The organism is Paenibacillus sp. J22P15 (assembly GCF_056269345.1).
The window spans coordinates 1-57,671 of record NZ_JBWDNT010000016.1 but is presented as its reverse complement, the minus strand read 5'-3'; the positions used below and the strand labels follow the sequence as shown (position 1 = coordinate 57,671).

54 protein-coding genes and 1 pseudogene (1 of these 55 running past the window's edge) are annotated in these 57,671 nt (G+C 44.7%); 48 read left to right on the top strand and 7 right to left on the bottom strand.

The features are described from left to right. Window positions 1–417, bottom strand: partial view of a helix-turn-helix transcriptional regulator gene (locus AC0YN6_RS23665; RefSeq protein ID WP_475749845.1) — the 5' portion only. The gene continues 240 nt to the left of window position 1, outside the view; only the first 417 of its 657 coding nucleotides appear in the window; its start codon is at window positions 415–417; its stop codon lies off the left edge, out of view. Window positions 418–637: 220 nt separating this feature from the next. Here AC0YN6_RS23665 and AC0YN6_RS23660 point away from each other — a divergent pair, with 220 nt between their 5' ends. The 5 genes from AC0YN6_RS23660 to AC0YN6_RS23640 all read left to right on the top strand — a co-directional run bounded on the left by AC0YN6_RS23660 (window position 638) and on the right by AC0YN6_RS23640 (window position 8,531). Further along, a complete protein-coding gene (locus AC0YN6_RS23660; RefSeq protein WP_475749844.1) occupies window positions 638–1,714 on the top strand; it encodes a CobW family GTP-binding protein in 1,077 nt (358 codons plus the stop codon). 128 nt (window positions 1,715–1,842) lie between these two features. Then, window positions 1,843–2,373: a hypothetical protein gene (locus AC0YN6_RS23655; RefSeq protein WP_475749843.1), complete on the top strand. Its 531-nt coding sequence runs from the start codon at window positions 1,843–1,845 to the stop codon at window positions 2,371–2,373. A gap of 220 nt (window positions 2,374–2,593) precedes the next feature. Next, window positions 2,594–5,083, top strand: coding sequence for a bifunctional diguanylate cyclase/phosphodiesterase (locus AC0YN6_RS23650; RefSeq protein WP_475749842.1), 2,490 nt, complete (start codon window positions 2,594–2,596; stop codon window positions 5,081–5,083). Between the two features lie 118 nt (window positions 5,084–5,201). Continuing rightward, window positions 5,202–6,236: a LacI family DNA-binding transcriptional regulator gene (locus AC0YN6_RS23645; protein ID WP_475749841.1), complete on the top strand. Its 1,035-nt coding sequence runs from the start codon at window positions 5,202–5,204 to the stop codon at window positions 6,234–6,236. A 102-nt stretch (window positions 6,237–6,338) separates the two neighbouring features. Continuing rightward, window positions 6,339–8,531, top strand: coding sequence for an alpha-galactosidase (locus AC0YN6_RS23640; RefSeq protein WP_475749840.1), 2,193 nt, complete (start codon window positions 6,339–6,341; stop codon window positions 8,529–8,531). Between the two features lie 87 nt (window positions 8,532–8,618). Here the strand turns inward: AC0YN6_RS23640 and AC0YN6_RS23635 are convergent, their stop codons facing one another. Then, the gene (locus tag AC0YN6_RS23635) at window positions 8,619–8,912 is read right to left on the bottom strand and encodes a hypothetical protein (protein WP_475749839.1); all 294 of its coding nucleotides are present in this window, start codon (window positions 8,910–8,912) and stop codon (window positions 8,619–8,621) included. 959 nt (window positions 8,913–9,871) lie between these two features. On the opposite strand from AC0YN6_RS23635, the gene AC0YN6_RS23630 reads away from it, so the two are divergent. The 8 genes from AC0YN6_RS23630 (at window position 9,872) to AC0YN6_RS23595 (ending at window position 22,253) form a co-directional block, all read left to right on the top strand. Next, the gene (locus tag AC0YN6_RS23630) at window positions 9,872–15,361 is read left to right on the top strand and encodes a LamG-like jellyroll fold domain-containing protein (protein WP_475749838.1); all 5,490 of its coding nucleotides are present in this window, start codon (window positions 9,872–9,874) and stop codon (window positions 15,359–15,361) included. A 322-nt stretch (window positions 15,362–15,683) separates the two neighbouring features. Then, window positions 15,684–16,523: an STM4015 family protein gene (locus AC0YN6_RS23625; protein WP_475749919.1), complete on the top strand. Its 840-nt coding sequence runs from the start codon at window positions 15,684–15,686 to the stop codon at window positions 16,521–16,523. A gap of 41 nt (window positions 16,524–16,564) precedes the next feature. Beyond that, window positions 16,565–17,749 (top strand): STM4014 family protein, encoded by a 1,185-nt coding sequence (locus AC0YN6_RS23620; RefSeq protein ID WP_475749837.1) that lies wholly within the window; start codon window positions 16,565–16,567, stop codon window positions 17,747–17,749. Between the two features lie 6 nt (window positions 17,750–17,755). After that, window positions 17,756–18,541: an STM4013/SEN3800 family hydrolase gene (locus AC0YN6_RS23615; protein ID WP_475749836.1), complete on the top strand. Its 786-nt coding sequence runs from the start codon at window positions 17,756–17,758 to the stop codon at window positions 18,539–18,541. A 15-nt stretch (window positions 18,542–18,556) separates the two neighbouring features. Beyond that, on the top strand, window positions 18,557–19,915 hold the full coding sequence (locus AC0YN6_RS23610; RefSeq protein ID WP_475749835.1) for an STM4012 family radical SAM protein: 1,359 nt from the start codon (window positions 18,557–18,559) through the stop codon (window positions 19,913–19,915). Further along, a complete protein-coding gene (locus AC0YN6_RS23605; RefSeq protein ID WP_475749834.1) occupies window positions 19,912–20,775 on the top strand; it encodes an STM4011 family radical SAM protein in 864 nt (287 codons plus the stop codon). Before AC0YN6_RS23610 ends, AC0YN6_RS23605 begins: the two co-directional genes overlap by 4 nt. A 118-nt stretch (window positions 20,776–20,893) precedes the next feature. Continuing rightward, window positions 20,894–21,415 carry a type 1 glutamine amidotransferase domain-containing protein gene (locus AC0YN6_RS23600; protein WP_475749918.1) on the top strand — a complete coding sequence of 174 codons (522 nt, stop codon included), beginning with the start codon at window positions 20,894–20,896 and terminating at the stop codon, window positions 21,413–21,415. Window positions 21,416–21,611: 196 nt separating this feature from the next. Further along, window positions 21,612–22,253: a hypothetical protein gene (locus AC0YN6_RS23595; RefSeq protein ID WP_475749833.1), complete on the top strand. Its 642-nt coding sequence runs from the start codon at window positions 21,612–21,614 to the stop codon at window positions 22,251–22,253. Window positions 22,254–22,293: 40 nt separating this feature from the next. On the opposite strand, the gene AC0YN6_RS23590 is transcribed toward AC0YN6_RS23595, so the two are convergent. After that, a complete protein-coding gene (locus AC0YN6_RS23590; RefSeq protein WP_475749832.1) occupies window positions 22,294–23,109 on the bottom strand; it encodes an alpha/beta fold hydrolase in 816 nt (271 codons plus the stop codon). Window positions 23,110–23,227: 118 nt separating this feature from the next. Between AC0YN6_RS23590 and AC0YN6_RS23585 the strand changes: the two genes are divergently transcribed. Both AC0YN6_RS23585 and AC0YN6_RS23580 read left to right on the top strand, forming a co-directional pair. Then, entirely contained in the window at window positions 23,228–23,914 is a 687-nt protein-coding gene (locus tag AC0YN6_RS23585) for a M50 family metallopeptidase (RefSeq protein WP_475749831.1), read from the top strand. 22 nt (window positions 23,915–23,936) lie between these two features. Then, window positions 23,937–24,755, top strand: a complete 819-nt coding sequence (locus tag AC0YN6_RS23580) for a PPK2 family polyphosphate kinase (RefSeq protein WP_475749830.1) — start codon at window positions 23,937–23,939, stop codon at window positions 24,753–24,755. A gap of 501 nt (window positions 24,756–25,256) precedes the next feature. On the opposite strand, the gene AC0YN6_RS23575 is transcribed toward AC0YN6_RS23580, so the two are convergent. Beyond that, window positions 25,257–26,279: a peptidoglycan DD-metalloendopeptidase family protein gene (locus tag AC0YN6_RS23575; protein WP_475749829.1), complete on the bottom strand. Its 1,023-nt coding sequence runs from the start codon at window positions 26,277–26,279 to the stop codon at window positions 25,257–25,259. A 222-nt stretch (window positions 26,280–26,501) separates the two neighbouring features. On the opposite strand from AC0YN6_RS23575, the pseudogene AC0YN6_RS23570 reads away from it, so the two are divergent. Beyond that, a pseudogene (locus AC0YN6_RS23570) lies at window positions 26,502–27,247 on the top strand (response regulator transcription factor). Continuing rightward, on the top strand, window positions 27,244–29,007 hold the full coding sequence (locus AC0YN6_RS23565; RefSeq protein ID WP_475749828.1) for a sensor histidine kinase: 1,764 nt from the start codon (window positions 27,244–27,246) through the stop codon (window positions 29,005–29,007). Before AC0YN6_RS23570 ends, AC0YN6_RS23565 begins: the two are co-directional and overlap by 4 nt. Before the next feature lie 91 nt (window positions 29,008–29,098). Here AC0YN6_RS23565 and AC0YN6_RS23560 read toward each other — a convergent pair whose 3' ends face one another. Next, window positions 29,099–29,758 carry a PspA/IM30 family protein gene (locus AC0YN6_RS23560; RefSeq protein ID WP_475749827.1) on the bottom strand — a complete coding sequence of 220 codons (660 nt, stop codon included), beginning with the start codon at window positions 29,756–29,758 and terminating at the stop codon, window positions 29,099–29,101. Between the two features lie 60 nt (window positions 29,759–29,818). Next, window positions 29,819–30,034: a PspC domain-containing protein gene (locus AC0YN6_RS23555; RefSeq protein ID WP_475749826.1), complete on the bottom strand. Its 216-nt coding sequence runs from the start codon at window positions 30,032–30,034 to the stop codon at window positions 29,819–29,821. 245 nt (window positions 30,035–30,279) lie between these two features. Here AC0YN6_RS23555 and AC0YN6_RS23550 point away from each other — a divergent pair, with 245 nt between their 5' ends. The 30 genes from AC0YN6_RS23550 (at window position 30,280) to AC0YN6_RS23405 (ending at window position 55,756) form a co-directional block, all read left to right on the top strand. Continuing rightward, window positions 30,280–31,488: a LolA family protein gene (locus AC0YN6_RS23550; protein ID WP_475749825.1), complete on the top strand. Its 1,209-nt coding sequence runs from the start codon at window positions 30,280–30,282 to the stop codon at window positions 31,486–31,488. A 148-nt stretch (window positions 31,489–31,636) separates the two neighbouring features. Beyond that, on the top strand, window positions 31,637–32,818 hold the full coding sequence (gene alr, locus AC0YN6_RS23545) for an alanine racemase (protein ID WP_475749824.1): 1,182 nt from the start codon (window positions 31,637–31,639) through the stop codon (window positions 32,816–32,818). Between the two features lie 227 nt (window positions 32,819–33,045). Next, a complete protein-coding gene (locus AC0YN6_RS23540; protein WP_028609437.1) occupies window positions 33,046–33,327 on the top strand; it encodes a CopG family ribbon-helix-helix protein in 282 nt (93 codons plus the stop codon). Between the two features lie 3 nt (window positions 33,328–33,330). Then, window positions 33,331–33,681: a type II toxin-antitoxin system PemK/MazF family toxin gene (locus tag AC0YN6_RS23535; RefSeq protein WP_028609438.1), complete on the top strand. Its 351-nt coding sequence runs from the start codon at window positions 33,331–33,333 to the stop codon at window positions 33,679–33,681. A gap of 248 nt (window positions 33,682–33,929) precedes the next feature. Next, entirely contained in the window at window positions 33,930–34,655 is a 726-nt protein-coding gene (locus AC0YN6_RS23530; RefSeq protein WP_475749823.1) for a CpaB family protein, read from the top strand. Continuing rightward, window positions 34,652–35,500 carry a hypothetical protein gene (locus AC0YN6_RS23525; protein ID WP_475749822.1) on the top strand — a complete coding sequence of 283 codons (849 nt, stop codon included), beginning with the start codon at window positions 34,652–34,654 and terminating at the stop codon, window positions 35,498–35,500. Before AC0YN6_RS23530 ends, AC0YN6_RS23525 begins: the two co-directional genes overlap by 4 nt. Then, the gene (locus tag AC0YN6_RS23520; protein WP_475749821.1) at window positions 35,497–36,870 is read left to right on the top strand and encodes an ATPase, T2SS/T4P/T4SS family; all 1,374 of its coding nucleotides are present in this window, start codon (window positions 35,497–35,499) and stop codon (window positions 36,868–36,870) included. The genes AC0YN6_RS23525 and AC0YN6_RS23520 overlap by 4 nt, the downstream gene beginning before the upstream one ends. After that, window positions 36,863–37,798, top strand: a complete 936-nt coding sequence (locus AC0YN6_RS23515; RefSeq protein ID WP_475749820.1) for a type II secretion system F family protein — start codon at window positions 36,863–36,865, stop codon at window positions 37,796–37,798. The genes AC0YN6_RS23520 and AC0YN6_RS23515 overlap by 8 nt, the downstream gene beginning before the upstream one ends. Before the next feature lie 13 nt (window positions 37,799–37,811). After that, window positions 37,812–38,702, top strand: coding sequence for a hypothetical protein (locus AC0YN6_RS23510; protein ID WP_475749819.1), 891 nt, complete (start codon window positions 37,812–37,814; stop codon window positions 38,700–38,702). 34 nt (window positions 38,703–38,736) lie between these two features. After that, complete coding sequence (locus AC0YN6_RS23505; RefSeq protein WP_475749818.1) at window positions 38,737–38,886, top strand: hypothetical protein; 150 nt, start codon at window positions 38,737–38,739, stop codon at window positions 38,884–38,886. A gap of 44 nt (window positions 38,887–38,930) precedes the next feature. Then, on the top strand, window positions 38,931–39,077 hold the full coding sequence (locus AC0YN6_RS23500) for a hypothetical protein (protein WP_475749817.1): 147 nt from the start codon (window positions 38,931–38,933) through the stop codon (window positions 39,075–39,077). Then, on the top strand, window positions 39,074–39,499 hold the full coding sequence (locus AC0YN6_RS23495; RefSeq protein ID WP_475749816.1) for a hypothetical protein: 426 nt from the start codon (window positions 39,074–39,076) through the stop codon (window positions 39,497–39,499). Before AC0YN6_RS23500 ends, AC0YN6_RS23495 begins: the two co-directional genes overlap by 4 nt. A 21-nt stretch (window positions 39,500–39,520) precedes the next feature. Then, on the top strand, window positions 39,521–40,006 hold the full coding sequence (locus AC0YN6_RS23490) for a hypothetical protein (RefSeq protein WP_475749815.1): 486 nt from the start codon (window positions 39,521–39,523) through the stop codon (window positions 40,004–40,006). Window positions 40,007–40,070: 64 nt separating this feature from the next. After that, the gene (locus tag AC0YN6_RS23485) at window positions 40,071–41,291 is read left to right on the top strand and encodes a M24 family metallopeptidase (RefSeq protein ID WP_475749916.1); all 1,221 of its coding nucleotides are present in this window, start codon (window positions 40,071–40,073) and stop codon (window positions 41,289–41,291) included. A 24-nt stretch (window positions 41,292–41,315) separates the two neighbouring features. After that, complete coding sequence (locus AC0YN6_RS23480) at window positions 41,316–41,795, top strand: PH domain-containing protein (RefSeq protein WP_475749814.1); 480 nt, start codon at window positions 41,316–41,318, stop codon at window positions 41,793–41,795. Beyond that, on the top strand, window positions 41,788–43,326 hold the full coding sequence (locus AC0YN6_RS23475; protein WP_475749813.1) for a PH domain-containing protein: 1,539 nt from the start codon (window positions 41,788–41,790) through the stop codon (window positions 43,324–43,326). The genes AC0YN6_RS23480 and AC0YN6_RS23475 overlap by 8 nt, the downstream gene beginning before the upstream one ends. Window positions 43,327–43,478: 152 nt before the next feature. Then, window positions 43,479–44,012 carry an RNA polymerase sigma factor SigY gene (gene sigY / locus AC0YN6_RS23470; RefSeq protein WP_475749812.1) on the top strand — a complete coding sequence of 178 codons (534 nt, stop codon included), beginning with the start codon at window positions 43,479–43,481 and terminating at the stop codon, window positions 44,010–44,012. Then, on the top strand, window positions 43,999–44,337 hold the full coding sequence (locus AC0YN6_RS23465) for a YxlC family protein (RefSeq protein WP_475749811.1): 339 nt from the start codon (window positions 43,999–44,001) through the stop codon (window positions 44,335–44,337). Before sigY ends, AC0YN6_RS23465 begins: the two co-directional genes overlap by 14 nt. Next, on the top strand, window positions 44,325–44,546 hold the full coding sequence (locus tag AC0YN6_RS23460; RefSeq protein WP_475749810.1) for a sigmaY antisigma factor component: 222 nt from the start codon (window positions 44,325–44,327) through the stop codon (window positions 44,544–44,546). The genes AC0YN6_RS23465 and AC0YN6_RS23460 overlap by 13 nt, the downstream gene beginning before the upstream one ends. Before the next feature lie 30 nt (window positions 44,547–44,576). Further along, a complete protein-coding gene (locus tag AC0YN6_RS23455) occupies window positions 44,577–44,786 on the top strand; it encodes a PLD nuclease N-terminal domain-containing protein (RefSeq protein ID WP_475749809.1) in 210 nt (69 codons plus the stop codon). Continuing rightward, window positions 44,783–45,733, top strand: a complete 951-nt coding sequence (locus AC0YN6_RS23450) for an ABC transporter ATP-binding protein (RefSeq protein WP_475749808.1) — start codon at window positions 44,783–44,785, stop codon at window positions 45,731–45,733. Before AC0YN6_RS23455 ends, AC0YN6_RS23450 begins: the two co-directional genes overlap by 4 nt. Further along, entirely contained in the window at window positions 45,730–46,575 is an 846-nt protein-coding gene (locus AC0YN6_RS23445; protein WP_475749807.1) for an ABC transporter permease, read from the top strand. Before AC0YN6_RS23450 ends, AC0YN6_RS23445 begins: the two co-directional genes overlap by 4 nt. 104 nt (window positions 46,576–46,679) lie before the next feature. Then, complete coding sequence (locus AC0YN6_RS23440) at window positions 46,680–47,063, top strand: ATPase (RefSeq protein WP_475749806.1); 384 nt, start codon at window positions 46,680–46,682, stop codon at window positions 47,061–47,063. Window positions 47,064–47,439: 376 nt separating this feature from the next. Next, the gene (gatC, locus tag AC0YN6_RS23435) at window positions 47,440–47,727 is read left to right on the top strand and encodes an Asp-tRNA(Asn)/Glu-tRNA(Gln) amidotransferase subunit GatC (RefSeq protein ID WP_475749805.1); all 288 of its coding nucleotides are present in this window, start codon (window positions 47,440–47,442) and stop codon (window positions 47,725–47,727) included. A 35-nt stretch (window positions 47,728–47,762) separates the two neighbouring features. Further along, window positions 47,763–49,220, top strand: a complete 1,458-nt coding sequence (gatA, locus tag AC0YN6_RS23430; RefSeq protein ID WP_475749804.1) for an Asp-tRNA(Asn)/Glu-tRNA(Gln) amidotransferase subunit GatA — start codon at window positions 47,763–47,765, stop codon at window positions 49,218–49,220. Window positions 49,221–49,256: 36 nt separating this feature from the next. Then, on the top strand, window positions 49,257–50,696 hold the full coding sequence (gatB, locus tag AC0YN6_RS23425; RefSeq protein ID WP_475749803.1) for an Asp-tRNA(Asn)/Glu-tRNA(Gln) amidotransferase subunit GatB: 1,440 nt from the start codon (window positions 49,257–49,259) through the stop codon (window positions 50,694–50,696). 146 nt (window positions 50,697–50,842) lie between these two features. After that, window positions 50,843–51,553 (top strand): MgtC/SapB family protein, encoded by a 711-nt coding sequence (locus AC0YN6_RS23420; protein WP_475749914.1) that lies wholly within the window; start codon window positions 50,843–50,845, stop codon window positions 51,551–51,553. Then, on the top strand, window positions 51,535–53,406 hold the full coding sequence (locus AC0YN6_RS23415) for a DUF4097 family beta strand repeat-containing protein (protein ID WP_475749802.1): 1,872 nt from the start codon (window positions 51,535–51,537) through the stop codon (window positions 53,404–53,406). Before AC0YN6_RS23420 ends, AC0YN6_RS23415 begins: the two co-directional genes overlap by 19 nt. Window positions 53,407–53,481: 75 nt before the next feature. Further along, window positions 53,482–53,916, top strand: a complete 435-nt coding sequence (gene perR / locus AC0YN6_RS23410) for a peroxide-responsive transcriptional repressor PerR (RefSeq protein ID WP_475749801.1) — start codon at window positions 53,482–53,484, stop codon at window positions 53,914–53,916. Window positions 53,917–54,031: 115 nt separating this feature from the next. Beyond that, on the top strand, window positions 54,032–55,756 hold the full coding sequence (locus AC0YN6_RS23405) for a glycosyl hydrolase family 18 protein (RefSeq protein ID WP_475749913.1): 1,725 nt from the start codon (window positions 54,032–54,034) through the stop codon (window positions 55,754–55,756). Window positions 55,757–55,845: 89 nt separating this feature from the next. Here the strand turns inward: AC0YN6_RS23405 and AC0YN6_RS23400 are convergent, their stop codons facing one another. Continuing rightward, window positions 55,846–56,205, bottom strand: coding sequence for a YgzB family protein (locus AC0YN6_RS23400; protein WP_475749800.1), 360 nt, complete (start codon window positions 56,203–56,205; stop codon window positions 55,846–55,848). Between the two features lie 153 nt (window positions 56,206–56,358). On the opposite strand from AC0YN6_RS23400, the gene AC0YN6_RS23395 reads away from it, so the two are divergent. Continuing rightward, window positions 56,359–57,243, top strand: coding sequence for a nucleotidyltransferase-like protein (locus AC0YN6_RS23395; protein ID WP_475749799.1), 885 nt, complete (start codon window positions 56,359–56,361; stop codon window positions 57,241–57,243). Window positions 57,244–57,671 lie beyond the last annotated feature (428 nt).

The window sequence follows — 57,671 nt, the reverse complement described above, 5'->3', positions numbered from 1 at the left end:
GCTGACGAACGATTCCCGAATAGGCGTAAGTCCGCTCGCTGTCAGCGATTGGAGTGTTTTCTCGGCTATCATAAGATCGGTAATGTCGAAATTAATGCAGAGTGCTCCGATGATGCTGCCAGCGTTGTTTTTTACATACATGGAGGTTGAACGGAGGATACGCCCGTCCTTCGTTTGGGTAACATAATTATGACGGTTATCTCCCTCAGACGTACCTCGCATAATTTCAAGTCCAAGATTTGTGCCGGGATCACCGACCTTTCTGCCAGTAACATGACCGTTCTCGATGGCAACAATTGTGCTGTCTACCGGTTTCGACCAATCGTGCACGACGACCTCACAATTGTCTCCGAACTGTGCGGTTATCCCTTTGGCCAACTCCGTCAAAAATAGCAATTCCTGCGATATTGATTCCACTTAAGCTCACCTTCTACTTCCCTTACATCCTTATTGCCCACATGGTACTACGACTGATTGAAAAAATCAAACAAAAAATCTGTTAACCTAAAAAAAAGTATGATAGGATGTTTTAAAACGATGTCGTTCTGCTCATTAAAAGATGAATGAACGTAACAATTACGATATAATAGGACCATTCACGATTCGTTTAAAATTTGGACATACGGGAGAACTTACTATGACTAATAGAGAACAACATATACCGGTTCATTTGCTATCAGGCTTTCTTGGGAGCGGGAAAACCACATTACTCAGAAGATTGTTAGAGTATTACACTGCGCAAGGCATGAAGCCTGCGGTCATTATGAATGAGCTGGGCGATATCAATCTGGATGGTCAACTTGTGGGGGATGAAGTGCCGATGGCAGAAATGCTAAGCGGCTGTATCTGCTGTACGATGCGGGGTGATTTGGGGATGGAAATAAGTGTGCTCATAAATGAGCATCAGCCTGATGTTATTTTCATCGAATCAACGGGTGCTGCAAATCCGATGGAAACGCTCGACGGGATTACGGAGGCGGCGATGTACAAGGCGATTGATCTTCGCAGCGTCATTACAGTAGTTGATGGTCCTGAACTGTTGATGAGGAGCCGGGACGGGAAGGGACGTACGTTCAAACTGATGTTGGAGCAAATAAAGTGCGCTACGATTTTGCTGTTGAATAAGGCGGACAAGCTGGAGCCGGATCAGCTAGTGGAGGCGCAGCAGCAGCTGCGAGAGTTAAATGCTCATGCTCAGATTATAGCTACCGTTCGCTGTGCGATTGACGATTGGAGCTGGCTTGAGTCGGAATCGTCTGGAAATTCCAGTCAGCAGGCAAACGTAGATGCGAGTAATGAAGCAGGCGAAATGTACCGCCAGGCTGCCTCGCATGATCATGATGAAGGCGAAGTGTGCCCGCCAGGCTGCAACCACTCGCATGACCATAAGCACGCTGACCATCACCACTCACATGACCATGTTATGGTTGTGACGCATTATTGGCGCGGACCGGTAAGCAGTGAGGCGTTCGAGTCTTTGCTGCAAAGGCTGCCTGCTAACATTTACCGGGCAAAGGGAATTGTGACGTTTACGGATGCGCCCAGCCGTTTTCTTTTTCAATATGCATATAAGGAATCTGATTTCATGAGAATTGATCCGCAGGGACATGTAAACGATGTGGCGGTATTTATCGGGGAGCACTTTTCTAAGGATTGGCTGCTGCAGGAGTTGGAGCTTCTAGAGCGAGCTTTGAATATAGAGACGCAGGGTTAAAGAGGCTTATTGAAGGGATATGTCGAAAATTGCCATTATTATGTCTATTCCTGTGAATGCTTGGGCAAAATAGTGCTGACGAGGCATTCTATAACCTCTGCATCATGAATGGAAAGGTGTGGCAACAAATGATTAGAAAATGGTTTATTCCCATTGCAGCTCTAACCGTGCTGTTCTCGGTCGCTCCCGTATGGGCAGCGAAATCGATAACCGCTTTGCCTAATGCTTCACTAGTAGTTCAGCACCCTAAAGAGTCTGATGTGGACCAAGAGCATAAGCATTACAAAGGGAAAATGACGCGCAAGGATTTTGAAGCTTATCGGTTAGAGAAGCTGAAGGAAATAGCGGCCTATTTTGGAATTCAAGCCGATGGCAAGACAGCAGAACAGCTGAAGAAGGAAGTAGAAGCTGCGAAGCTGGCCAATAAAGATAAGTGGGAAGCTTTTAAAGCTGAGCATCAAGCTAAGCGGCTGGAGCATTTGCGTGAAATAGCCAAAGAGCATGGCATAAAGACTGAGGGCAAAACATCTGAGCAGCTGCGGGAAGAGCTTTATAAGCTTCACGGCGGCAAGGGCAAACGTCCTCATCGCTTGGAGGATCATGACCGCAGTAAAGAAGACAACGAAGTGAAACAAAAGGACAAGCAAAATCAAGTATAAGTGTGCAATTCAAACGTCGCTTCAGTCTTGGACTGAGGCGGCGTTTTTTGCATTTGAAAAACAAGGATAGATTAGGAGTTTAATGTCGAATGATATAAGGTTATTATCCTATTTTTAGCATTGTGTTTGGGTCAAAATGTCAAGTATACTAGAATCGTATCATAATTTGACATATTACGTCGATTTTTCTTACTCCGACTACAAGGGGCTTATAGATGAGATGAGAAAGATTAGATTAAGCATCGCTCAAAAGTTAATATATTCAATTGGCCTGCTTTTGATCCTCTCTTTTGGTTTATTGGTAACTGCTCACCTCTTCAAGCTTTATCATTCCAACCTGCGTGAAAGCGAGCTTCTTGCGCAAACGGAATCAACGGAATACATTAATCCTTTCACCAAAACGATGGATCAAACGATGGCTATGCTCTGGTCGCTTGAAGCAACCATGCAGCTGATGAATAAAGACCATCTACAGAATCGTGAATATATCGTGCAATTACTGAAGCAGAAGCTTAGCAAGCATCCTGATGTATTTGGTGTCTATACGTTGTGGGAGCCTAATGCGTATGACGGGAAAGATAGCTTTTACAAAAATAAAAACAACTATGACGATGCTACGGGACGCTTCATTCCTTATGTCGTTCGCATGGATGAATCACTTCAGGTACTGGCACTTGAGAATTACGAGGATAAGGAGAAAGGGAGCTATTATCAAACTCCTAAGCTTACCAAATCATTTTCACTTATTGAGCCGTATCTTTATAGTGTTGATGGCAGTTCTATTATGATGATATCGCTTGTGCTGCCTATATTGAACGATCAGAATGAGTTTTTAGGTATAGTAGGGGCGGATATTTCACTTGAATCGGTTCAAAAGCAGATTGAAGCTTTTCGACCGTTAGGCGGATACGCCAGTATTATTACGCCAAATAATCATTATTTGGCTAATGGCATAGATTCCGGACTTGTTAATGATCCTTATCAGCTTTGGTCTACTATGGAAGAGCTTGAAGCGTTAAAAGGAACGGAGTCGAAGCTTGTCTATACGCAGGCAGCAAGCGGCAAAGATACCGTGTTGCGAATGTTTCAACCGATTCATATTGATAATGTACTCTTGCATATCGAGACAGTCATTCCAAAAAAAAATATGCTGTCTAATTACTATAAAAGTTTATGGGAATCTATATTTATCATAGGAATTGCATTGTTTTTGTTGACGATCATGATCATTATACTCGTGAGGAGAATCATCTTAGTTAATATTTATAAGGTTATTCAGGCAACCGCAGCAGCGGCTAATAGCGGAGAAATGCGGCAGCTACGCATACAAACGAATGACGAATTTGAATATATGGCGAATCATTTTAATTATATGCTCACTCAGCGTAAGGAAGCGGAGCGCGTAATTGAATACCAATCGTCTCATGATTTATTGACAGGGCTGCCCAACCGTTATGCATATCACCGTTATATGGCAGGGAAAGCAGCAGAGCGTCATAAGCTGCGGGGGCATTTTGCATTACTCTTCATCGACCTTGACCGATTCAAAATGATCAACGATATGCTTGACCATACAAGGAGTGATCAATTGCTTCTAAGGATGGCAGAGCGAATTATATTAAATGTTGGCGACTCCGGCAAAGTATTCCGCTTCGGAGGAGACGAATATATTGTGCTTCTCGAACAAGTAACCAATCTCCATGCAGCGATGAACAAAGCAGAATCGATTTTGTCCGTTATTTCCGAGCCGATGGGGCTTGAGGATCGGATGTTTTATATGACGGCAAGCATCGGAATGAGCATGCAGTATGAATGGACGCCAGCGACGGCAGACAAACTTGTGAAGGAAGCGGGCATTGCGATGTACGTAGCTAAGAAAGAGCGAAATACTTGCAAACTATATTCCCCTTTAATAAATGATGTTACGCAGAAGGAGCTTGTTCTTGAGAGCAGTATGTTAAAAGCACTAGAGCTGGGTCAATTTATACTCTATTACCAGCCGAAGGTCGATTTAGAGAGTGGAGCTATTTATGGGGCAGAAGCATTGATTCGATGGAATCATCCGGAGTTTGGAATGGTTTCACCGCTTGATTTCATCCCGCTTGCGGAGAAAACTGGTTTTATTATTTCTCTAGGGGAATGGGTGCTATATACAGCCTGCCAGCAAATCAGCGAGTGGGAGCGGATGGGACTGCCGCCGCTTTCGGTGAGTGTGAATATGTCGATGATACAATTCCAACAGAAACAAATCGTCCATACCATTGAAAGAATCATTTTGGATGCGGGAATTCAGCCTCATCAGATTGAGCTTGAAATTACGGAGACGATTTTTATGGACAATGCTGCACATACGATCCATACATTGCAAGAGCTTCAGGGGATTGGTGTGAAGCTGTCTCTTGATGATTTCGGCACGGGCTATTCGTCACTCAGCTATTTGCAAAATATTCCGCTGCATACGTTGAAAATCGATAAATCTTTTATTAGTGGCATCGTAGATGATTATAAGAAACAAATGATTTTCAAATCGCTAGTCGTCATCGCACATAACTTGAATTTGAAGGTTGTTACCGAGGGTGTCGAGACGGAGGAGGAGCTGCGGATCATTTGCGACCATCATTGTGATGCGGTTCAAGGGTATATTTATAGTCCTCCTGTTCCCGCACCAAGGTTTGTACAGCTTTTTATAGAACATAATAAAGAAGCTTAATGGACATACCGTCTCCCGTTTAACGTGGAGGCGGTTTTTTTGCTTGTGGATTTTACAAACGTCTGCTAAACTATAAATAGTTATTTAGTAAAATTATTAACTAAAATAGAGGTGCGGAATGGCGACGATTAAAGATATTGCGCAGGAAGCAGGAGTTTCATCTGCTACCGTATCTAGAGTTCTGAACAATGATGTTACTTTGGGAGTCAGTGAGGAAACGCGAACACGTATATTTAATATTGCTGAGCAGCTGCAATATAAGCCGTCCAGGCTGCGAAGAATGAAGAAAGAAGAGCAGCTCTCGCGTCAGCAAATCGGTTTGCTGATATGGCCGACGCTGGAGGATGAGCATGAGGATCCATATTTCTACTCTATTCGCAAAGGAATAGAAACACGCTGCGAGGAGCTTGGTATTAACATTGTTAAAGTTCTTCGAGGCAGCAGCCATGTAGAGATACAGTCATTAAACGAGCTGGATGGCGTTATCGTTGTAGGCACGATTAATGATGCGGATGTCAACCAATTGTATAGTAACAGAAATCGTATCGTCTTCATCAACCATTCATGTGAGCTGGACGAGTATGACACTGTAAAGCTGCATTTTGAGCAAGCAACCCGAGCAGTTATTACGCATCTGCGAGAACTAGGGCATGAAAAAATAGGTTATATAGGCGGAAACGAATATATTCATCGGCTAAATCGTCAGCATGAGGGTATAGAGTGCGACGAATCGCGGCGCGTTTTCTTTGAGAAAGCGATGCGTGAGCTGGGTCTTTATGATGAAAGCTATGTAGTAAAAACCCATTGGACGTCAAACAGCGGATATGAAGCGATGAATCAAATGCTTGAGGAAGGCTCTCGACCGACAGCTTGTTTTGTAGCAAGTGATCCGATGGCCGTTGGTGTGCTGCGGTCATTGCATGAGCATGGTCTTCGGGTACCTGAGGATATGGCGATTGTTGGCTTTGATGACATAGAAATATCTGCATTTTTGAATCCGCCGCTTACTACTGTCCGCGCACATACGGAGCAAATGGGCAGGTCGGCGGTACAACTGCTGCTTGAGAGAATGGAAGGGCGCGAGGCGGCTGTTCATATGACGATCAACACGACGTTGATCGTACGGGAAAGCTGCGGCAGCGCATTAAAGTAATAGAGGTCGTCTTAACGCTTACGAAGTAGTTTTTTAACAAAAACTTAATTGCCAACGCTTACGAAGTAGTTTTTTAACAAAAACTTTTAGGAGGGTTTTATTTTGACTATTCTATATGATGAACAGCGTTCGTTATTTCACTTGCAGGCGAAGGATACTAGTTACGTTATCCATATTACGAAGACAGGTTATCCTGCACATGTTTATTGGGGCAAAAAAATTCGCGGTGTACAAATGGACCGTCTATTTGAAATTAAAGAAAGAGCGTCCTTCACACCTAGCACAGAGCTGGATCAGCTCGAATTGTCGCTAGATACGCTTCCGCATGAGTATCCTGCTTATGGAAACTCGGATTTCAGGATGCCTGCATTCCAAGTCAAACTGGCTAATGGAACGACAATATCGGATCTGCGTTATGATTCGTATAAGATCATCGTTGGGAAACCGGCGCTTGATGGATTGCCAGCAACGTATGTAGAAAACGACTCCGAAGCACAAACGCTTGAGATCACGTTGAAAGATGAACTGATAGGCTTATCTGTTATTTTGTCGTATACCGTATTTGAAGATTATGATGCCATTACTCGATCAGCTAGAATCGTCAACAATGGAACAGATAATCTCGAATTGCAGCGTGCATTCAGCATGAGTCTAGATTTTGCTCATGACAACTTTGAAATGCTGCAGCTTTCGGGTACTTGGATTCGTGAGCGTCATATTCATAAGCGCAAGCTTGTGCCAGGTCTGCAATCGATTGAGAGCCGCAGAGGTTCGAGCAGTCATATGCAAAATCCGTTTGTCGCATTGCTTTCGGAGGGCTCAACAGAGGATCATGGTGATGTTTACGGGGTGAACCTTGTATACAGCGGTAATTTTTCAGCGGGTGTCGAGGTGGATCAATTCCATGCAGCAAGACTTTTCATTGGTATGAATCCCTTCGACTTTAACTGGAGATTAGAGCCTGGCGAGCAATTCCAAACACCGGAAGCGGTAATGATTCATTCCGAGCATGGTCTTGGCGGCATGTCGCGCAGCTTCCATGATTTGTACCGTTCCCGCCTAATTCGTGGAACATTCCGAGATCAAACGCGCCCGATTCTAGTGAACAACTGGGAAGCGACTTATTTTACATTTAACGCAGATAAAATTGAGGATATTGCTCGTGCGGGCAAGGAGCTTGGCATAGAGCTGTTCGTACTGGATGATGGCTGGTTTGGCAAACGTGACAACGACAAGACCTCGCTTGGCGATTGGTTCGTTGACCGTAACAAGCTGCCAAATGGCTTAGAGGATTTAGTTAGCCGAGTGAAGCGTCTTGATATGCAATTCGGTTTATGGTTCGAGCCAGAGATGATTTCCCCTGAAAGCGAGCTGTATAAGGCGCATCCGGATTGGTGTTTGCATGTAGAAGGCCGCAGAAGGACACAAGCGAGAAATCAACTCATTCTTGATCTATCGCGTAAGGATGTGCAAGAATACATCGTGAAGTCGATTTCAGATATTTTATCGAGTTCGCCAATAACTTATGTCAAATGGGATATGAACCGTAATATGACGGAGATTGGTTCCGCGCTGCTGCCTGCGGAGCGTCAACGTGAGACGGCTCATCGCTATATGTTAGGCCTTTATTCCGTGCTTGAACAAATCACGTCTGCGTTCCCAGACGTGTTGTTTGAAAGCTGCTCCGGCGGCGGAGGCCGCTTCGACGCAGGTATGCTTTATTACATGCCGCAAACTTGGACAAGCGATAACTCAGATGCGGTATCCCGTCTGAAAATACAATACGGAACAAGTATTGTTTATCCTGTTAGCTCTATGGGCGCTCACGTATCAGCAGTGCCTAATCATCAAGTTGGGCGTATTACGTCGCTTGAGACAAGAGGAAATGTTGCGTTGTCTGGAAACTTTGGTTACGAGCTTGATCTGACTCAATTTACTGAGGTAGAGAAAGAAGAGGTTAAACAGCAGGTTGCTCTTTATAAGGATGTACGCCACCTTGTGCAATTTGGGGACTTCTATCGCCTGCTTAGCCCGTTTGAGGGAAATGACACGGCATGGATGTTCGTTTCCAAAGACAAAAAAGAAGCCTTTGTTGTGTTCGCTACCGTCCTGCAAGAGCCGAATCCGAAGCTTAATCGTTTCTGCCTAAAAGGTCTTGATCCGAACCGTGATTACAAGCTGCTTGGTGAAGACAAGATTTACGGCGGTGATCAGCTGCTTCATGCTGGCCTTGCAACACCGCAATTTTTCGGTGACTATGCAAGCAAGGTATACCGTTTCCTAGCAGTAGAGTAAACACGAATCAGTTTAAGGTTATTAAAGAAAAAAGGTGCTGTAGAATTCAACTTCTGCAGCACCTTCTTTTTGTTACTTATAAATGGATTAGCTCATAGAAGATGTGGCTGCTCCAGCAATGAAAAACACGAAAATAACAATGTAAATAGCAAGAACGATAGCTGCCCAAATCAAGGATGCTTTGAAGTAGTTTTTCTTAGTTGGGTTGCCTTCACCAAACGCCCACACAAACATCATGATAATATTTACAATCGGAATGATTAAAACGAGTGTGGTAAGCATCCACTCTTTAATTGATATGACGGGGGACATTGCCTGCTGCGATTGATTATCGTATCCTGGTACACCTGTATTAACTGGTGGTTTTTCATAATTATTCATTTTTTCTCTCCTCTGAGTTCGTATTTCTGTAACATTTTGGTCGCAAATTTATTATATGTATTCCCTTAATATTTACAACCATTGATGAGATTAAGTTATTATTTTGTCAGATATTGAGGATGAGTAACGAATTAGCATAAGGGTAGTTCGGTCAAGTGTGATAAATAAAGATGGCATAATAGCAACTGACTGGGGATATTAATATACATCGCGCATAGAAGGAGTGGCTGTGTTGTATTCCTGCGTAAGCGTGAGGACTTCGAGCAGTTATGCAAAGAGGAGGAGCATAATTAATGACTCTTCCTCTTTTTATATTAAACCAACTACTTTCATGAAAATGAAAGTAGTTGGTAATTAATCATGAAGACACAATAAGACCATCAAAAAGGAATAAAATTCTTAGTCAATTATAGCCTTATACCTTTCCATGTAAGATTATTTATTATTGCTTATTTTGATACTTTTTCTACCTCAGATATTTTCTCGTATTGTTTCACCACCCCCTCGAATTGCTTTGTAATATCATTAATAAGGGTTAGAATTGTCGCCGATATGACCAATTACACTAACAAATGTACAGTGTAAAGCTGCATTTACAAGTTTTAGACAGTTTGTCCTTTGCAAGCTATGCGTTAACCACAACATCTGCGGTCTGCCCACTACCGAATATTTTTAAGGATATGGTAAATGTTCGCTTTTAGAGATAAATATATATATTTTTAGGATACTCGATGTACAACTGAAAGTTTAACATTAAATCATTAGCATTGCTTATACTGCGATTAATGAACTTCATTTTTAAAGTGTTACATGATCCGCCAATCATCTGAAGGAAAAAGTTAGATCCATATTAATGGATGTGCAGCTTTTTGAACAAGGAAGTGAATTGTTAATTTTTTGCGTTTTTAAATTCACTGGTTTCCGAGGTATTATTTAAAAAATTATTGGAGGTACAACGAATGTCTTTCATGAAAAGGTTCAAAAAATCATTTCTATCACTACTCCTGATAGTCGCAGCATTTGTAGGCAGTACTGGCCTTGTCACTGTGCTTTTTCAGGAACAAAGCTCTGCAGCAGGTGAACAAAAATCTGCGTCAGATCCTATCTTTAGCTTTATGTCAATATCCGACATACATGACGATACGAATAAGCTTGCTAAGGCGTTAAAAGACTCTGTTGATCACAATGTCAGTGCAATAACTGTAGCTGGGGATATAACCAATTTTGGAATGGATAGTGAATATGACGCTGTCTTGAACACGATGAATGCAACAAATCATGCCCCTGTCTATTATACAATTGGAAACCACGAGTATGACTACAAAGATAGTTTCAGCGGTAACGAGAATAGATATTTAAAAAGAACAGGTATGCCGGGATTGTATTATGATAAGTGGATCGAAGGTTATCATTTCATTTTTTTAGGATCTGAGTCTCAAAACGTACAAACTATCTCCGAAGAGCAGTTCAGTTGGTTGGAGAGCACGCTAGCTCAAGATTCCGACCCTAGCAAACCGATTTTTCTGTTCGCACATCAACCATTAGAGCATACTGTATCAAAATCATATCATTCTGATAATTATCCTCAGAGATTTTTAGGACTTGAATTTAGGCAGCAGCAGAAAATACAGAATCTTTTGGCGAAATATCCGCAAAGTATTTTTGTAACAGGACATCTTCATGACGATATTAAATTGCAAGGTAATTTATATAGCAAAGAATTCTCAGCAGTAAGGGATGGAGCTATTGTAAGTAATCAGGGTTTAATAATTGATGTATACAGCGACAAGGTGCAAATGAGGGGCCGAGACTTCAGTTCCGCAACAGCAACAACAATATGGAATGGTACGGTGCAACTGAAGCCGAATACAACCGGCGTGTACGAAGCCGAAGATGGTGTATTCACTTACGCAACCTTGAACAATGACATCAATGTGTCTGGTGGCAAATACGTAAATATGAACGATGGAAGAGCATATTTGGACATGCTCAGGATTGACGGAGGGGCTTCAGGCGGCAAAAAAATATTGAAAATCAGATATGCTGCTGCTGCCAATGCTGTCAAGGGATTATATGTAAACGGAGGCAAGGTACAGACACTCAACTTGCCGGCTACCGGAGGAATGAGTTCCTATAATGATTATGCGGTAGCGATTGAGCTGGAGCCGGGCTCGAATAACAGCATCTCCCTTAAAGGCGATGGCAACGCAATAGGCGTGAACGTGGACAAATTCCAACTTGTGGAGAGCGTCAATGTCAGCACGATGTGGGGATTCAACAGCAATGGCAACGATAGTATTCCGAACGGGTTCCATACAACATTGAATGGAAGTGCTGCCTATGATACTACCAATAAAATGGAAGGTTCGGCTTCACTCAGCCTCAACGGTGCTGACGGCAATTATGCAAGTGCAGACCTTATATCGACAAAAATAGATGATGTAACCCTATCGGCTTGGGTGAAATGGAATGGCGCCACTTCAGGATCTCAGCAGATCTTGTCCAACGGCGATGGCCTATCCAATGGTTATTCCATCGTACTGGATCATGACCAGGGCGATAAGGTGTCCATTGCCATCAATGGGCAGACGATCCTTGGATCGCAGACTGCTTTGACGGCGGGCCAATGGACCAATATCACTGCAGCAAGTAGAAACGGTGTCTGGGAGCTCTATATCAATGGCAACGGCGTACCGGTAACCAATAATACAACAACAGCTGCTACACCTGCTACGGGAACTTATATAGGTGCAGACAGCAGCGGTAAACAAAGCTTCAATGGACGTATTGATGCTGTAAGGTTTTACAATCAAGCTTTATCTACAGATCAGATAATGGCAATTGCCAATGAGACTTCTGAAGTTGTACTGGCCAGCATCTCCATTACCAATCTGCCAACTAAGCGGAGTTATGCTATAGGTGAGAGAGTTGATATTAATGGTATGACAGTAGTTGGTACTTACAGCGACGGTTCTACAAAAAATATGAGCGTAAGTGTAGACAATGTAACGGGTTTTTACAGTGCAATTCAGGAAATAGGCCAGATAGTAACGGTCACAGCAGGGGGGAAAACTGCCAAATATACAGTAGATATAATAAAGCCCGAACTTATAATACCAGGCAGAGTGGAAGCTGAATATTATGATGCTACGTTTGGGCTTGGGATAGAGGACGCCTCGCCGCCGAGAAAGTATATATTATGGACGGATCAGGGAGATTGGTTGGACTACGATGTAAACGTGACAAGCTCAGGTAAATACACGGTAAATTATAATGTATCTTTAAATGCAGAAGGAGCAGCGGGCAGAGTCAATTTCCTTGTAGATGGCGTTTCGGCAAAAATAACATCGTTGCCATCAACGGGGGGGGCGCAGAATTGGAGAACTGTATCCGACAAGGTTTACTTAAGTGCCGGCAAGCACACCATAAGGATACAGGTAGATGCGGGTTGGCGGTGGAACCTTGACTGGTTTGAGTTATTGGAATCACCTCCAACGGATCTCATTAGCATCACAGCACCTGCCGACATAACAGGAGTGGCAATCGGAACGGCGAAGACAGCGGACGCCCTTGGATTGCCAAAGACAGTATCCTTGGCTACCGTTGCAGGCAGTGAGGATGCCAATGTGACTTGGAGTGTAGATGATTCAAACTATGATCCCTCTTTAAAGACTATACAAACCTTCAATGTAAATGGAACTGTAACACTGCCCGAAGGTGTGTTTAATCCGAATAATGTTGCTTTGACAACAAGCAATAGAGTAACGGTTAATAAGATCCCAGCGTGGAACGCCACAGTTACCGCTTCATCGTATTACAATGACAGTTATTCTCCCGACAAAGTGTTAGATGGCATCATAGGGCAACATACTATTGGCGAATGGGCGTCCAAGGGAGAACGGAATCCATGGATCCAGATGAATTGGCCGACGAATCAAACGTTCAACAAGATTATCTTCTATGATCGGCCGAACACAGGGGACTGGACGCCCGGCGGAACGCTTACCTTCAGCGACGGAAGCACTTTGACGGTTTCAGGAATCCCGAATGACGGGAGCCCTTATCCTATAACTTTCCCTGACAAGACGGTGACATGGGTCAAATTCCAGGTAACCGGTGGAAACGTGGGAAATAACGGTTTGTCGGAAATGGAATTATATGCGCCTGCAATGCCTGGGGTTCTCGAGAGCATCTCAGAGCCAGCAGCCATTACAGGATTGAGGAATGGTACAGACAAAACAGCAGAAGCCTTTGGATTGCCATCAATTGTACAACTGGTTACTGATGCAGGAAACGAACCTGCCAATGTGGTATGGGATGTAGGGGCATCATCGTATGATCCGTTGCTGAAGACGCAGCAAATCTTCAATATAGTAGGAACTGTTACTCTGCCTCCAGGCGTGTTAAATCCGAACAATGTAGAATTGACAACAAGCATCAGTGTGACAGTACTTCCAGAAATAACCAGTATTGCCATCACAACACCGCCGACAAAGTTGACTTACTTCGTAGGGGATAGTCTTGACATCAGCGGCATGGTCGTGACAGGTACTTACAGTGGCGGCTTAACTAGGCCAGAGAGCGTCACAGTTGCTAACGTAAGCGGATTTAACAGTTCTTTTCCTGCGGCCAGCCAGATACTGACGGTCACAGTTGGCGATAAAACAACTACTTTTTCAGTGAAAATAAAGCGCACTCCGATCCCAGAACCTCTGGCCTGGTGGAAGTTCGACGAAGGTACCGGTTCAACGGCTGGCGATTCATCGGGTAATGACAACAACGGAACGCTAATCAGCAATCCGACATGGACTACCGGCAAAGATGGCGGAGCCCTTCAATTTTCTGGCAACCGAGTTGAAGTGCCTGGCTCGAATCTTTCAACAAGTCTTTTGTATCAAGCAGGACGAACGACGTCGGGGATGACCGTAACCACTTGGTTTAAGACGAACTCGAAATCTACGACTAATGCTTCTATCTTGCGTTATAGCTCGCATCTGTCGGCACTTCAGTATTATGGCGGTGGCAATGCTCGCGTAGCCTATTGGCCAAGTGCGGGGTGCGGTAGTTACTGTAAGTATACGTATGCGATCAATTCATACGCCGATGATAATTGGCACCATTATGCAGCCTCTTACGATACAACGACTGGATTAAAAGTCTATATCGATGGTGTATACGTGCCGGGTGCAACAAATCCGAGTAACACAGGAATTTTGGGCGTCCCGACAGAGGTCTTCATGATGGGAGCAGGGCCAGGCAATATTGAACCCTATAATGGAGCGCTGGACGACGTTCGCGTATATAGTGTCGCGCTAAACCAAGACCAAGTAAAGCAAATCATGGGTCCCGTTACATTCATTTCTGTAAGTGGCGCAAACGGTGCGAATGAAATCTCAACCAAGAATGGCACACTGCAAATGCAGGCTGACGTTCTGCCCGAGAACGCAAACAATACCGTAACTTGGAGCGTCTACGATACCGATGGAATCTCGGCAACGGATAAAGCGACGATTGATGAGAATGGATTACTTACAGCGATAAAAGATGGATCAGTGATTGTAGTAGCGACAGCGACAGACGGCAGCGGTGTAAAAGGTGCTGCGACGATTACGATCAGCGGTCAGATGGAGCAGCAGCCTCAGGCTACTTTGACGGGTTCACAGCAGGTGAACGCTGGTCAAACATTTGATGTAAAGATGGGGTTGACCGGCGTAACCGAAAGTGTATACGAGCGAATGTATGCCCAAGATTTGACGCTGCATTATAATCCAGCGAATTTGCAATTCGATTCGGTTGCATCGCTGAAAGATGGATTCCAAGTCATTGACCAAAGGGAGATAGCACCGGGTCAAATTCGGATTATTGCTGCCAGCGTAGAAGCAAACCAAGGGGTACTTGCCGAAGGCGATTTACTGAATTTCAAATTTACAGCCAAATCTGCAGCGGAGGCAACGACAATTACAGTCGACAATGTTGAGATTGCCAATGCTGAGGGGAATGAGCTTCAGGTCGGCGGAGCCTCCCATGAAGTACAAATTAGTATACCTGTAGATAAATCACTCTTGAATGCTTCGATCACAAGCGCTCAGGTTAAGTACGATGCAGCAGTGGAAGGCAATGAGGACGGACTGTATGTGACTGGCTCCAAAGCGCTATTACAGTCGGCCATCGATGCAGCCAAGGCTGCAGCAAACAATTCGAATGCGACCCAACAGCAGGTGGATAGTGCGAAAGCCGCACTGGAAGAGGCAATGCAAGTGTTCGAAAGTAAGAAAATAACCGCAGATATCAATGGAGGCGGTGTCTCCATTGGTGACTTGGCTATGGTTGCAGCCGCTTATGGCAAAGAACAAGGTCAAGCGGGCTGGAATGAGAATGTGGATGTCAACCATGACGGCAAAGTAGACATTACAGACCTTGCTATTGTAGCCAAAGCGATCTTGCAATAATACACCGATTGAGGATTGATTGGCAATGAAATGGGGGGGGAGCTTATCTCCCCCTTTCGTCGTCGATATGGCCAGTTAGATTAACAAATGAAAAGTTCATTTTTTGTGATAATTGTACATATTTTTAGGAAATCCAATGTATAACTGAAAATTTAATATTAAGTCAATTGAACAGATGAATCGACTTCTCTTTGGATGACATTTCTACCGCGTTTGAATAAAGGCTTTGCTCTGAGGCAGATGTGACTAGGGGACCATTGACGCATTGAAAATGTCCATGGTACGCTAACCCCATATGTAAACAATTGGAGGGATACTCTTGATTGAAATTCGCTTATCGGTAGGTTATGACGAGTATGAAGAAGGCGTAAGGATGTCTGGTTTGATTGAAAAGCTAGCTTCCAGCGCAGATGGCGAGCAGCTGTCTATACTAACGATTGGCGATTGGGGTCAGGCGTATGAAAATTCTCCGGACAGCTTTCTAGAAACATTAATTACACATAAGGATTCATTTCCTAACTTAACGAAATTATTTATTGGGGATATGGGCTTTGAGGAATGTGAGGTATCCTGGATTAATCAGACGAATCTCTCGCCGTTGTTAACGGCATTTCCTAATTTGCAGTCCTTGTCCATCAAAGGCAGTCAAGACTTAAGTCTGCAGCCGCTAGTTCACGACAAGCTTCAAGAGTTGGTTATTATTTGCGGTGGACTTCCGAAGTCGGTCATTGAAGAAATAACGAGTGCGAAATTGCCGGAGCTAAAGAGGCTGGAGCTCTATTTGGGTGTAGATAATTACGGCTTTGACGGTGGAATTGAGGATGTGCTGCCGCTGTTAAAAGGGGATTTATTTCCGAAGCTTACCTATTTGGGACTGAAAGACAGCGAAATTCAAGACGAAATTGCGATAGCGATAGCAGATGCTCCTATTTTGGATCAACTGGATACACTTGATTTGTCCTACGGCACTTTAACCGATGAAGGCGGAAAGGCATTGCTTGAAAGTGAGCGTGTAAAGAAGCTGAAGCATCTTAACTTAAGCTATCACTATATGTCTGATGAACTTCTGCTTCGCTGGAAGCAATCGGGCTTATCGGTCGATGTAACGGATCAACAGGAAACGGATGAAGATGATTGGCGTTATCCGTTCCTTACTGAATAATGGACGATTTTTGTAACGACGGCAGCTTCGAAGATCCCTTTTTGTTAATTGGAAATCCAGCAAATAAACGGACAATCGGTCTGCAAGCAGCAAGAAATAAGCTGGGGCTTGCTCCAGCTATCGTAATCTCCTATGAAGATCTGCTTAAGCGAGCCGTATTTATTGGTGATATTCTGCAGAAATTCAATGGAGCTGATAGAGTCATTCTACGGCTAGATGCGCCTGGCGAGGATCATACGGTTGAACGTGAGTTGATCGCATGGGGAGCGCCAGATCGCAGCGGTGATGACTTATTCTGGTCTGCAGGCTCACTGCCGCACAGCATTTCGATTTCTGCTGAAGAAGCACAGATTCTTCCCGCGGAGCATGGACGAATCTTTTATCCAGCGCAGTGGTATCGCGGGTACTGCCGTTTTCTAGCGGCTATGCACAAAGAGGTTAAAGCTTCGGGTGTCTCCGCTTACTGGATTAATTCGCCGGGAAGTATTGCAAATATGTTTGATAAAAGAAGCTGCTGGCAGATACTCTCGCGTCATGGCCTACCGATGCCGGCATTGCCAGCTCCTACAGGAAGCATCAAAAGCTACGACGAGCTTCAGAATGCCATTAACGTTAGTGGAATAAATCGACTGTTCATTAAGCTAGCTTGCGGATCGGGTGCGTCGGGTGTTATTGCCTATCAAATCAATCCTCGTACAGGAGATGAGCTGGCGATAACGACGATCGGCATGGAAGAGCGTTATAGCGGCATTTGTTTTTATAATGAGGGCAAGCTGCGACGTTATCGTGAGCGTTCAGATATAAGGCAAATTATCGATTGGGTTTGCAGGGAAGGTGCGCATATCGAGCGCTGGATTGAGAAGGAAAGCTTCGAGAGCAAATCATTCGACGTCCGGCAGCTTGTTGTGAATGGCAAAGCATGTCATACGGTTCTTCGTTTAAGCAAAACCCCCATTACGAATTTACATTTGCGCAATGAGCGCAGAATGGACGCGGACCAGCTGCTCTCCGCAGAGGTGAAGGCAGCGGTTCTGCGGACGGCTGAAGCAGCGCTCCGCGCATTTCCGGGAAGCACTGCGGCAGGCGTTGATGTACTCGTTCAAAGAGGAAGCGGCAAGACCTATGCAATAGACATCAATCCTTTTGGTGATTTGCTGTACGGCGCCGAGTACGAAGGGCAGGACCCTTATGAATGGCAAATGAGGCAGCTTCTCAGAAAGGAATAGAATCGAATGCTGGATATGAACCAAATCGTGGGCTCTCACGATATTTTGATGATTACGCTCGATACGCTGCGGTATGACGTAGCGAAGCTTGAGGAAGAGAATTGTCCGAACCTTTGTGCAGGCGGAGGCTGGGAGAAACGGCATACGCCGGGCAGCTTTACTTATGCGGCCCATCATGCTTTTTTTGGCGGATTTCTGCCAACGCCTGCCAACACGGATAAAGCTTCTCATGTCAGGCTGTTTCATACGAAAAATACGGGGCTCAAAACGCACCCGCATACATGGTTATTTGACGCTCCGGATCTTGTGTCCGGTTTGCAGGAGACGGGCTACCGGACGATCTGCATCGGAGGCGTCATTTTTTTTACGAAAAAGAATAAGCTGGCGAAAGTGCTGCCTAATTATTTTCAAGAAAGCTATTGGCGGATGACCTTCGGGGTAACGAATCCTCGCTCGACGGAGCATCAAGTAAATCACGCGTTGAAGCTGCTAAAGGATGCCGATCCGGATGAAAGACTGTTTCTGTTCATGAATATATCAGCGATGCATGGACCTAACCATTATTTTATGCCCGGGGCCAAACAGGATTCTGTAGAAACCCAGCGTGCTGCTCTGCGTTATGTGGATAGTCAGCTTGGTCCATTGTTTGAAGCAATGCGGCGTAGAGGCAAAACGTTATGCCTCGCCTTTTCCGATCATGGAACCGCTTATGGCGAGGATGGCTATGAAGGACATCGATTGGCTCATGAGGTCGTTTGGAATGTGCCGTATCGCGAATTTATACTGGAATAAGGAGGAGAAGCAGCAATGCTCAAATCATCTTCGCTACCCTCTTCTCCCATACTAAGGGAGCAGGAATCACGCTGGACGGCGGCTCCATACCGTTCCTATTTGTATTCATACCCGCATAAGACGGCATATCGGGAATTGCAGCCTGCACAGTCGCTGAAGGAGCTTTGGGAGCGGGATCAAACCGATTATTATTTTTTGTATATGCATATTCCTTTTTGCGGAGTCCGCTGCGGCTTCTGTAACTTGTTTACGCTGCCAGATCGCAGGCTGAATGTCCATGAACAGTATGTCGATGCATTGCAGCGTCAAGCGGAGCAGTGGGCGCCTTGGTTCAAAGAAAAAACATTTTCCCGATTCGCAATTGGCGGCGGCACGCCAACATTGTTGGAAGCTTCACAGTTGAATCGTCTATTTGATATTGCGGAACATACGATGGGTCTCAATCCGATGAATGCTTCTATATCGGTAGAAACATCACCGGAAACGGTGACAGCTGACCGTATGCGCGTGCTTAAGGATCGGCTTGTTGACCGGGTCAGCATGGGCATCCAAAGCTTCGTTGAGGATGAAGCGGCAGCTATTTATCGTCCGCAAAAGCCGCGGCTTGCGGAAGAAGCGCTGGAAATACTGATGGACTATTCGTTTCCGCTTGTAAATGTAGATCTTATTTATGGCTTGCCGGGACAAACAGCAGATACTTGGCTGTATTCGCTGGAGAAGGCAATAAGCTATGAGCCGGGTGAAATATTTATATATCCGCTGTATACGCGAGAGAATACCATTCTGAAGCCGGAACAGATGCGAAGCGCAGGAGAAGATATTCGACTAGCGCTTTATCATATAGCCCGCGAACGTCTGGAGTCTGCGGGCTATAAGCAGTTTTCGATGAGGCGCTTTGCCAAGGATTCGACCTTTGCCCACAAAAACGTACTGCCCTTCAGCTGTCAGGAGGAAGGAATGGTCGGTCTTGGCTGCGGTGCTAGGTCCTATACTCGTGATGTGCATTATGCGTCGCGATACGGCGTAAGCACAGCGGCAACTCGCAGTATTATTGAGGATTATGTAACTGCCGAGCAATACGACACGGCTGATTATGGCTTTATTCTGAATATGGCTGAGCAGAAACGCAGGTTTGTTTTGAAGGCGCTGCTGCATCGCGAGGGTTTGGAGCTGCTTGCATACCAAGAGCGCTTCGGGAGTGATGCGCTGTCGGAGCATTCTGATCTTCAGGAGCTAATTCACTTTGAATTAGCAGAGCTTGAGGCAGGTACCTTGAGGCTTACGACGCTAGGCATGGCCTACTCGGATGCGATTGGAGACGAGTTTATTTCCGGTGAGGTAAGAGAGCTGATGAACGGGTACGTTATCCGATGAAGGCAGTGCTCTATTACCGCGGTGCGTTGTCATCTTGCAATTATGACTGTCCGTATTGTCCATTCAGCAAAACAAAGGATAGCAAAGCGACACTGGAGAAGGATAAGCAGCAGCTGAGTACCTTCATGGAATGGGTTCGAGAGCAAGGGAAGGCTGGACATCAGCTTTCTATCTTCTTTAATCCTTATGGGGAGGGGCTTGTCCATCGGTGGTATCGCGAAGCGATGATTGAATTGTCTCAGCTGGCTCATGTCGAGAAGGTGTCTATACAGACGAACTTATCCGTTAAGCTAGATTGGACGAAACAGCTTAATCAGAGCAAGGTTTCCTTTTGGGTTACTTATCACCCGGGTCAAACGAGTCAGTTCGCTTTTTTGAGCCAATGTATGAACCTGTACGAGCAGAGAATTCCCTTTAGCGTTGGTTCAGTTGGGATTCGGTCAGCGTTTGAGGCCATAAAGCAGCTGAGACAGCTGCTGCCTGAGGATGTGTACCTTTGGGTGAATGCGTTCAAGGACCGGAAAGACTATTACACGGAGGAAGAAGTCGTTTATTTAACGGATATTGATCCTCATTTCCAGCTAAACCTGCCTGATTACGCTAGTTTGGGGAAACGATGCGATGCGGGCTCGAATGTATTTTATGTACAGGGTGCCGGTATCGTTAAACGCTGCTACAGTGATCGGAAAGTGATCGGTCATCTCTATCGGGATGGACTTGAAGGTCTGGCTGCCGAGCGTCCTTGTATGATGAAGAAATGCGGCTGCTATATCGGCTATATCCATATGCCGGAGCTTTCGATGAACCAGATTTACGGAGATCGTCTGCTTGAGCGTATACCGACTGGATTTATTAGGTAAACGAGATTCACCGAAATGATGAGTTTTACGAAAGGGCCGTTCTGCTTCAAATTCATTGAAATGGGGTAAAGTAATTCATGGCTTGAATCATGAGAGGAGTGTGCAAGTTATGACACCAATAAAAAAAGTCGCATTTCTGCTAGCGAATGACTTCGAAGATTCTGAAATGAAAAATCCCTATGATGAAATGGTGAAGAACGGGCATGACCCTGTCATTATTAGCTTTAAAAGCAATGAAGAATTAAAGGGAAAGCAAGGAACAATCACTTATACCTCGCATTTGGCCATTGAGGAAGCGGATGCAGATGACTATGCAGCTATCATTATACCGGGCGGGAAATCGCCGTCTCATCTGATGAACAATGCCGATGTGCAAGCCTTTGTTCAGAAGGCGGATCAAGCCGGAACAACAATTGCTGCGATATGCCACGGTCCGCAAATCTTAGAGGCAGCTGGACTGCTTAAGGGGCGCACGGTAACTGCTTATCCTGCTCTCTCAACAGAAATAGAGGTGGCTGGAGGGAAGTTTATCGATAAAGAGGTTGTCGTTGACCGCAATTTTGTTACATCCAGAACGCCGGAAGATGAGCCTGCTTTCATCCGTGAGACAATTGTTAAGCTGGGAGTAAATGCTTGGTAGTATGAGTTTGGAATGGTATGGTTAGTGAAGCTCGAAAGTATAAAGGACTGTCTCTTTAGATCCAATAGGATCGGAGACAGTCCTATTTGTTATCCAAAGGCAGGTTGAATTGGCAGCTAACATGGTTTTAAGCAAACAAGTAGGGTATACTTTTCAATATATATATACGTTTAGTAGTGAAGGAGTGCGTGCCTGAATGCCACATACGGAGCAAGGAGAACATACAGATCACGCAGTGAGTCCCCTTCTTCAAACACCTTCTACGGTGAGTAGGACAAGCCTCATTGAAAACGGCATGACGGTTTTACAACAATGGGGAGCAGATCATATTTGCAAGGTTTGCATAGCAAACAGCGGATCATGCTGCCGCGATTGCCGGAATCTATTGGATGGTGTAGGTTGTCAACTTCGAAATATAAGCTGTACGGCATGGTTATGCGGTTTTCATAAATATTTATTATTCGAGGTTGAACAGCTAGAGGAATGGAATATGTTTTGGGATGATGTTCCCGGTCAGGAATACCGAGAAGACTTTACTCCTGAGCATGTTGTAATGGATAAACGATTGCATATTCAAAAGCTGACGATGGAGCATCTTGGCGAAGCTCTCGCTGCGGATTTGCAGGAGATGGAGCGCTCGCATATTGCAATAGGTATTATTCTTACCCTTCGGGAGAAGCTGGACAAAAATATTGATCAATTTATGCTGGAGGAGCAGGATCACAAGCGGAAGATTAGGATCAAAAGAAAGATAAAGGTTCTTTCGAGCGATTTTCAGCGCTTTCACCACTTATTAAGTAAATTCAAAAGTGAGCAAGCTGAAAGCACTTCTCCATAACACATCGAAAGGAGCCGAGAGTATCGGCTCCTTTCTGCTATTATTTCAAAAATTCGAGCAGCTCTTTATTGAATTTATCCGGTTCATCGAATAGCATGCCATGACCGCTTTGTTCGAAAGTTACGAGCGTGGAGCCGTCTATGCCGTTAAGCAGCTGCTTAGCGAATTCAGGCGTACAAATCTTGTCGAGCATGCCTTGGAAAATGGTTGTTGCTGTTTTGATTTGCAGCATATCTTTGCGCAAATCCTCGTCACGCAGCGATTCAAATGTATGAACGGTCCCCCAAGCGGATGCTTCCAGACCAAGCAGCTGCAGCCAATTCTTGAATGGCTGACTGATGGCGTTTGGCTCGCGATCAGCGAGAAAGATCTCGCCGAAATCATGCAGCATCTGCGGACGGTCTTTTTTGATAGCGGCGATTTGGTCGTTAGCTTCCTCTTGCGTCATGCCATGCGGATAATCGTCCCGCTGTGTAAAGGAGGGCGCAGCAGCACCAAGCAATGCGAGTTTGCGAATGCCGTAACCGCGATGACGCGCCATGTAGCGTGCTGCGATAGCTCCCCCTACGGAGAAACCAACAAGATAAGCTTGATCCAATTTCAAGTAATCAATGATGGCTTTCACATCATCTGCAAGCCGGTCGTAACTATAACCAGCTGCGGGAGCACTCGATTTGCCGAAGCCCCGCTGGTCAATGCCGATACACCGATATCCCTGTTCGGAAAGCAATGTGAATTGAGCTTCGAACATCCGGCTATTCAGCGGCCAGCCATGAAGGAAGATGACGGGTATGCCGGTACCGATATCCTCAACATAAAGCTTTACTTTTTTCTCAACCTCAATATAATGTCCCATTTATACCTCTCCTCTCGCGTCTATTCAAATGCTTACCCTAATTAAGAACTTTTGAAAAATAAATCATTCTCATGCGTAAGAGAAGATAGAATAGAGGATTAGGATCGGAGGCTGAAGCATGTTCTCTTGGCTAAGAATGGCGCTCATGATTATCGTTATTACAATTTTAACTCGGTTTATCCCGTTTTCGACCTTTTTTCAAAATGTGAATACATTAATCCACGAGCTTGCCCATGCACTGGCGGCATTGCTGCTCAAGGGCAGTGTGCTGCATATTCACCTGTACGCGGATCAAAGCGGAGTAACCTATACATCTTTTACGGAAAGCTGGATGCAGATTCCGATTGCACTGGCAGGATATATGGGATCTGCATTGTTTTCGCTGCTGCTGTTCTTTCTGCATGCTAGAGGAAAAGGACATTTCGGATTAGCTTTGGTTGCAGTAGCTGCAGGTGTGGCGCTGGCTCTTTTCGTGCGAAATGGATACGGTATGGCATGGAGTGCAGGCTTTACCGCATTGACGGTTCTTATTTATTTTGCTGCGCCAAGCTGGCTTCGTGAAAGTTATTATTTGCTGGTTGCTTTTATTTGTTTGGTGGAGTCGATTATAAGCCCGTTTGTATTGCTCTATCTTGCTATTACTGATCCTGCCTCGGCTGGAGATGCGGCAAGCTTGAGCAGCACAACCATCGTGCCGGCTTTTGTATGGGCAGCCTTGTTTTGTTTCTTCTCGCTCTGGTGTGCTAAGTTATCAACCAGCTACTTGTTTAGGAGACGTGCCGGAAGGATACTAATAAGTAAATAATAACGGAAGAGGATGTGAAGAAATGTCTAAGGGCTATAAGCTGGATGAGCAGAGAAAGGTTGATTTGACGAGCATCGATCCGAATGATACGGGACGCTTTTCGAGTAAAGAAGAAGTCGTTCAGTCTATTAAGGAGCTGGAGCAAGAGCTGCAGCGACTGCAAGAAAAGCTGGTTGCGAGCAAAGAGCACGCAGTGCTGTTTATCTTTCAAGGAATGGACTGCAGCGGCAAGGACGGGGTTATAAAAAAAGTGTTTGCTGGTCTACACCCGCATGGGATATCCGCCTATAGCTTCAAGTCGCCAACAGAGGAGGAAGCACGGCATGATTTCTTATGGAGAGCTCATCGTGCTGTGCCTGCTCTCGGGCAAATTGCGGTATTTAATCGTTCGTACTATGAGGATGTGCTGATTACGAGAGTCCACGGTGATGTACAGAGCGCGGAAGCTAGGAAGAGGTTTAAGCACATCAACCAATTTGAAGCTCTTCTAGCAGATAATAGGGTTAAGGTAGTCAAAATCTTTTTGCATATTTCGAAGCAATTCCAGCTGGAGAAGCTGATTAGCCGGATAGAGAATCCAAATAAAAACTGGAAGTTCGACATCTCTGATGTGAAGGAACGCAAGTATTGGAAGCAATATCGCGGACTCTATGAGGAGTTGTTCGAAAAATGCAGCAAAGCTGCTCCGTGGCATGTCGTTCCCTCTGATAACCGATGGTATCGAAATTATGCGGTGCTGCAAATCGCTGTGGAAGCTTTGCGAAGTCTTGATTTGCAGGAGCCGGCAGCTAATCCTGAGCTGCACCAGTATTTGGAGGAGCTCATGCAGGAGCGGGATTAGGATTAGGATTAGGTTGCTCCCCTCAATACGTTGTTTTGCAAAAATAGATCTAAGTTATAGATCTATTTTCATCAAAATAGCCTTTTTCGTAAAAATAGATCTAGAAATTAGACCTAATATTGACTACAACCCGCCAAATGACCCTTTATGTATTGATTAAACACAAATAGATCTAAAATATAGATCTATCTTCACCGAACTAGCCCTTTTCGTAAAAATAGATCTATTATTTAGTCTTATTTTATCGGGGTTGTCATGATCAAAGCATTTGCTTAAGTAATCAGCGGAAGATCTAAATAGAAGAATGGCGGTGCAGGAATAAACCTCTGCACCGCTATTTTTATGTATGCATCTATTTCCATTCATAGAGAGCTTCCCTCTTTTAGGCAGTTTTTGATGGTGTGATCTTCAAGCAATCTCTCCTTTTTATCCTGTCAGCGACCGCTGGCCGTCTTCTATTCACTAGGGAACAAGCAAGGTGCGTTTTTTATACTATTCAATCTACTTTCCAGCAGTTATCGTCTCTCCCCGAACGGGCTTCATTTCATCCTTCCAATGGACGTTTATAGAACGGGAATCGAATAAATCTTTTCCATCAGACACCTGAAAATGCAAATGAGCCTCGCTGGAATTACCGGAGTTACCGAGTGCACCGAGCCGTTCCCCTCGCTTGACTTCATCCCCTGGCTTTACAGAAACCGAACCTTTCTGCAGATGAGCAAGGATGCTGTATTCTCCGCCGTGGTCAATAATGACGACATTTCCAGCGGGATCCTTTTCATTCATTACCCCAACAGGCTCGTTGTCTGAAATATGATTAATTACTGTGACCACTGTTCCGTCAGCAGGCGCTAGAACGTCTTGGCCGAACGCAATGTAGCTTTCATTTTTTGAGGGGTCACCGTTATAGGAAATACCGTCCTTTGTCTGAATGAAGTCGTAAGCATATCGCTGGCTTTCATGTTCATAATGATAGTTCGCGAAAACATTACTACCTCCCCAAAAGACTAGCCATTCTCCCCGAAAAGGAAGCTCGTAAACGATCTTTGTCATGCGGTAATCTGTCTCTGGAACAGAAGAGAGTTCACGAATTTGCAGTCCAATGATCCTATCATTCTCGTCAAATATGGCCGAAATTCCTTTGTCTTTGTTCTGGTTAAGCCATACCCACTCATTCATTCCGTTCATCTCCATGAGGGAGTATTGTCCAAAATTCTCAACCCCTTTCGTGAAATCAGCAGCCATCGTGCTAAAGTCGGCTTCGCTCACTTGTGCTTTAAATGATGTACTAAACCGACTATAAATCGAATCATAATGTCCGCTAAGCATAGCTTGAGGTAAATCAGCGGGTTTAAGCATACCGATGGTGTCTGCAATTTCGACTTCCGCTGACCCGATTACATCACGATTACCCTTTCCCGGTTCGTCGCTGCTGCAAGCTGTTACTACCCCTAGAAGCGAACTTGCGACTAATACCGTTGTTAGCTTTTTGAATCTATTTTGTGTCAAATTGTTGAGCTTCATTTTATTTGTCCTCCTCAAAGTTTTGCTTCGCCACCTCAGCTGTGTACAACTCCATTGTAGCAATGCAGTCTTATAGGATTCGTAACGCTGCGTAAACAGGATCTTAATTATGTTGCTTAGAAGAAGATGAAAATTAAGACTCCGTCAAGATAACCTCTCATAATCTCCCAATTAATCATGTTAAAATGGAAACTAACATACTAGAGAGTGAGGAGGGGCGGAATGAACGATGCATCCCTACTGCTTGTTGATGATGATCAAGCAATTCTTGATTTGTTGTTTACCGTATTTCAGAAAGAAGGGTTCACCTCAATCGCTACAGCGAGGTCTGCGGAGGAAGCTCTTATCGCTTGTAAAGTGAAAACAATGGATTTAATCGTACTGGATGTCATGCTGCCAGGACGCAGCGGCATAGAAGCGGCACCTTTTCTTAGACAAATGACGAACGCTCACTGACCGCTCGAACCTCGGATTTCGATAAGTTGACCGGTTTTGCCGTAGGTGGTGATGATTATATTACGAAACCGTTTAATCCGTTGGAGGTCGTCGCTAGGGTCAGATCCCATCTTCGTCGTTATTTAGCTGCGGCAACGCAAGCTTCTGATAATAATTTTAGCGGGGATTATAGTCGTAAAGCGGCGACAGTATACGATTATGGGCATTTTCAGATCCATGAAGAAGCGGGGGAGTTGCTAGTTGAGGGAAAGTCGGTTGCTTGTCCCGCTCTAGTGTTCCAACTGCTGCTCTTTCTATGTAAACATCCAAATCGTATTTTTGGCAAAAGAGAGCTATATGAGCATGTGTGGGGTGAGGATGCTCTTAACGATGACAATACGATAATGGTACATATCCATCGCATTAGGGAGCGAATCGAAATTGATCCATCTAACCCTCAATATATCGTCAACGTGAGAGGATTAGGCTACAAGTTGGTTCAAAATAACACTAGGGGATTCGAAATATCATGAATATGAAACGTCGGTTAACCCTTCGGTTTATTTTTCAATTAGCGGTAGCTGGTGTGGTTGCTTTGCTTGTTGTTTCGTTAAGTGTCATTTGGATTGTCGGTCAATTCAACGAAATCAGCATGTCTCGTGACTTTTCCTCTGTTGGATTAGAGAGACTCGTAGAATCATCAGAACTCAGTCATAACGGTATTCACTTTGATCCCGAGCTGCTAGAGCAAGTCAAAAAAAACAATGGCTGGCTGCAAAGCTTGGACGAGAACGGTCAGGTTGAACACTCATATAATACCCCGGATGACGTGCCGAAGAAGTACTCACCAGGAGAATTGGTAGACTATTGGACAGGAAAGAAGCCGTTTCGCTACGGTTTATACCTTTGGATTCAAGAGAAAGACGGAAGGTTGTTTACACTAATCTATGGGGTCAGAAATGAAATAGATCCGTTGTTGAATAAAGTTGTCGAAGGGGCTCAGCTCAAATCAAACGGAGAGCTGGAGCTTCCACGGGGTGTGGCAGAGCAAGCGAAAGCTCTTGGTGGATACATTCAACTGCTCGACATCAATGGCAAGGAGCTTGCTTCTTATAATAAACCAGATTCAGAGGCTGGAGGGTACACGATTCAAGAACTGGTTTTGCGTACGATGTATAAAGATCGTTACGGCTACCATCTGGTTTCCTCCTACGATAATGAGACTGGAAGAACGTGGGTCGCAGCTCTTCCTACTGCCGCTGGCAAGGAGCATGATGGAATGCTGCTGCCGGCGGAAACTAGAGTGCTGCTCATTGGAATAGCTGGCATGTTTGTAGCACTGATTATTGTTTTTATCCTACTGTCATTATGGAACGCGCATCGATTTGGTGCGCCAATTATGCATATGCTTGCTTGGCTGGATTCCCTTGGGAAAGCCGTGTACAAGGAGCCTGCGGATCGCAAAGGGCTTGCTCGCAGTCGAACCCGACTCGGAGGATGGCGTCCTCGTTACCGGGTGTTTGCCGAGGTATTGGGGTCAATTGAGCAGTTGTCTGGCACGCTGCTGCGCGATCAAGAGCTGCGCCGACAAAATAATAGCTTAAGAGAAGAATGGATTTCAGGTATTACCCACGATTTGAAGACACCGCTCTCTTCCATCAAGGGATATGCACATATGCTTTCTGAGAACAGCTATGAGTGGAGCCCCGAGGAGGTTCGGAAATTTTCACGTATTATGCTGGAGAAATCGGGACATATGGACATGCTGATTAATGATCTTTCCATGACCTATAGGCTTAGTGCAGATGTCAGGCCGCCGGATGGCGAAGAAATTGAACTTAATCAATGGCTTGCGACTGCACTGGAGCATGCTTCGTCTAATCCCCATTTCGACAAGAGCAGAATTCTGTTTATTCCAGCAGAAACGGAGGTTTTCGCTAAGCTGCATGTGCCTTGGCTGGAAAGAGTGATTATGAATATAACGGCAAATGCGCTGCTTCATAATCCGCCTAATACTATATTAACGGTAACTTTGTTTGGTGAAGAAACGCGAAGCCGTATGATGATACAATTTGCGGATGATGGTCAGGGTATGGACGACCGTACGGCGAGCAGATTATTTGATCGTTATTATAGGGGGACGGATACCGGTTCATTTGCAGAGGGAACAGGTCTTGGAATGGCTATTTCCAAAGGATTGATTGAAACAATGGGAGGGAGCATAGAAGTAGATACCTCTCTGGGTAGGGGGACAATAATCCGTTTGTGTTGGCCGAAGAAACCTTTTGAATAATGTTGAATTACTATGCCTGTTATCAATAAGAAGAGCCCGCCTTGATGTACTCAGGGGGGGCTCTTCGGGTTATAGAAGCTGTAAATGAACGTTATTTGTTGGACGTTTTATTCAACAGTCGCTTAAGCTCTTCATCCACGAGCGCATTACGCTGATCTTGCTGCTCAGAACCGAGCCCGCCAACGTGTACGCCGTATGGACTTTTGGAGAGCTCACGCTCCGCTTCCAATTCCATCACTTTCTGTTCGATTCGCTCGAAGCCCTGAGAAGCCGAGCTTCCGTGAATGGGATGCGAATAACGAGGCGTACCAGACGTCTGCTGTACACGAGTGATGAGCTCGGTACGTTTTCCTTGCAGTCGTTTCTTCTCTTCTTTCAGTGCCTCAACACGCTGCCCTAGCTCAAGCGCTGCTTGCTTCGCAAGCTGGTGCAATCTAGTCGTTTCTTCGACTTGCTCCAGATACAATAGCTTGGCTTCAAGCGCAGTGCGTGCTTCTGCTTCACGTCCCTCGACAGCAGCTTGCTCTGCTTTCCCTTCGTAGTAGCTCGCTTGTCCGCTGAATTCGTCCAGCTTTGACTGAAGCATGCGATCCTGTGCTTGCTGCTCCGCCATCGCACGTTCGGTCTTTGCAATCTCCTCATCCAAATCTCTCAAATAATGATTGAGCATCATAACCGGATTTTCAATTTTGTCTAACATTTCATTTGCTGCTGCCTTCGTCATACTAACTACACGCTGTAAAATTCCCATTTGTAATCTCTCCTTAAAGTTTGTGAATGTATTTTTATTTATCAGTATTATTTGTATGTTTTAGTAGTGGTCGACAAATCGAAAGTCGTTGTTAATTGCCTTTGGGACAAAGAGAGTAGCGATAAAGTAGGCTAGTATAACAGCACCGAAGCTGAAAAACGCTGCAATTACAACTAGCAGTCTAACTATAGTAGAATCAATGCCAAGCCATTGTCCGATACCTCCGCAGAGTCCGGTAAGCTTGCTGTCCGTCGTTGATCGAAACAATTTTTTCATATCCAATCATCCTTTCGTTGTGCTCATCTATGTCTTAATTGTAGAGTCATAACGCTGCTTTCGTAACGGTCCCCAGGCCATTCTGAAGCTGGTCTTTAGGCGGGGACGATGTGCGACGGACGACGGGGTTGGCACCGAGCTAGAAATATAGCATGAGCTTGTCAAACTAGTCCGCATAATTGGTCAAGTCCCCTCATAGACATGTTATCAGCCAGTAAAAAACAATGTGCAGAGGGGATGATTACATGCGTCGCATGACATGGACCGCGGCAATATTATTATGTTTTTCATTATTATTAGCGGCTTGCGGAACGAAGGACGCCGAGTCCGTGGTTAAGGAGCTCGACAAGGTAGTTAACAGTATGGAGAGCTATCAAGGAAGCGGTACGATGACGCTGCGGACCGGACAGCAGCCACTGGAGTATAAAGTGGAGGTATCCTATCAAAAACCGCAATTTTATCGGATCAAGCTGACAAATGAAGAGAAGGACATTACACAAATCGTGCTTCGCAATGACGACGGCGTATTCGTTCTCACTCCGAAGCTGAATAAAGTATTCCGCTTCCAAAGCGATTGGCCGCAAAATCAAGGGCAGGTTTACTTGTACCAAACGTTGATTCAAAGCATTCTTACTGATAACTCGCGACAATTTGTAATCGATGAAGATGCTTACGTATTTGACGTGATGGCAAATTATAATAATGGTTCGTTGTCCCGTCAAAAAATTTGGCTTAATAAAACAGACTATAAACCGGAAAAGGTGGAGGTCAGTGATACGAATGCGACAGTAATGGTCGAGGTGAAATTTGATACATTTGATTTTGGCCCGAAATTTGATAAGGCCGTATTTGAGACAGAAGCGAATATGAATGCTGCTCCTACGAATCAGAATACGGAAGAGCCAACTATGGCTACTCCTGAACAAGGCAGCGACACAGGTACTAACACCGATACAGAGGTTGATGGAGAGAACCCAGACAAAGAAGTGGATAAAGAAGGAACTGAGCCGGGTACTGACAGTGCAGTTGACGGTAATGATCAAACAAACGACAGCGGCAAATCTTCTGAGAATGAAGAAGAAGATTCGCCAACAAGTGTAAAACCAGAAGCGGCTGTTGATTTCACTGCTATGTATCCCTCTTACACCCCAGAAGGCGTTGAGGGCCCAGTATTAGTAGACATCGTATATGGCGGCAATCCTGGTGCTATGCTTCGTTACACAGGCGATTACAGCTATACGCTTATTCAGACGGAGCCTAAAGATCAAGCCGCTTCATTAGTTGAAGGGATGCTTGTAGATCTAGGCATTACGTGGGGGCAGCTTAGCGGAGAAGATCAGCAGACGCTCACTTGGACTTACGAGGGGCATCTATTCCGTCTGACAAGTGCAAATCTTCCTGATAGTGAAATGCGGAAAATTGCGCAATCGGTACAGGGTGAAATAGGGAAATAAAGCTGGGAAAACGGCGAATTTCCAAGACGTACTAGTTATTTCCGAGTTTCGTTTCATTGACAGTCCCAGCAGCAAGGTTTAACATTATTACTATTGATGTTTGCTGCTCGGACTGTTGTGGCTGCAAGATGAGGAGAAGGTGAACGGCTTGGATTCGTTTTATCGCCCGACGAGGGTTGAAATTTCATTAGATGCATTACGACACAATTTAGAAGCATTTCGTAATGCCATCTCGCAGGACTGCAAACTAATGGCATCCGTTAAGGCTAATGCTTACGGACATGGTGCAGTTGAGATAGCGCGTGAAGCGGAAAGATTTGGCGTAGACTATTTTGGAGTTGCTTTCCTTGATGAAGCATTGCAATTGCGCAAGGCAGGCATCCAAACCCCGATTCTCGTTCTTGGATTCGTGGCTGAGGATGCCTTGTCTATCGCTAGAAGCAATGATATTACAATTAGTTTATTTAGAGATGACATTATTGAAGCAGCTTCCAAGCTGCCGCCTGACATAAATGGACGAAAGCTTAAGGTCCATATCAAGATTGATTCCGGCATGGGCAGGCTCGGCGTGATCGGTAAGGACGCTGCAATTTCCTTTATAGAGAAGGCATTGCAAATCCCTCAGCTTGATGTCGAAGGTATGTTTACGCATTACGCACGTGCAGATGAAGCAGATAAAAGCTACACTTTGCTGCAGTATGATCGATTTCGGGAAGTGGCTGAGTATGTTGAGCAGCATGAATTACCGATTCCAATCATTCATGCAGCTAACAGCGCTGCGGGTATTGATACACCGCAATTGGCCGGCAATATGCTCCGGCTGGGTATTAGTATGTACGGCTTATATCCGTCACTTGTGGTTAATCAGCAGCGAATTGAGCTGGAGCCGATACTGACGCTTAAGACGGAAGTGGTTATGGTCAAAACAGTACCTGTGGGCTGGGGTATTAGCTACGGCACACGTTATGTTTCTGAAGGGGAAGAACGCATTGGCACACTGCCGATTGGATATGCAGACGGCTTTAGCCGTATGCTAACAGGCAAAGCCCATGGACTTATACGGGGAGTGAAAGTACCGATTCGCGGTACGATTTGTATGGACCAATGCATGATTGCGCTTGATCCTGCTGCTTCGGCGGCGAATCCAGTTGAGACAGGTGAAGAGGTTGTGCTCATTGGGCGACAAGGCAATGAGGTTATTACGGTGGAAGAAGTAGCAGATCAGCTTGGTACGATAAATTATGAATTAATCTGTATGCTCGCCGCTCGTGTAGCCCGCATTTATGTTAGCGGTGACCAGATCAAAGCAGTTCAAAACCCCCTAACTTAGACATAATTCGAATTGGTAATTGTTTCATTTTACAATTTTTCGTAAATGAAGAGGATTTTCGCCAAATATCTCGAATGTAGTAAGGCAGATCATCTATAATGGCTATACATGAAAACATACAGCATAATTGATATACGGCTATCATAGATATGTTGAAGTATAGCGACGGCAATATATTGTCATAATGTGTATTAAGGTTATGGAAAAGTTTTGGGGGTGCGAGTTCGGTGGCCAATGTACAAAATACCAAAAGAATCATGATTAGCCTGCCAGATCATTTGCTGGAGGAGGTTGACGGGATTGTAGCCAAGGAAAACTCCAACCGCAGTGAATTTATACGGCAAGCCATGAAGCTGTATTTGGTGGAGCGCAAAAAACGTCAAATTCGAGAATCCATGCAGCGCGGGTATATGGAAATGGCGAAAATAAACCTGAACATGGCCTCGGAAGCTTTTCAAGCGGAGGAAGAAGCAGATCATACGTTAGGCCGTCTCGTTAGCGGGGTGTAGAGGTTGATTGTAAAACGCGGAGATGTTTTTTTTGCGGATTTATCGCCGGTCGTCGGATCTGAGCAGGGTGGTGTTCGCCCCGTGCTGGTCATTCAAAATGATATTGGAAATCGTTTCAGTCCTACGGTTATCGTTGCTGCAATTACAGCACAAATTCAGAAGGCTAAGCTGCCTACTCACGTTGAGATGGATGCTGCTGCGCATGGATTTGATCGCGATTCGGTCGTGCTGTTAGAGCAAATACGTACAATTGATAAGCAAAGATTGACCGATAAGATTACGCATCTCGATGACGAAACGATGCGTAAGGTTGATGATGCTTTGTTAATTAGCGTGGGATTAATTGATTTTTAATGAGAACGAGAGCTATTTAGCATGTAGAGGAGCTATCTCTTATGCTGAACGGCTCTTTTTTGTTGTTTTTTACTGTAATTTGATGAAATTGGAAAAATAATGATAGACAAATGAAAGTTGAATTTGCTATTATGAATTCAATTAGTAAACGCTAACAAATATATGAGCTTTTTTATGCGAAGAACGCACGTAGTATGCCTTAGATGGCTGCTGCTGCGTTCTTTTTTTGTGCTCAGAGGGGAGTGGAGATGAAGAAGAGACGTAATGCAATCATTAGTTTAACTGCTGCGGTGCTGTCGGCAAGCCTTGTCTACGGGATGTATGAGCTGCAGCGTATACAAATTAAGCAAGAAGAGACAGTTGCCGTACTCGTTCCAAAACGTTTTATTGGAGCGGGTGAACGACTTAAGGAAAGTGATCTGGAATATAAAATGGTGCCGCAAACTTCTTATGTATCCGACATGGTCATCAAGCTCGAGCAGGCTGCTGGGAAGGAAACGATGATACCTCTTGGCAAAGGAGAACCGCTGTTGATCTGGAAGGTCAATGATTATTATTTGCAGCCGAGACGATTCGAATCGACTTTTCAAATTCCGAAGGAGTACATACGCTCGATTTCGAACGGAATCAGAGCAGGAGATAAAGTGCTTCTCTATGCATCAGGAGAAGCTTCACCCTCAATGAGGTTATTCTCTGAGGCGGTTGTTGTAGCTTCGGTGAAGACATCAGGCAATGTGGAGATTGATAATATCGAGAATCCGAATCTATTCTCACTCGCTGAGGGAAATAAAGAACAAATGTATGCATCAAGGCGGGAAGCTAACGGGATGATTGATTATTTAAATTTAAATTTGTCAGAGGAGCAATGGCTTCAATTGGACAGCTTGTGCAAGGGAGGCACTTTGAAGCTAGTCATTGCATTTAGCCCGGAATCGTTTGATTTGGTTGCTGGGGAGGAGGCGGATAGACCGTGAATGGAACGATAGCGCCACTTACCGTTTTTATTGGCACGACTCCCAATATCGGAACGACGACAGCGGCGTTTGCAGCAGCATATCGGATGGCGGAGGCAAGCGGCAAGCCGATCGGTTATTTATGCCTCAATCTCAAAAGTGCAAAGATTCATCGTTACCTTGGCGTAGATGAGCCGCATATTACGCTGGACAAGCTTCGTCCAGAGCTCCGTTCCAACACACTAACGCCGGAGAAGCTGCGCAGGGCTGTGTACGCAGTACCAGCCCAACCGAATTTGCAAGTGTTGTTCGGCAATCTTCTGAGAGACCAAGCAGAGTACTTTACTCCAGAAGAAGCAGAACATCTGCTGACCATCGCGGAACAAACCTTCGCATTCGTAATTATGGATGTAGGGGCATATTGGGACAACGCTGCTACCATTTGCTCTATCCGAAGAGCAGGCTCACGTATTCTTGTTACTACGCCTGCCTTGTCGCATTTTCAAGAGGATGGCAGACGCTGGATTGGTCAAGTATCGCCTTTATTTGAAGTTGCCCCTGAGCAATACGATTTGATCATTATCAATGGTCCATGGAGAAACGGAGGGTATCAGATGAAGCATATATGCAAAGAGCTGGGTACAACGGCACTTGGTCAGCTTCAATTAAGCGAGCCAGTTTTTAGTCAGTTGGATAATGGAACGTATTCACAGTGGTTAAAGGCTGATGCAGAGGGTAAGCAGGCTATGCAGGAGCCGTCCAAAGCGTTGATGCAGAAGCATAATATTCGCAGTATGGGAACTTCCATAGCGGTGCAGCCTTGGTATCGAAAACTTCTGACACATCGTAATGGTACGAGCTCGTGACGGCGGGACAAAATCGATTTTCACCATCAGAATTCGCAGCTCAAGTGCAATCGGAACGAGCAAAACTTGAGCATGATACATCTGCATCATATCCGTCATCAGACACGCAAGGAGAAATGGCTAAGCTTGCAGATGACATTCGAACTTATTTAAGCGCTCCTCATGGACTAGGAGAGGAAGAACGCAGGCAATACAGCGAGACGTTAAATCGTGCTGTACTTGGTTATTCACAGGAGCGTGAGCAGATTCTTGCGGTCATCACGGATCGTTTAATTAGACTTCGCATACAGGGAGCGTCCAATATCCAGCATTCCTTTCAAACGCTTGCTGAGGCTTTGTTTGCGGAAGTGATCGGTTTGAATGTACTTGAGCTGGTGCTTGCTGATAAGGAAGGCTTGGAGGAAATACAAGTTGTGGGCGAGAGAATTTTCATTGTAAAGAGTGGGGTAACGATCCCTTCAGCTTACCGCTTTGAGAGCATTCGCGAGGTAGAACGAATTCAGCAAAATTTAGTGCTATACAATAATGATCGCATTAATCCGCGTAAACGATGGGCAGAGGTGATGCTGCGAGATGGTTCTCGTGTAACGATGACGGGCTTTGGTTTTACTGCAAATCCTACCTTGACGATCCGTTTCTACACGGTTCGCAGCTTCAGTCTTGAGACGTTAAGTAAACCAGATTATCGGACGATAAACGCACGGATAGCAAGCATGCTGAGAGCCATATTAGCTGCACGATTCAATATGGTAATCATTGGACCAACTAACTCGGGAAAAACCAATTTAATGAAGGCGCTCATTGGGGAGCTCCCTGATATCGAGCGAATTATTACGATTGAGGGTCGATTTGAGATGATGCTTGGGCGTGATTTTCCAAATAAAAATGTTGTGGAATATATGACGGATGAAGAGGATAGCTATCATCGCTCGGATCAAGCCTTTAAGCTCGCGCTCAGACAATCTCCACAGCGTATCATCCATGCCGAAATTCGTGATATGGACGCAAATATTTATGTAAGGGCATGCACACGCGGGCATACAGGCAGTATGACAACGGTTCATGCTAACAGGCTTGAGGATGTGCCAGAGGCGATAACAGACATGTGTATGCTCGATGGCAGAGGCATGAATGCCGAACGACTGGCGAAACGCATCACGCAGTATGTAACTGAAGTCCGTATTGAAATGAGCTGCTTGGACGGACGCCGAGTCATTAGCCGCATAGGAGAGCTGTGCTGGGAGGACGGACAAGCCTGCGTGAGAGACTGGGTGAAATTTGACGAGACGCTGAAGGATTGGCAATATCCGATGCTGCAATCAGTGAGGGCAGTCAGTAGACTCACTGAGGGAGGCAGTGGAGATGAATGAACTATCGACAGCAGCTGCAGCATGCTTGTTATTTTGTTTATTATTTATCGCATTGCACCATCTGTTAGGGTTATGGTCGAAGGAGCAGCAATTGAGAAGCAAGCTGGAGTATCGATCCCATAGAGGGTGGCGCAGGCAGCTGGCAGCACATTTTAGACGATATAAATGGCTGCACGACCATTTGTCAGAACTGCTCGAAACGCTCCGTTTGAAGATAACGCCAGGATCATTCGCTTGCTTATCCGGTTTACTTCTGCTTGCGGGAATTGCCTCGGGCGGACTCTTCTTTCAAAGCGTCAAAGGAACCTTATTGTTTGGCGGGTTGTTAGGCTTTTTGCCATATACGACTTTGAGAGCGGTGCTTGTACATCGTCGAATGCAGACCCAGATGGACTTTTTGCCTGCGGTAGAGCTGTTCTATCAGTGTTATCTCGTCACTGGCGAGCGGCAAGTAAGGATTGCACTGCAGCGCACAGTGGAGGAGAGAAGGTTGCTCGGACCTATGCAATTGGTATTTGAGCAGCTATACAGAAATTTATCAGTACGCGGCGATGATGAGGCGAGCCTGAGATTGCTTTCTGCATCTCTAGGTCATTTATGGGCAGATTATTTCATTCATATTTTGCGAGTGGCGCTTGTCGAGGGAGTCCCTGTAACCGACAGCTTAAAAGAGCTTTTAACCGACATGCGGAAGGCAAGGCGTGCGAGCGAGCAGGAACGTAATCGCTTGCTTGAAATAAGAGTGGCTAATTTCACGCCGATACTGTTTCTTGCATTATTTATTGGAATCAATCTTCGGTATAACAAAGATAATTCCTACTATTACTACATTGTTGATCCGATGGGACGGGACATGCTGCTCAATGCAATGGTGCTCATTTTTGCATCGTTTCTCATGGGATTGTGGCTTTCTCGGAAGAAGATGTGAAAGGAGACTGCGGATGCCTGAATGGTCAAGCATTACGATACGGATAGCCGTACTAATAAGTCAGTTTATCGGCGGTGCGGTGGGCATTTATGCACTTTTGCTGCTATGGCCGCAGCGTCCTGCAAGATGGAAGCATCTTGCGGTATTAGACTGGCGAAAGAGAGAGACGCCAGATAAGTGGCTGCGATTTGTTTTTATTTCAAGACTGCGGCCGTCCTTCATCGAGCGGGAGCTGCTGCTTGCTGGCTGCGGAGTAACGGTTGATGCAGCTTGGTACGTTTTTGGAAGGAGAGTTTTGTTAGCTGCATTAAGCTTGATGATGTTTGTAACGGTTATATGGTTTGAGCGAATAAATACTTATATACCTATCTCGTATGCAGGTCCTGGCTTGGTTCTAGCGATGTTTGCCTTGTACGTCGACCTCGTATGGCTTCGTTCCATTCGCAAGGTGCGTACGCTTCAAATAACGAAAGAAATATTCATTATTAGCAAGCAGTTGCTATATTTATCCGATTCGTCGCTTCATGTCCATGCAAAGCTGCTTCGGTGCATACCGTACACGAGAGCGATGCGTTTCGATCTGGAACGGCTGCTGGCTGAATGGTATCACGATGCAGGAGGAGCGCTGCAGCGGTTTAAGCAAAGGCTTGGGACAGAGGAAGCCTTAAGCTTTGTAGAGACGATTGATGCCCTTCGCATGCACGAGAGTCCACAATATTATGAACTTCTTCGTGTTCGCATTGAGGATTATAAAGAGAAGCTTGAACTTGCTAAAGAAAGCCGCAAGGAAACAACCTCATACTTTTTGTTTACCATCGCCGGCATTCCAATTTTGTATACCTTTCAAGTGTTTATCTATCCGTGGGTGAGGGAAGGGCAGAAGTTGTTTGAGTCCCTTCGTTGATTCAATTTGAAGTTATTTGAGAGGAGGTGGTAGCATGCGTAATATTTTGATGACGGTCATGATGCTTGTAGTAGTTATCGTATTGTTTAACTCGATCATCGCAAAAGACAAGACTGGAACTAGCGGTCAAATCGAGACACAAGGAGCGGCAGCAAATACAAAAATTGGAGCTCTGCTTCCGTAAGCTCAGCTATATAAATTTGTGATGCAGAGCGGAGGTGTCCATTATTGCGTGGAATACTTATATCGATGCTGCTGCTTGTTACGGTAATCATCTGTTATCAAGCAGTCGCTGAAGGCGATGAGGGGATGAAGCAGCAAATAGATGGCGCAGGCAGCTCGATCAGCAGCCATATTAGGGAAATGAGTCCATGAAGCAAATATTGATTTTCGTTTTATTTGCCGCTTTATTGTGCTGGCTCATGTTTTCCCCTATCTATAAGCATGTTCTCATTGTGAGACAAGCTGTTTTGCAGCAGGAGGTCGATTATTTGCTGGAAATAGGAGCAAGCGGTACCTTCGGCTATATAAGTGAGGAAATGCAAGAGCAATCAAGGCAGCGAATGGCTCGTTTTGGCATGCGGGCTGACGATATTGAATTTGAGCTTGCCACGACAAGTGGTCTTGCTGCCTCAAACCCAAGTGCTCCTGTTATGAGGGGAACAGGTATTTCGTTAACGATGAGCTATCCATATGAGAATTTATTTGAAATTGATCGATTAATCGGACTGACACCTCCGCTGCCAAGTGAGCGGATGAGAGCGTTTGGGATGAAGATGAGTGAATATGTGCCATAACCGAAGGAGGCGGATGAAACGATGTACAAGCTGTTGCTGATCGTACTGATGATGACGGTCTGGATATCGATTCATCTGCTTCAGGTCGAAGAGGAGCTGGCCATGAATACATTATTCCAAAGCAAGCATGCGATTAACCGAGCGGCGCATGCGGCAGCTCAGCAGCTTGATCCAGCTGCGCTTAGTGCTGGCTCACTTCGATTGCTGCCAGATGAAGCTGCCGCCGCTGCCGCGTTATATTTACGGGAAAATTTAAGGCTGGATGAGCATGGTAAGCCATTGCCGGAATCATTTTTAAAGCAGCAAGTCGAGGTTGCCGTGTTTGAGATTGTGAATAATGATCAAATCTTTCCATACACTTATCGAAATGCAGCCTATGATTATGAGGTTACTCTTAAGCGTCCAGGTGTCATATTGATTGTCCATATCGTGTATCCGCGAGCTTTTCAAGTGTTGAATGCCATTGAATGGAATATAAAGGGGGCGGCAGAGCTGGCAGCAGGTTGACGAAAATTTGGAAAATTGGTGTAATAAGAGGAGGGAAATTATTTAGGAGTTGATTAACGAAGTGATAGACATTACAGCCGACATTCCTGCTGAACTCATTAAACAGCGAATTGAACGATTGCAGGAAGCAATGCAGGCGGATAGCATTGACGCATTTCTCATAACTCAAAACGTAGATCTTTATTATTTCAGCGGGTCTATGCAAAATGGATACTTATTTATTCCAAGCATTGGAGATGCTACCTTTTACGTACGGCGAAGTGTTGAGCGCGCCAAGCAGGAGACAAGCGTTAAGGTAGAAGAACTCGGTGCTTTTCGTTTGTTTGGAGAAACGCTTGCGAAACATTATGCATCTATGTTTATAAAAGGAGCAGAGCTGCGAATAGCAGCAGATCTGGACGTGCTGCCGGCTCAGCTATATATTAAGCTGTCGCAGCTGCTTGGTGCGTCAGGACGTTGCGAGCTAATGGACGGGTCAGCCTACATTCGCAGATTGCGAATGATTAAATCACCATGGGAAGTAAGCCGAATCGAAGCAGCAGCGAAGGTTGTGGCAGAGGCACTAAATGAGGCGCTGAATGAATTGCGTGAAGGGATCAGCGAGCTTAAATGGATGGCAAGGGTTGAATATGAGCTTCGCATCCGCGGGCATATCGGCTTGATGCGAATGCGCGGCTACAATCAGGAGATAACAACCGGCATGGTTATTTCAGGTGCAGCAGCAGCTGTCCCAACTTATTTTGACGGACCTGCGGGCGGACTTGGTCTTGGCGCGGCGTCGCCGCAAAGCGTAAGCAGATCCATCATTAAGCGAGATGAACCTATATTAATTGATATAGGCTGCTGTGTGGATGGTTATGTTATCGATCAGACTCGTACGGCTGTTATTGGGCAACTATCTGAAACACTTCAACACGCCTATACGGTTTCGGAGGCCATAATCGCTGATTCTGAGAAATTAATGATTCCAGGCACACCTTGCTCTAAACTATACGAGGCTGCGCTTGAGAGCTGTGCCTCGGCTAAGCTAACCGAGCATTTTATGGGCTTTGGTGCGGATCAAGCGAAGTTTCTAGGTCATGGCATTGGACTTGAGATCGATGAGTGGCCGGTACTTGCGAAAGGCTTTCAGATGCCGCTGCAAGCTGGCATGGTTCTGGCTGTCGAACCCAAATTTACGTTTCCAGGGCAAGGCGTGGTAGGCATTGAGAATAGTTATTTAATTACGGAGAATGGTGCTAGAGCACTTACTCGTTCCAAGGCCGAACTCATTATTTTGCCTTAACATAATAGAGGGGGAGTTGCAGCTATGAATCGAGAACTAACCAGTCGGCTTCATCGCGATTATATTACAGTTTATCGTATCAGTGAGCTAATCACGAACGGTATTTTTCTCGCTTTAATTATCGCTTATTTCGCGTGTGCATTCACTTGGGATTGGACGCTAATACCCGGGTGGATTGCATTGTCCATCTTTGTCATCTCATTGGTATTGTTTACTTGGGTTATTCCAGAAATGAAGTATTCGCGATTTTCATATGAGCTGTTTGACGATGAGCTTGAAATTCAATCCGGCCTTATCTTTTTGAGTAATGTTCTTGTTCCGATGGTTCGTGTGCAGCATGTTGAGCTTGAAAGTGGTCCGCTGATGCGCAAGTATGATCTGGCTAGCGTGTCGATTGTTACAGCTGCTACTACGCACCGGATTAGCGGTCTAAAGCAGATAGAGGCGGAGCAGTTGAAGCGGCGAATTGGTATTTTAGCTAAGGTGGATGATCAAGATGAATGATCGCCGCATGCTTCATCCGATCTATATATTGTTTGGGCTGTTGAATACAATTAAAGGTTTCATACCCGTTATATTAATTGGAATAGTAAAAGGGACGAATTGGACAGCATTCGATTGGTATTGGTATGCTGGCGGAGCCGCCTTATCGGTTGTTTTACTTGTTTTTAGTTTTTTTGAATGGAAGCGATTCGGTTTTTGGTTGGAGGAGGATCGCATTATCATTCGAAAAGGCTTGTTGTTCAAAGATGAGAAGACGATCTACTATACACGAATCCATTCGGTTAATGTTGAGCAGCCGCTTATTCAGCGAATATTGAGAGTCGCACAGGTGAAGATCGAGACGCCCGGAGGCAACAAGAAGGCTGATGGCATACTGCCGGCGCTTTCCATTAAGGAAGCGAATGACATTCAGTATATGCTTAGAAAGCAAGCTACATCGAATGTTATACCAAGTATTCCATCTGATGCTGCTGAAGATATAATGATAAATAAGGCAGCTGATCAGCAGGTAGTTGTAAAAATAAACAACAGACCACTCCAGCCTTCGGTATCAGCGGTCGAAGCAAGCGGTGATATGCCGCAGTTTGGGCTAAACGCTGCTCAGCTGCTCCAAGCGGCTGCAACTTCGACAAATTTTGGGCTTGTAGCTGCTTTTTTGGCGGGTTTGTTTTCCTTTGCTGACGATATTATTAATCAGCTGCTTCCGGATCACTTTTTTGAGACGGTCGTGGAAGATTCGGCAACTTTAATGCCAAGTTATATACTGATCGTTATTGTAATCGTTATTGGGATTGGGCTCGCATGGCTGCTGTCTATTATATTGTATGTTTTGAAGTACAGCGGCTTTACGGTAAAAAGAGAGGGCAGGCAGATTGCAGTCTCCTATGGCTTACTCGAAAAAAAATCATTTGTGTTTGACCCCAAGAAGGTTCAAGCTGTTATCGTTACGGAAGGGCCGCTGCGTCAAGCTTTTGGTTATGCGGAAATCCAGCTTCAAATTGTTTCGTCAGATAAGAAGGAGCAGCTTATGCTGCATCCGTTCCTAAAATATTGTGATATCCAGAAAGTACTGGATGATTTTGTTCCGCAAGTGAAGCTCCCATCGATGGCAAAGTTGACAGGAGCGCCGAAGCGAGCGTTGATTTATTACGTAAGAATAGAGCTGCTGCTCAGTTTGCTTTTATGTAGCGCATTATTCGTAGTTTTTAAAGCAGATGGATTATGGTCGTTAATCCTTCTCCCACTAGTTCTTTTGTGGAGAAGAAGCTGCTTTAGTGCTGCTGGAGTAAAGCTGGACGATGGCCAGCTAACACTCCGCAATCGTTTTCTATCAAGGTCAACCTATATGATTCGACGTCCCAAAATCGTAACGATGAGGGTGAGCTGCTCGATCTGGCAGCAGAAGAAGAAGCTGTTGACATTGTCAGTACGCGTGATGGGCAGCCCATTCGAATACCGTGTGAATTCGCTTGATCGTGAAGATTTGCTGCCTGTGTGGCAATGGTATAGCCGTAGTCAGAAAGAGCAATAGAATAGCGGATTTCGTTAAGCAACTGTAGAAGAGTTAACTCCTTCCGCAGTTGTTTTTCTATTTATCAAAAATAATTTTAAAACAGAGTGAACGAAATGAGATGCTGAACCGTCTTAGCTATTACCGGATGAAATATAGGAGGTTGTGCGCTCGTGAATAACGAGACGAAGCTTATAAAGCAAGCAGTTCGTGGTGATTCGCGAGCGCTCTCTGAACTGCTGCAGCAGAATTATACATTTCTTTATCAGTACGTACTTAAAATAACGATGAACAAAACGCGTGCCGAGGATGTCACACAGGAAACGATGCTGAGGGCAATTGAGAAAATAGCGACTTTTGAAGCCAAATCTAAATTTTCTACTTGGCTCATCACTATTGCCTCTAGACTTGTCGTTGATCGCATTCGTCGAAGCGAGCTTGAAAAGCACTGGGTGCAGGAGGAGCAATCACTGAGGGCAATCCGCTTTAGTACAATGCAGCGGGGAGATGATTGGCCAGACGCTCTTCAAGCATTAGGTGAGCTTAGCGGTGAGATTCGAATACCAATATTACTTAAGTATTATTACGGATATTCGCAAGAGGAAATTTCCTCGATGCTGGATATTCCAGCAGGGACAGTCAAATCAAGGCTGCACAATGGCTTAAAGCAGCTGCGGAAGGAGCTAACGGAGCATGAAGAAGTCTAGAGAGGATACAGATGATCAGCAATGGTTCGACAGTGAGTTAGAAGAAACATTGTCCCGTTTTGACGCTGCGCATGCCCCGCATGTTCCTGATCTGCAGCGGTTTGCGGACATGGTGCATGAGCATAAGCAGCATATGAAGAGGAAGTTTTGGAAGGATCTTTTGTTATTTTGGTTTACAGCATGTTTGATTTTTGGTCTGATGATGTGGATGTTGGATCGTAATTGGGTATGGTTTGCTGTACTGCAAGCCGTTATTTCAGCAGGTGCTATTGGTTTTGTCAGTGTCATGTTTAGTCGAAGGAAGGTGCGGACATGGAGGAGCTAAAGGTCATACCGATTTGGGGATGGATTGTGCTCATCACAATATTGATCGCACAGTCGACTTGGCTGTTTATTGACGCTCGCAAAAGAGAGAGCATGCCTTGGTTTTGGGGCTTATGGGGATTAATTCAAACGCCGATGCCGCTTATCTTTTATTTCATTTTTGTGCGAAGCGGTTGGTTTAAGCAGGGCAGCAGCAAGGACAAGAAATAGATCTTTTAATTCGAACGGGAGGTCATTACAATGAACGATCAAATTTCATTATCAGAGATATTACCTATAATTGCGCCAATAATTGTTATTAATTTGATTTTAATGGTGATCGCATTAGTGCTATGCGCAAAGGCTGAGAATACGCGCGGGCCTAAGTTGATGTGGGTTTTAATCATAATATTCGTAAATATATTTGGGCCGATCGCCTTCTTTATAGCTGGAAGGAGGAATGAAAGATGACAGCTTTGCTTGAGGTGAAGGGATTAGCAAAGTCTTTCGGTACAGTAGAGGCAGTAGCTGGTATCGATTTTACAATAACCGCAGGTCATTGTGTTGCGCTGCTTGGTCCTAACGGAGCAGGAAAAACAACGACGATTCGAATGATTACGGGTCTGCTTAAACAGACTGCGGGTCAAATGGATTTTATGGGTTCGACCCAAGCAGTCAATCATAGAGAATTAATTGGTTATTTGCCGCAATCACCATCGTTCTATAATTGGATGACAGGAATGGAATATGTTATATACGCAGGGAGATTATGCGGTCTCAGTTCATCAGTTGCCAAAAAACGCGCAAAAGAGTTAATTGAGCGTGTTGGGATTTCCTCTGCTGCAAAGAGGAGAATAGGCTCATACTCTGGAGGGATGAAACAACGGTTAGGACTAGCTCAAGCGCTTATCCATCAGCCGAAGCTTCTAGTTATGGATGAGCCGGTTTCAGCGCTTGATCCGATTGGACGCAGAGAGGTGCTCGAATTGCTGCACGAACTGAAGCAAGAAACGTCAGTTCTCTTCTCTACGCATGTACTGCACGATGCTGAGGAACTATGCGATGATGTCATTATTATTCGAAATGGAAAAGTAGCACTGCAAGGAGCAATTGAAACGATTCGCAACGATCACCGTAAACCGATCATCGAACTCCAGCTTGAACGCGACGCACAGTCAGAGCGCTGGTTATCCTCTTATAAGGAGCGGATCCTGTCTGCAATAAAGCTAGAAAGCAAAACAAGCTTGTTTCAGGATGTTCAGCTGCAAAACGGTATTGCGCGTTTTACGGTCAACGAAGTGGATGCAGCGAGGCGTGTTCTGCTTGAAGAATTGACGCGGGAGCAGATTAAGGTAAGCAGATTGGAAATCGGACATACATCATTAGAGGATCTATTTATGAAGGTGGTGACCGCATGAGTACAAAAACTATGGAGCAGCTAAAGCCCATTACAGTTAATGCAGTAGGATCTTCAAGCTTTACGCGATACATCGTTATGGTTGAGAAGGAGCTTCTTGAGCTTTTGCGTAGCTTAAAGCTGCTCTGGGTACCGCTAGTATTTATATTACTCGGCATTATGCAGCCTGTAACAACGTATTACATGCCAATAATTTTAGAGAAAGCAGGTAATATGCCGGATGGGACTGTTATTGAAATTCCTAAACCGCTAGGTACGGAGGTACTTGCACAAACACTCCAGCAATTCGGTACATTGGGTATTCTTGTTCTCGTGCTTGTCTGTATGGGTACGGTGTCGGGTGAGCGCAACAGCGGAGCAGCATCGCTCATCCTCGTGAAGCCCATTTCGATATTTTCCTACATCTGCTCCAAATGGACAGCTTTGCTTCTCCTAACTTGGGGTTCACTAAGCGCTGGTTATCTTGCTTCATGGTATTATACAGGTGTGTTGATTGGCGAGGTTCCATTTGAGAATGTAATGAACAGCCTTCTTATATATGGTTTATGGCTTTCCTTTGTCGTGACTCTAACGATCCTATTTAGTTCTATGCTTCGGAGTCCGGCCGCTGCTGCTTTCTCAGCACTTGGTGGAGCCGTTGGTTTGTCTGTATTAACAGGACTGTTTCCAAAAGTGCTAGGGTGGAGTCCAGGCGCGCTAAGTGGTTTCGCTTATCAAGCTGCGGTCTTAGGAATAGAAAATAATAGCCGATTCGGGTGGACGATTGTTATAACAGTTATATGCATTGCAGCGGCTATTAGCTTATCAACAACGGTTCTTCGCAAAAGCTCAGCTGTGGAATAAAATAAAATGACAGTCTATCAACTCTCTTCTATTGGACACCGCTATTATTTTTTAGTAGGATAGTAGTGAAAGATTCAGCGACGAAGAAACGGGAGTTGAGGACGATGCTACAACTAGGCACTAAGGTCGTCATTGTGGCTGACCAATATGAACAAAACCTGCCCATTGGGGAGCACGGTTATATTATAGCTTACGACCGCAATGCGGATAATGTATTTGATTACGTACTGAGAGTACCCTCGGCGAATCGTAATTTTCTTATTCCTGATGAAGATGTAGAACTTGAAGAAGTGCTCATCCAGGATGAGGTTGACCGGATTGAACGGGAGGCTTTAATCGATTTTGCCCTTGCTACACACAACGAGGAACTATTTAAGCGAATTATGAATGGTGGTGAAGAGTCGGAACCGGAGCCGGAAAATACGGTTATGGAGCCGATTAGCCCAGCAGATTTTATTCGTCAGGTTAATTTAAAGGCTTGGATTTAACCCATAGCTACTTGTAGCGGACTGTTCTGTATGTCATCTTGTTGACTGCGGAACAGTCTTTTTTTATTGCTCAGAAAATTATAGAGAATTATGTGAGCATGTGATGATAATATGAAAAAAATTTGACTGTGTTCGATGTGCTGCAATTTGAGCTAGCTGGAAAATTAGTGCGTCTGGATAATCAAGTAAGCTCGATGTTTGGGTGCGGGCAGACGAGAGTAGCCTTCGACAGGTTCTTTATAATCTGGTCTACAACGCCATTAAGCATATGGATAATGGTTCGATAACGTCATTTACCGTTTACATTGATGTTCGCCCTGTATGTGAGATATAATAGGAAGAATGATTACAGGAATTAAGAAAGGAAGTATACCTGATGAGCATTACTACTAAGGATGTAGAGCATGTCGCAAGACTGGCGCGGTTAGAGCTTTCCGATTCGGAAAAGGATCAGTTTACGGAGCAGCTCAATGCGATTTTGAAATATGCTGAGAAGCTTGATGGTTTGGACACAGAAAATGTCGAGCCGACCAGCCATGTACTGCCTATTACGAATGTTATGCGTGCGGATGAGAATCGCCCATCACTGCCGATTGAGAAGGTTTTGCTGAATGCGCCTGATGAAGAAGATGGACAATTTAAAGTACCTGCGGTGCTTGAATAATACGAATGGGTTTTATTTGAAGGGAGGAAATACTGTTGGCACTGTTTGATTTGCGCCTGCAGGATGTACATAACAAGCTTAACAATAAGGAACTATCTGTTTCTGAGCTGGTTAGCGCATCATATGCGAGAATTGCGGAAACTGAGCCTGCTATTAAGGCTTTCATTACATTGAACGAAGAGAATGCGCGCTTGCAGGCTTCTGAGCTGGACAAGCAATTGCAAGAGGGTGGCGACCAAGGTTTGCTATTTGGATTGCCAGCGGGTGTAAAGGATAATATTGTGACCGAGGGTCTACTGACAACTTGTGCGAGCCAGTTTTTAAACAATTACAATCCTATTTATGACGCAACTGTAGTTCGTAAGCTGAAGGCTGCTCAATCCGTTACGATTGGCAAGCTGAATATGGATGAGTTTGCAATGGGCGGTTCGAATGAAAACTCGAGTTTCTATCCTACACGCAATCCATGGAATACGGATTACGTGCCTGGCGGCTCAAGCGGCGGCTCAGCAGCATCAGTTGCTGCAGGACAAGTGTATTTCTCACTTGGTTCCGATACGGGCGGGTCGATTCGCCAACCAGCAGCATATTGCGGAATCGTTGGCTTGAAACCAACCTATGGTCTTGTTTCACGGTTTGGTCTTGTAGCTTTCGCATCGTCTTTGGATCAAATTGGTCCGCTTACCAAAAATGTTGAAGACTCTGCATATGTGCTTCAAGCCATTGCTGGCTATGACACAAGCGATTCTACATCTGCGAATGTGGAGATTCCAGACTACACCGCAGCTTTGACAGGTGATGTAAAAGGCTTGCGTATTGGTGTGCCTAAGGAATACCTCGGAGCGGGCATTGATCCGCGAGTGAAAGAAGCAGTGCTTAAAGCATTAGCTGTTTATGAATCACTTGGCGCGACATGGGAAGAGGTTTCGCTGCCGCATACAGAATATGCGATCGCAACTTACTATCTGCTTGCTTCATCAGAAGCATCTTCAAATCTGGCTCGTTTTGACGGCGTACGCTATGGCGTTCGTGCTGAAAATCCAGAAAATCTAATTGATTTATATAAAAAATCGCGCAGCGAAGGCTTTGGCGATGAAGTAAAACGTCGGATCATGCTGGGCACGTACGCGCTTAGCTCCGGCTACTATGATGCTTATTATTTGAAAGCACAGAAGGTGCGGACACTTATTAAGCAAGATTTTGATCAAGTGTTCAGCCAATATGATCTGATCATCGGACCTACGGCTCCGACACCAGCGTTCCGAATTGGGGAGCAGGTTGGAGATCCATTGACGATGTATTTAAACGATATTTGTACGATACCGGTTAGCTTGGCGGGTGTTCCTGCTATTAGCGTACCTTGCGGCACAGCTGATGGCTTGCCGATCGGCCTGCAAATTATCGGGAAAGCGTTCGACGAATCGACGGTGCTGCGCGCCGCTCATGCGTTCGAGCAGCACACAGAGCATCATAAACAACGTCCGCAGCTATAAGCGGATCTATATACGTTTACGAAGGGATCGATACGAATGTCTGAACCGAATAAATACGAGACGGTTGTCGGGCTGGAAGTCCATGTAGAGCTGCATACAAATAGTAAAATCTTTTGCGGCTGCTCTACGGCTTTCGGCGCGCCACCGAATACACATACCTGTCCTGTATGTCTTGGACATCCCGGCGTTTTGCCGGTATTGAATCGTCAAGCTGTTGAATATGCCATGAAGGCAGCTATGGCTTTAAACTGTCAGATTGCTGATATTAGCAAGTTTGACCGTAAAAACTATTTCTACCCAGATTCGCCTAAAGCGTATCAAATTTCTCAATTTGATCAACCGATCGGTGAACATGGCTGGATTGATATTGAAGTTAATGGCGAGACGAAGAGAATCGGCATTACAAGGCTGCACCTTGAAGAAGACGCCGGCAAACTGACTCACGTAGATGGTGGTTATGCTTCACTTGTCGATTTCAACCGTGTCGGTACGCCGCTAATTGAGATCGTGTCTGAGCCGGATATTCGCACTCCCGAGGAAGCAAAAGCTTATTTGGAGAAAATCAAAGCGATTATGCAGTATTGCGATGTTTCTGATGTGAAGATGGAAGAAGGAAGTTTGCGTTGCGATGCGAACATCAGTCTGCGTCCATATGATCAAAAGGAATTTGGTACTCGTGCCGAGCTTAAGAACATGAACTCCTTCCGGGGTGTTCAGCGCGGTCTAGAGTATGAGCAGCTTCGCCAAGCGGAAATATTAGACAGCGGCGGCGTAGTCATTCAAGAAACTCGTCGTTTTGACGATGCGCTCGGTAAATCATTCTCGATGCGCGGCAAAGAAGAAGCACATGATTATCGCTACTTCCCGGACCCGGATCTCGTGCAACTGCATATTAGCGAAGAATGGAAGCAAAGCATTCGTGCTACGATTCCAGAATTGCCTGATGCGCGCAAAGCAAGATACACAGCTGATTACAGCTTGCCTTCATATGATGCTGAGGTTATTACTTCTTCTAAGAAACTTGCTGATTTCTTCGAGGAAAGCCTTTCTTATACGAAGGATGCCAAATCCGTTTCGAACTGGATCATGGGTGACCTGCTTGGTTATTTGAATGCAAATGGCCAGGAAATTACCGATGTGAAAATTACCGGACAAGGTCTAGGTGAAATGATTGGCTTGCTTGAAAAGGGTACTATCAACGGTAAGATTGCTAAAACCGTGTTTAAGGCGATGCTGGAGTCAGGCAAACTGCCACAGCAAATCGTTGAGGAACAAGGCCTCGTTCAAATTAGTGACGAAGGCGCAATTCAAGCTATTGTTAATCAGATCGTAGAAGCGAATCCGCAATCGGTCGAAGATTATAGAGCGGGTAAAGAAAAAGCGATTGGTTTCCTAGTTGGACAGATTATGAAAGAATCTAGAGGAAAAGCAAATCCTGCACTCGTGAATAAGCTGCTTGTTGAGCGTTTGAAATAAGTGGAGTTACACGATAAGACGCGGTTCATCATCATGATGAGGCGCGTCTTTCTTTTTGCCCATTGGTCAGGACAGGAGACCTGTATATTCCAATCACTGCATACAATTATGTTACAATAGCTCATATAGAAAGGTCGGGATTGCTTATGGTATTAAATACGCTTCATAATCCGTGGTACATTAGTGAACTTCATATTTTACTTCGGCTTCTGCTTGCATTGCTGCTAGGCGGACTCGTAGGTTTCGAGCGTGAGCAGTCGAATCATGCGGCGGGACTGCGTACTAATATTTTAGTCTGTATTGGGTCGTGCCTGTTGATGCTGCTCTCCATGTACGGTTTCTCCGCTTTTGTTGATGAGCCTAATGTGCGGGTTGATCCGGCGCGTCTCGCTGCTGCGGTCATTACGGGGATAGGCTTCCTCGGTGCAGGCACGATACTATTTACAGGGAAATCAATTACGGGTTTAACGACTGCGGCATCACTTTGGGTCGTATCCGCGATTGGATTAGCAGTCGGAGCGGGTTTTTATTTCGCATCTGCCACTGCCACGGTTATGGTACTTGTGACTTTATGGGCATTTAATAAGCTGGAGAAAAGGTATATTAGCGCAAAGAAGGAGTATTTGCTCAAAATAAAAGCGAATGATTTGTCGCAAGCAATGATTGAACTGAATAGCTTGCTGACTGACCGGAAAATTGTAATGAGAAAAATGCTGCTGGAAGAGTGTGAGGATGGCGAGGACGGCGAGCAGATTTTGCTGCAGGTGTACATCGCCTTACCCAAATCGGAAGCATTGCTTGTTCTCCTTGATAAAATAAAGCATTTGGAGGGTGTACGTTGGGTCAGCTCAGAATAAAACAAATGAAAAACAGGCTGCTCACCGTATTATTTGCGTTTGCAATGCCAGGAGCAGGACATATGTATACGGGACAGCATCCCAAGGGATTATTGTTAATTGCGGCTTTTTGGCTCGATTTAACAGCAATCGTTAGATTGGCCGATTCAGATGGTGGAAGGCATTTGCTGCTTATTGTGTATTTAGGTCTTATGCTTCCTGTTTTTTATTTTATTAGCGTGTTTGACTCCTTACAAAGCACGGAAGCGAATAATTACAGCCCCGTTGCTTTGAATCTCACACATGGTATCCTACTTTTAGCAGCGGGAAGCATTATGCTTATTTTAGTAAAGCCGCCTCATGCCCTTTTGCCATGGATGAACGAGCTTGCGGAGTTATGTGTGGGCCCCATCATAATAATTGCTTCAATATTGCTGTTATTACGTTCAAGGAAAGGATCGGTTTATATGTTTAAGCTAGGACGTTTTACAGCAGCGGCACTAGTACTGACAGTGGGAGCATTGCTTCTATGGGATCAAATACAAGGACGAAATGATATTTCATTACTTGGACAATGGTGGCCGGTCATTTTTATATTGTTGGGTTTTGAAATTATAATATACAGCATAAAATTTAAAGGCATTGAAAAAAAGCTGCGACTTGATGTTGCGGGCGGAATGATCGCGGTATTGATATCATTGACGGCTTATGTTGTAACCCAGTATGCAGATATTCCATATCGCTGGCTTGATCAGTTTAATGTTGATTTGAACGGAGCCTCAGAATATGGAGAAGAGAAGGGTTATCAATATGATAAGGCTATTATTAAAGTTCCGTTAGATGAAGCGGCTTCTCTTATTCGCATTGTTAATCCTAATGGACATGTGACCGTGCGTTCAGGTGATGTTCAAGAAATCGAGATATTGACAGCTGTGTGGGTCGATGTACCGGACAAGACAGAAGCAGATGCTATCGCAGATCAATCAACAGTTAAGATTAATCCTGGTGCGGAAGTTACCTTGGAAGCCAAAGGGCAAAGCTACGGATCGAACGGCAGCAGAAAGCCGAGAATGAATATGCTCATTACCGTGCCAAATTCATTGTCGGATCAAGTAGAGGTTGAAGACGTACCTACAGCAACACCGATAGTGTCTGGAGCTGATATCAATACTTCGTTGCGAGCGACACTGCCTAATGAATCGGATACTGTCCTAGACGAAGAATCAGAGCAAACACCAGTAGCTGAAGAACAGAAGCCCGTGTTGAAGATGACGGTAGAAGCGGGGAATGGTTCAATAGAAATAAATAAATTAACACTCCCAGGCGGCCTTGAAATTCGGAGTAATAACGGTATTATCAGCGTTAGCAACATTAATGGTTCGATTTCTGTCAAAGGAAATAATGGGGATATTAATGCTAATAGCATTTCGGGTGACTCCTATTTAGAGACGAAGAATGGCAAAATTACAGCAGAAGCTGTAAAAGGTAAGCTTTACGCAAATACCCTTAATGGAAGCTTGGAGATCAAACAGATCGATGGAAACATAGAGTCTGAAACGAAAAATGGGCGAATTAAAATTGATGGTGCAGGAGCATCGGTAAAAGCGGATACCCTTAATGGCAGTATTGAGCTAAGCAGTGCTACGGTTGGCGGAGACTGGGACCTTGATAGTTCCGTTGGAGAAATTAAGCTCTTGATGCCGCAAACTGCTCATTTCACAGTTTACGGATCGGTAACTTTCGGTAATATCATGACCGAACTTCCGCTTGAGGTCAGTAAGAAAACCATAAGAGGCACCATAGGCGAGGGTACTTTTAGAATCCAAATTAATGCAACGAACAGCATTACAATCAATCAATTTGGGCGATCTTAATAAGGCGCTTTCATTGACAAACTCTTAAATTAGAACGTACAATAGTTTTAACTACTTAGGAAGGGCGTGAGGGGAATGGGAGCCGACGTTAACTTAGCACTTGAGCAACTGAAGATGAATGGCGTCCGAATGACCCCGCAACGTCACGCCATATTAAGCTACTTGATGGACTCAATGTCCCATCCGACTGCAGATGAAATTTATAAAGCGCTCTGTCCTATATATCCGAGCATGAGTGTGGCAACTATATATAACAATCTGCGTTTATTTGTAGAAGCTGGATTAGTGCGTGAACTGACTTATGGCGATGATTCAAGTCGTTTTGATTCGGATCTATCCGATCACTACCATGCCATTTGCAAAACTTGCGGTTCAATCGTCGATTTTAATTATCCACCGCTGTTGGAAGTTGAACGGACCGCATCACGAGTAACGGGTTTCGTGGTTGAAGGTCACCGAATGGAGATTTACGGCATTTGCTCAACTTGCAACACAACATCAACGAAATAATGGGCGTATGGCCTACAAAGAACGTGCCGGGAAGCGACTCAACGCTAATCTGCACGTTTTTTATTACCAGAGATAAGTAAAAGGAACCAAACAGGAGGGTGATGACTTGGAAACGATGTATAACCGAGCACCGCGCCGAGAAGGCAACAGAGGTGTCCGGAGTATAATATTATTATTTATGATAGGAGTAATTGCAGTTTTTTGTTGGTATGGTTATATGCGTTTTATTCCAAGCAACGAGAAGGCGGATACAAATTATAAATCCGCTAATCCTATATTTATACATGGGGTAGAGGCAGAGCAAGGAGCAATTATTGAAAATAATGAGGTGAAGCTTCCTCTTTCCGTGTTGGAGCAAATACTAGGTGAGGACAAGCCTATTAGATATGAGCCGGATTCAGGCTCCATTATTTTGACAACTGCTAATAAGGTTCTTCATCTCAAGACGGACTCATTAACGGCAACTATTAATCAGAAGCCGTATGATCTGACGATTGCTGCAGAAACATCTAATAATACGGTCTACATTCCTGCAGAACCTTTGAAGGAGTTATATGGGCTTCAAGTGGAATTCGTTAAAGAGACGGGTGCTGTAACTTTACTGAAAGCAGGAGACATGGTACAGCTGGCTGAGGTAACGAAAGAGAAGGGGGCAGCTATTCGAACCGAGTCAACCATACGAGCCCCATTTCTACAAAAAGTGCCTCAAGCACAAACGCTAAGAATTTGGAAAGAGCAGGATGGTTGGCTGCTTGTCCAAAATAATGACGGTCTTACAGGCTTCGTCAATAAAAAAGACGTGAAGCTTACCACGATTGAGAAAGTGCCAGAGCAATCATCGGAACCTTCATTTATTGCTTGGAAAGTACTAGGCAACAAAATTAATATGACTTGGGAAGCCGTTTATCAAAAAAAAATAGATACTGCCCAAATAGCGCCAATGCAAGGTGTGAATGTCGTTAGTCCTACTTGGTTTGAACTGGCTGACGCTAAAGGTACGATCAAAGGCAAGGCAGATCCCGCTTATGTAAAGTGGGCACATCAGCAAGGTATGCAAGTTTGGGCGCTGTTTAGCAATAGCTTTGAGCCGGATCGAACAACGAAGGCATTAGCAACTGTTGAGACTCGTTTTTCCATGATCCAGCAGTTAATCGGTTTTGCCGAGGTGTATGGTTTGCAAGGGATCAATTTGGATTTCGAGAATGTACACACCGCTGATAAGGCCAACTTTGTACAATTTGTTCGTGAACTGACCCCGTTATTACATGAGCAAGGTCTAGTCGTATCGGTTGATGTAACACCAAAGTCGAATAGTGAAATGTGGTCGCTCTTTCTTGATCGTGCTGCACTCGGCAAAATAGTGGATTATATGATGGTAATGGCTTACGATGAGCATTGGGCTTCCAGTCCCAAATCAGGCTCAGTCGCTTCATTGCCTTGGACGGAGAAATCACTCGTTCGTATAATGGAAGAGGATGCTGTTCCTGCGAATAAGCTTATACTCAGCATGCCGCTTTATTCCCGAATATGGACGGAGAAAAAGGGCGAGGACGGTAAAGTTGACGTTTCCTCCAAAGCAGTCGGCATGAAACGAGTGAATGAGATTATTAGTACGAAGAAGTTAAAGCCGGTATTTGATGCAAAAGCTGGTCAAAATTACGTAGAATATACGGAAGACGGAAATTTGATGCGGATATGGATAGAGGATGAAGTATCTATCAAGGCTAGAGTAGCGCTTGCGCGGAAATATGATTTAGCTGGCGTTGCAACTTGGCAGCGTGCGTTCCAAACGGAAGCCATTTGGAAAACGATCGATGATTCCATCAACACTAGGCCATAATACATTTTATAAATGAGTTAGTAGCAAGAAATAAGAAACGCCTCCTTCATGTGACAGACATGGAGGAGGCGTTTCTTATTTCTAAGTAGTTATGCTTGCTGTTCGGCAGGATTATGTGTGGCTTGTTCAGGATCAAGTGTCAGCATTGTTTTGCAATACATACAGCGATCGGTTTTTCCAAGCATTTTAGTTGGACGTGCGCATTCTGGACACTGAAGCATTGTGGCGCTTGTCGACATCATGCCAGCCCAGAAATAAACAGCTACGCTGATTAGCAAGGAGATCATCCCGATTACCATGAAGATTGCAGCAATAATTTTGCCAGCTTGTCCCCAAAATACAATGCCTGCTGTGCCGAGTATCATCACGCCCATACCTACGAGTGTGAAGACGAGGCCCCAGAGACGGAATTCATTAATTTTGGCTGACTTAAAAAAGAACTTTTTCACACATTCAAATCCTTTCTATGACAATTGACTTATGATTTTGTGACAGTTTCTGAGTTAGTAAGCAGGAATGTGCCTCCAACCTGTCGAAAAAGAATAAAACTGTAGAATATTATTATAGCGTAATAGAATGTGATTAGCTATATGGAGGAACTAGTGGAACATATAAAAGCGTACTTCGCGGACAGCTATCGAGATGAACCTCAATTAATTGGTTTAGCTGTTATTGAAAACCCATATCCTTATAATCCATTGATCGATGGATTAGATTCGTTAGTACTTGTTGTGATGCATGAAGACCTTGACCGAAACGATACGGAGCATGTCCAAATCGAAGGCCAACGCGTATTGATTCGAACCATTGATTCTAAAGGGCTACATGATTGGTTGTCCTGTGGAGAGAACCGTAATATTATCGAGTGGTTAGTTCGGGGGGAGATCTTGTTGGATCGCGACGGCTATATGAGCAATGTTCGTGAACGTCTGCTTCAGTTTCCTGATTCAATGAGGGAGCAAAAGCAGTTTGCTGAATTTACGGGTTTCTTAAGAACGTATTTGCAAGCAAAGCAGGATCTAATAGATGGGAATCTACTGGACGCTTACAGTCATGTGCTAACTGCATTGCATCATTGGGCTCATATTGCTCTTATAGAAGAAGGACGTCATCCGGAGCTCACTGTGTGGAAGCAGTTGAAGCGAGTTCATCCAGGGATATATAAGCTTTATGAGGAACTAACGGTAAGCCCAGAAACGTTGGAGCAAAGAGTACAGCTAGTAATGCTGGGTTGCGAGTTCTCTGTGATGAGCAAAATGAAAACAAGCTGTACTTTATTATTTAAAATACTTGCTAGTCGTGAAGAGCCTTGGAGTATTGCAGAACTTCAATCACATTCCTCTATAAATGTACTACATGGTGATTTGTCACTTGTTCTTCAGAAGCTTGTGAAGCGGGATTATATTCGCGAGGTTGCAGTTATGCATGAAGCAGGAGATATAGGTGCGCTTGAACTACGATACATGAATAACGTGAAATTAAACTAACATTTATTGTATATATAATAGTAGAAGAAGCGCTTGTAAAGCCTTGTGTTTACAGAGGCATACAAGCGCTTATTTTATAGAATGAAAAAAAACGAAAAACATGCTTGACTTATATATGGAGCAGATGATATATTAGTACTCGCCGCTTTTACAGGAAACATATTCGCGAAAACGACAATTTAAAAAAAATGTCGAAAAACGAAAAAAAGTACTTGCAAAGAGATAGGCGAGTGTGATATATTATAAAAGTCGCCGATACGAAACACGCGGTTGACACGAAAGAAAATTTTGCTCTTTGAAAACTGAACAACGAGTATTAAACTGCCCTTACGATTCTAACGAATCGTGAGAAAAAGCGATAAAAAAGTAATGAGCAAGTCAAACACCAATTTGGAGAGTTTGATCCTGGCTCAGGACGAACGCTGGCG

Excerpts from the sequence above, each read along its gene's own strand:
- AC0YN6_RS23660 (WP_475749844.1), top strand. The coding sequence starts at position 638 with ATGACTAATAGAGAACAACATATACCGGTTCATTTGCTATCAGGCTTT.
- AC0YN6_RS23655 (WP_475749843.1), top strand. The coding sequence starts at position 1,843 with ATGATTAGAAAATGGTTTATTCCCATTGCAGCTCTAACCGTGCTGTTC.
- AC0YN6_RS23650 (WP_475749842.1), top strand. The coding sequence starts at position 2,594 with ATGAGAAAGATTAGATTAAGCATCGCTCAAAAGTTAATATATTCAATT.
- AC0YN6_RS23645 (WP_475749841.1), top strand. The coding sequence starts at position 5,202 with ATGGCGACGATTAAAGATATTGCGCAGGAAGCAGGAGTTTCATCTGCT.
- AC0YN6_RS23635 (WP_475749839.1), bottom strand. The coding sequence starts at position 8,912 with ATGAATAATTATGAAAAACCACCAGTTAATACAGGTGTACCAGGATAC.
- AC0YN6_RS23630 (WP_475749838.1), top strand. The coding sequence starts at position 9,872 with ATGTCTTTCATGAAAAGGTTCAAAAAATCATTTCTATCACTACTCCTG.
- AC0YN6_RS23615 (WP_475749836.1), top strand. The coding sequence starts at position 17,756 with ATGCTGGATATGAACCAAATCGTGGGCTCTCACGATATTTTGATGATT.
- AC0YN6_RS23610 (WP_475749835.1), top strand. The coding sequence starts at position 18,557 with ATGCTCAAATCATCTTCGCTACCCTCTTCTCCCATACTAAGGGAGCAG.
- AC0YN6_RS23605 (WP_475749834.1), top strand. The coding sequence starts at position 19,912 with ATGAAGGCAGTGCTCTATTACCGCGGTGCGTTGTCATCTTGCAATTAT.
- AC0YN6_RS23595 (WP_475749833.1), top strand. The coding sequence starts at position 21,612 with ATGCCACATACGGAGCAAGGAGAACATACAGATCACGCAGTGAGTCCC.
- AC0YN6_RS23590 (WP_475749832.1), bottom strand. The coding sequence starts at position 23,109 with ATGGGACATTATATTGAGGTTGAGAAAAAAGTAAAGCTTTATGTTGAG.
- AC0YN6_RS23585 (WP_475749831.1), top strand. The coding sequence starts at position 23,228 with ATGTTCTCTTGGCTAAGAATGGCGCTCATGATTATCGTTATTACAATT.
- AC0YN6_RS23580 (WP_475749830.1), top strand. The coding sequence starts at position 23,937 with ATGTCTAAGGGCTATAAGCTGGATGAGCAGAGAAAGGTTGATTTGACG.
- AC0YN6_RS23575 (WP_475749829.1), bottom strand. The coding sequence starts at position 26,279 with ATGAAGCTCAACAATTTGACACAAAATAGATTCAAAAAGCTAACAACG.
- AC0YN6_RS23565 (WP_475749828.1), top strand. The coding sequence starts at position 27,244 with ATGAATATGAAACGTCGGTTAACCCTTCGGTTTATTTTTCAATTAGCG.
- AC0YN6_RS23560 (WP_475749827.1), bottom strand. The coding sequence starts at position 29,758 with ATGGGAATTTTACAGCGTGTAGTTAGTATGACGAAGGCAGCAGCAAAT.
- AC0YN6_RS23555 (WP_475749826.1), bottom strand. The coding sequence starts at position 30,034 with ATGAAAAAATTGTTTCGATCAACGACGGACAGCAAGCTTACCGGACTC.
- AC0YN6_RS23550 (WP_475749825.1), top strand. The coding sequence starts at position 30,280 with ATGCGTCGCATGACATGGACCGCGGCAATATTATTATGTTTTTCATTA.
- AC0YN6_RS23530 (WP_475749823.1), top strand. The coding sequence starts at position 33,930 with ATGAAGAAGAGACGTAATGCAATCATTAGTTTAACTGCTGCGGTGCTG.
- AC0YN6_RS23515 (WP_475749820.1), top strand. The coding sequence starts at position 36,863 with ATGAATGAACTATCGACAGCAGCTGCAGCATGCTTGTTATTTTGTTTA.
- AC0YN6_RS23510 (WP_475749819.1), top strand. The coding sequence starts at position 37,812 with ATGCCTGAATGGTCAAGCATTACGATACGGATAGCCGTACTAATAAGT.
- AC0YN6_RS23505 (WP_475749818.1), top strand. The coding sequence starts at position 38,737 with ATGCGTAATATTTTGATGACGGTCATGATGCTTGTAGTAGTTATCGTA.
- AC0YN6_RS23495 (WP_475749816.1), top strand. The coding sequence starts at position 39,074 with ATGAAGCAAATATTGATTTTCGTTTTATTTGCCGCTTTATTGTGCTGG.
- AC0YN6_RS23490 (WP_475749815.1), top strand. The coding sequence starts at position 39,521 with ATGTACAAGCTGTTGCTGATCGTACTGATGATGACGGTCTGGATATCG.
- AC0YN6_RS23480 (WP_475749814.1), top strand. The coding sequence starts at position 41,316 with ATGAATCGAGAACTAACCAGTCGGCTTCATCGCGATTATATTACAGTT.
- AC0YN6_RS23475 (WP_475749813.1), top strand. The coding sequence starts at position 41,788 with ATGAATGATCGCCGCATGCTTCATCCGATCTATATATTGTTTGGGCTG.
- AC0YN6_RS23465 (WP_475749811.1), top strand. The coding sequence starts at position 43,999 with ATGAAGAAGTCTAGAGAGGATACAGATGATCAGCAATGGTTCGACAGT.
- AC0YN6_RS23460 (WP_475749810.1), top strand. The coding sequence starts at position 44,325 with ATGGAGGAGCTAAAGGTCATACCGATTTGGGGATGGATTGTGCTCATC.
- AC0YN6_RS23455 (WP_475749809.1), top strand. The coding sequence starts at position 44,577 with ATGAACGATCAAATTTCATTATCAGAGATATTACCTATAATTGCGCCA.
- AC0YN6_RS23450 (WP_475749808.1), top strand. The coding sequence starts at position 44,783 with ATGACAGCTTTGCTTGAGGTGAAGGGATTAGCAAAGTCTTTCGGTACA.
- AC0YN6_RS23445 (WP_475749807.1), top strand. The coding sequence starts at position 45,730 with ATGAGTACAAAAACTATGGAGCAGCTAAAGCCCATTACAGTTAATGCA.
- AC0YN6_RS23440 (WP_475749806.1), top strand. The coding sequence starts at position 46,680 with ATGCTACAACTAGGCACTAAGGTCGTCATTGTGGCTGACCAATATGAA.
- gatC (WP_475749805.1), top strand. The coding sequence starts at position 47,440 with ATGAGCATTACTACTAAGGATGTAGAGCATGTCGCAAGACTGGCGCGG.
- gatB (WP_475749803.1), top strand. The coding sequence starts at position 49,257 with ATGTCTGAACCGAATAAATACGAGACGGTTGTCGGGCTGGAAGTCCAT.
- AC0YN6_RS23420 (WP_475749914.1), top strand. The coding sequence starts at position 50,843 with ATGGTATTAAATACGCTTCATAATCCGTGGTACATTAGTGAACTTCAT.
- perR (WP_475749801.1), top strand. The coding sequence starts at position 53,482 with ATGGGAGCCGACGTTAACTTAGCACTTGAGCAACTGAAGATGAATGGC.
- AC0YN6_RS23405 (WP_475749913.1), top strand. The coding sequence starts at position 54,032 with ATGTATAACCGAGCACCGCGCCGAGAAGGCAACAGAGGTGTCCGGAGT.